This is a genomic window from Streptomyces tibetensis, from assembly GCF_007655005.1.
GTDB classification, from domain to species: domain Bacteria; phylum Actinomycetota; class Actinomycetes; order Streptomycetales; family Streptomycetaceae; genus Streptomyces; species Streptomyces tibetensis.
In genome coordinates, this window is record NZ_SZVW01000016.1 from 113572 (window position 1) to 169522 (window position 55951).

Sequence of the window (55951 nt, forward strand, 5' to 3'; positions counted from 1 at the left end):
CGCGCACGGCCACCGCACTGCTCAGCATTCCTCTCGCCGCTCCGGGAGAATCCGCACCCGCACGGCGATGTGATCGGTGGACGGAACCCGCGCGCAGCGTTCCCGCCGGACCCGGTCCAGATCGACCTGACTCGGGCGCTGTGCCGGTTCGGGCAGCTCTTCGGCGGCCAGGACCCGCGACGGCCGGTAGGTCCGGTCCGCGCCGGATCTCATGGCCAGCAGATACCCCCGGGCGCGTACGGTTGCCAGGCCGGTCGGATCCACGGTGCGCCATGGCCGCCGACCAGCCCGGGTTCCTCGGCGTCGATTCCGCGCGCGGTGCGAACGGCCTGGGAATCACGGTGTCGTACGGGAGGGACGCGAGCTCGATCGCCGCCTGGAGGGAACACGCGGAGCACACACTGGCCCGTGCGCGCGGCCGCGAGCCGTGGTACGCCTCGTTCTCGCTGCATGTGGCAAAGGTCGAGCGAGCCTACGGTTTCACCCGCCCGGCGGACGTGTGAGGGGCGCCGCGCGGCCCGGCTCGCCGACAGGCGCGGCGTGTGGAGGCCTCCGCGGGCGTGCTCACTCGGTCACGGTGTCGCCATGGCGGTGGACCACCCTCCACTCGCCGTCCTCACGGCGGTACACCTGGGTGGCCCGCAACGTGTAGGTGCGTGGTTCCCCGTCGACGGAGACGGAGGTGTGCTCGAGGCCGGCCGTGTACGCCATGTCTCCTGAGACGTCGTACGCCTGCAACTCGAACACGAACGACGTGCAGTCGGAAAGACTGCTCCCGAGGTTCGTGAAGAGGCTGTCCAGCTCCTCTTGCCCGTGGGCGTTGCGCCACGCACCCATGACACTCACAGGCTCGCGGCGCGACCAGAGCGCGCGGCGCAGAGCAGGATCTCCGTTGTGCAGTGCAAGCTCGGCCTCGTACAGGGCGGTCTTGACCCACTCCAGGAACTCGTCACGATCGGTCATACGCGCATCATGGGCCCGGCGTGCGGGATGCCCGCGCATTCGACCGGTTGGAGGCGGTGGTTCCACGGTCCGCGTTGTCAGTGGTGGCTGAGAGGCTGATCGGATGAACGGCGACGAGCAACTGCTACGCGGCCGGGTCTACGGCCACGACCACGACGACCCCGATCCGGGCCCGCGCTCCGGGCGGACCTATGCCCAGCTCCTCGGAGGGCCGCTGGACGGGCTGCTGCTGGACGTCACGGGCTGGACGCCGGACGAGATCGGCACCGGGGCCGCCCTGCCCACCGAACTCGGGCAGTTCCCCGGCGGCCGCGCGCTGTACGACCCGGGCCCCGGCGCACCGCGCGCACCGGGCCCCGGAGTGACGTACCGCTTCCACCACCGCGGCGACGCTCCTTGAGGCGTCAACTCTTGGCCAGGGTGCGACCGAGGAGAGGGAGCAGGCGGTCCCAGTGGCGTTGCAGCGCGGCGGGGTCGAAGGCGTCGGTGTCCGACATGGTGAAACCGTGGACGGTGCCGGGGTAGATCTCGGAGGTGTAGTCGACCCCCGCGGCCTGCAGCGCCTGATCGAGCTCGCCCAGAGCCTCGGGCGTCAGGTCGGATTCGGCGTGGCCGAGGTGCACCTCTGCGGTGATCCTGGACAGAAGGCGATGCAGGCCTTCAGGCCCCCCACCCCCCACCGGGCCGTGAAAGCCGGCGACGGCGGCCACCTGGCCGGGGTGCGCCGCGGCGGTGCGCATCGCCAGGAGGCCCCCGAAGCAGTACCCGGTCACCGCGACGGGCCCCGCCGCCACCTCGGGCCGACTGGTGAGAAATCTGAGGTAGGCGTCGGCGTCGCTCAGGACACGTTCGTCGGTGTGGGCCTCGATCAGCGGCATCAGCCGGGCGATGAGCTCGGGCCGGGCCCCTTCTCCGATGTGTCCGGGCAGTTCGATCACCGGTGCCGGGCCGTGCCGGTGGAAGACGTTCGGGACGAGGACGTAGTACCCGTGCCCGGCGAGTTCGCGGGCCATCTCCCGCAGCACCGGCCGGATGCCGAAGCCGTCCATGTACATCAGGACCCCCGGATGCCGCCCGCCCTGCTCGGGGAAGGCGGCGAAGGCGTCGGCCGGGCCGTCCGCGGTGGGGATCTGGAGTGCCTTGATGGGCAAGATCTGCCTTTCTTCGCGTCTCACTCGGTCAGCGTTAGTCGCTCTAACGGTTCAGGTTCGAGTGAACCTATATCGTTAGTCTGACTAACACAACGGTAGGGTCGGTCCCATGATCAGAGGCGAGGCCGCGGACGTCCCCGGCGACGGCGCGCAGAAGACGCCCGACAGGCTGCGTCGGCGGGCGAGCCGACTGCTGTCACAGCTGGCCGTGCGGTCGGACCGGCTGATCACCGACGGTCTGGCCCGGGACGACGCCCGCAAGTGGCACTACGCCGTGCTCGCCTCGCTGCAGGAGTACGGGCCGGCCAGCCAGGCGGAGCTGAGCAGGCGCTCCGGCATCTACCGCAGCGACATGGTGGGAGTGCTGAACGAACTGGCCGCGCGTGACCTCGTCGAGCGCTCGCCCGACCCCGGCGACCGGCGCCGCAACGTCATCACGATCTCCGCGGAGGGCCGCCGCCGGCTGCAACGGCTCGACGAGGTCCTGGACGACCTCCACGACGAACTCCTCGCACCGCTGAGCCCGGCCGAACGCGACCACTTCGTGCAGCTGCTCACCCGCCTGCTGGACCACCACACCCAACCTTCCTGAAGCCTGGCGATCGGCCTTGGTCCAGGCTGTGCAAAATCGCCACCCCCGGTGGTGCGGCTCGTGTCAGGATGCTCGGCATGCCTGATCGCGCGTTGAGCTTCGGAGTCGTGGCGGAAGCCTACGAACGGTTCAGGCCGGGATATCCAGCGGAGCTGTTCGACAGGGTGATCGGGTACGCGGGCCGTCCGGTCCGGACCGCCCTGGAGATCGGCGCCGGGACCGGCAAAGCGACCCGGCTCTTCGCCCGGCGGGGGATCGTGGTCACCGCGACGGAGCCCGACGAGTCCATGCTCGCCGAGCTGCGCAAGCATGTACCGGCCACCGTCGCGACGATGCGAGCCGCGTTCGAGGACCTGCGACCGGGCGAGCGGTACGGGCTGGTCTACGCGGCCGCCGCGCTGCACTGGACGAACCCCGAGGGCCGGTGGTCACGCATCGCCGCGCTCCTGGAGCCGGGCGGTGTGTTCGCCTCGTTCGGCGGCCCGTTCCGGCTCGCCGACCCGGCCGTGGAGGCAGCCGTTCGCACGGCGCGGGCACCGTTCCTGAAGAGCGACGAGATACCGTCGCCCGACGGGACGCCTCCGGAACAAAAGATGCAGTGGCCGGGGACCGAGCTGCAGCGGTCCCGGTGGTTCACCGACACTCAGCAGTCCACGATCGAACGGCGCTTGACGACGAGCGCGCGCGACTACATCGGGCACCTCTCCACCGTCTCGGCCTATCTCGTCCTGCCGGCCGCGGAGCGAGAGCAGGTGTTCAGCCGGATCATGCGGGTTCTTCCGGACCGGGTCGAGATGACAGCCGACATCACCCTGCATCTCGCGCGTCGGCGCTACGAGGATTGATCACGACCACACGCCGCCGGGGTTCGCCGGTGCGCCCAGAGCTTGATAGCCTGCGACCTTCGCCGGTCACCCGGTCGGAGTCCCTCGGGCAGGTTGCCATGTCCCGCCACCAGCAGCAGCTCATGACAGCGCTCGACGCCCTCGATGGCGCGTTCGCCTCGCAAGAGCCCTTCCCCGTCTCCGGGTGCACGTACTGCTACGGCGCGGAGGATCTGGCCGAACTCTCCGGGCCCCTCGACCTGATATCCGACGACCTGGTGTCCGCCGTCGCCGCAGAGGTCCCCAGCCACTGGGACGACTTCCCGCGTCTCTACCGCCGCCTCACCCCCCGCATCATCCGCGCCGCAGTCACCGGCCGACTCCATGTCGACGCGAACCTCATCGCCTCACGCCTGCGCGAGGCGGATTGGACCACCTGGGACGCGCCCTTGGCGCAGGCCCTCCACGAGGTCTGGTCCGCCTGGTGGGGAGCCACCCTGCACACCAGCCCGAGCCCCGTCTCCGTCAGGGAGACCCTCAGCCTCGTCACCGTCGCCACGGGCACCCTGCGCCCCTGGCTGGACACCTGGGCCGCCACCCGCACCCCGGCCGCCGACTCACAACTGGCCGACCTCCTCGATGACGTGTTGACCGAGTACGAGATCACCGAACTGCACATGGGCTTCTACGACGAGTACGACGCCTCCACGGAGCTGCTGAGCTGGCTCCTGAACGACGTGCGCGACCGCGCCGACGACGCCCGTCTCGATGACCCGTACATCCTCGAACACCACTGGGCAAGCACTCAGCTCGACCATGCGGGATGATTGTCCGACGGCGGCCGCTTCTCAGCAGGCACATTCGTTGTGACCATGGATGATCTCGGGAGGCATGCTCGTGTGCAGGGTGGATCATGAGGCCGCAGCGGTGACCGCGACAGCGGCTCTGACGGCGGCCTACCCACATCTGACGCAAGAGGCTGCTCCGCATCCGGCACTGGAAGGGTGCGAGGACGTCGAGTGGTCGTCCATTCCCGGCTGCCCGGTCGACGTCCCGGTCGTCCTGCGCGGCCTGCTCGATCCGGATGCGGCCGAGATGGCCGAACGAGCACTGGACTGGCTCGTGATGTCCGGACCGATGTCCATCAGTGCCACGATGCCGGCGGTCGTCCCGTACCTGCTGCGGCTGGCCGCCGATCCATCGACTCCGCGCCGCGACGAGCTGTTCGGACTCGTGCTCGTGGCCGCCGCCCTGTCCGCACCGACCGATCCGGACAGCCGGTGGGACATGGCGATCAGCGGCCCCGAGGAGGACCACCCTGAACGGGCCCTGTGCCGCGCGGCATTTGTCGCCCACGCGACATGGGTGCGGCGACTCCTGGCCGACAACGAACTGCTGGCCGGCCTTCACCTGGGCGAGGACGAGCGGACCTCGCTGATCCAGGCGGCTGGACTGTGAAGCGCGGAGCAACCCGAGCAGGCCGTCGGCCCGGCGCCCGTGCCGCGAGGTCTCCGGAACGGACGTGATGGTGGCGTGCCATCGCTCATCGGCCGTCGCAGGGTCGCCCGGGGTACGCGTATGACCGAGGCTGATAGGCGGCGCGGATCGGGGTACCTGCGTCGGCATGGCTTCGGAAACTGATCACGCTGAGTCCGTACGAGCCCTGCGGCAGCTGCGCCGGATGCGCACCTTCTACGCCGGGGGAGCCGTCCTGTGGGCCGCTTCCGCCGTGTCGGTGGGATGGGCCGACCCGGGAAGCAGGCAGATGTGGGTGTCGGTGGCGCTCCTGGTGGTGTTCGCCTCGTTGCTGGCCATGACGTCCCTGTGGCTGAGGCGTCGGCAGGCCGACCAGCCGGACGAGCCCGTACACCACGCCGCACCGCGCAGGACGGCGTGGCGTCGCCACGCCAGCGCCTGAGGGAGGCCGCCGGGACTACCGCCGCACCAGGGGTCAATGCAACGTGGGGCGGTAGACGAGCTCCTGGATGTGACCGTCGAGCGTCCGGTGCTCGACCAGCTCCAGGTCGAAGTCCGCCGCATCCCGGAAGACCGGGTCCAGCCCGGTCTGTCCGGTGATGACGGGGAAGAGCGTCACCTGCAAGCGGTCGACCAGGCCGGCGGCCATCAGCGCCCGGTTCAACGACAGGCTGCCGTGCGAACGCAGCGGCACGTCGGACTCCTGCTTCAGCCGGGCGACGACGTCGACTGCGTCACCGCTCGCGACGGTCGCGTCCGGCCAGTCGAGGGGGCCTTCGAGCGTCCTCGACACCACGGTCGTCGGCAGGTTCCTCATCCGCGTCACCCAGGGGTCCCGCACGTCGGACCCCTCGGTGCTCGTGGCGAGCATCTGCACGAAGGCCCGATAGGTGTTGGCCCCGTAGACCATCCGCTGCTCCTGGCTGTACTGGGCGAAGCGGTGGTCGAGCAGCTCGGGTCCTTGCTTGCCCCAGTAGCCGGTCCAGTTGGCGCCGGCGGCGCCGTACCCGTCGAGGCTGGAGAAGACGTCGAAGGTGTAGGTGGCGGCCATGTCGATCTCCTTGCGAGCGGTTGATCGGTGTGCGTGGGACCGGTGATCTCTTTCTCCGGGCGTTGTGCGGCGACCGTTGCACCCATGGACCCGGCGCGCTCGCAGAACTCATCGCTGTGACCACCACACGTGGTCTCGAATCCCTCGAACGGCGGAAGAGGACAACTGCCGCGACAGGGACGGGGCGGGCCGCAATCCGGTTGCCGGCGGCCCTCGTCAAACGGCACTGTGCGCCTAACTCGTTTCGCAGCGCCCATGCTTCGGGAGGCACTGGTGGTGGTCGCGACAGCTCGTCGGGTGGCTCTTCTCGGGGGAGGCTTCTCGACGGACGAGGACGGTCTGCTGGACGACTGGCTGCTCGACCACGCGAGAGGTGACCGCCCCAAGGTGTGCTTCGTCCCCACGGCCAGCGGCGACGCGCCCGCGTACATCGATCAGTTCTTGCAGGCGTTCGAGTCACGCGCGGTCGATATGCCCGCACTACGACAGCGAACCGGGACGCCGCACCTCCTACCGGGAGGCCGTGGCCGCCGGGATGCTTCCCCCCGGCTGGGCGGTGGAGGACGGGGTGGGGGCGCTGTTCGTGGGCGGACGGCTTGAGGAAGCGGTCAGTACGACACCGCAGGCCCGCCTGTACAGGGTGGAGGCAGAGGGAGACGGAGGTCACGAGGCCGGTGAGCGGGCGTTGCCGTGCCGGCTGCTCGACGGTTCCGGCTGACGCGGAGCAGGGGTGCGTTCCTGCTCGTCCAGGGGATCCGTCCGGCGACAAGGTGCCGATCACACTCTCGTGGGTACACGCGCGGCATGTCCGAGGTGATCCAAGCAGGTGGTTGGGGGCTGCTGGCAGGAAGTGCTCTCCTGCTGGGAGCGGTGATCGGCTACGGGATGCGCGTGTCGCAAAAAGTCATCGCGCTGGTGATGGCCTTCGGTGCCGGCGTGCTTCTCTCGGCCGTCTCCTTCGAACTGGTCGGCGAGGCCTACGAACAGGGCGGGCTGGGCCCGGCGGCTGTGGGGACGCTGGCCGGAGCGGCGGCCTACACGGGAGGCAATCTCTGGCTGGCCGGCCGAGGCGCTCGCCATCGCAAGCGGTCGGGCCACCACACGGACCAGACGCAGCCGTCCGAGGAGCAGCAGAGCGGCTCGGGCCTGGCGCTGGCGCTGGGCGCGCTGCTGGACGGAGTGCCCGAGTCGGCGGTGATCGGCGTCAGCCTGCTCAACGGTGGGGCAGTCAGCCTCGTGACCGTCGCGGCCGTCTTCATCAGCAACATCCCGGAAGGTCTGTCCAGCTCGGCCGGAATGAAGAAGGCCGGACGCGGCAAGGGATACGTCTTCGCCGTGTGGGGCGCCATCGCGGTCGCGAGCACCGTGTCCGCCGTCCTCGGGTACGCCGTCCTGGGCGGCTTCTCGTCCACGGTGATCGCGGGGGTGACGGCCGTGGCCGCCGGCGCGATCCTGGCCATGATCGCCGACACGATGATCCCCGAGGCGTTCCAGGAGGCTCAGCTGGCGATCGGGCTGGTCACGGTCAGCGGCTTCCTGGTCTCCTTCGCGCTGTCCCACGCCTGAGGTCACACCCTCGAACGACTCGCGTGTGCGGGTATGGTCCTCGACGACCCTCCCCGCCACCATGGGTGCCACGCATGCGAGTCGGGGGAGGACGCGGCATGGCGACGCCCACGCAATCACCGTCCGGATCATCGGAGCGGCGGCCGGAGCTGGACGCGATACGCATGCTGGTGGTGATCGGGCTGATCTTCTTCCACTCGGCACTGGTGTTCGCGACCGAGGGCGACTTCTACGTCACGAACTCCGAGACCACGGAAGTCGTCACCGTCATCGCCGGGTTCGGGGTCGTCTGGGCGATGCCGCTGTTGTTCCTGATCTCCGGCCTGGGGGCCTGGCACTCGCTTCGGCGCCGCGGCGAGGGCGCCTTCGTAGCAGAGCGCCTGCTGCGGCTGGGCGTTCCGCTGCTCCTTGCGACCGTCGTCCTGAATCCGCTGCCGCAGTGGCTGCGGCAGCGCTCGTCCGACCCCGATGACAAGGAGTCGTACCTGGACTTCCTGCCCCACTTCTTCGACGTGCACGTGGAGCTCGACGAGTTCCCCTTCCTGATACAAGGGCAGTACTTCGAGACCGGCCATCTGTGGTTCGTCGTGCTCCTGCTGACGTTCTCCCTCATGCTGGCCCCCCTCCCTCGCCGGCTGCCGCACGAACCTGCCCGACGCGCCCTGGACCGCCTGGCGGCCGCGACGCTGCTCCGCCGAGGCGTCCTGCTGATCCCGGCCCTCCTCTTCGCCGCCATCTGCGCCTTCGTCGGCATGGAGGAGGACTATGCGGGCTGGCACCGTTGGTCGTACCTGCTCTTCTTCGCCGCCGGGTTCCTCCTGGCCGCCGACGCCCGCCTGCGCACCGCCATGCGGCGTGAGGCGCGCCTGGCGGCCTGCCTCGGCGTACTGCTGTTCATCGCGGCTGCCCCCGGCTTCACCACAGCGGACGACCCCTTCACACAGACGACCCCGTCGGCCGTCGTTTCTCGTGCCCTGTTCGGGGCGGCCGGATGGTGCCTGGTCGTCGCCGTCCCAGGTCTCCTCGACCGTCCCGGACGGCGGCTGCCACAGGGGCCGGAGACGTCAGCGGATCGGACCCCGCGTCAACGCGTCCACGGCTATCTCGCCGCCGCCGTGCTGCCGCTCTACGTTCTCCACCAGCCGATCGTCGTCGCCGTCGCCTATGTCGTCGTGGGTTGGTCCGCGCCGATCGCGGTCGAGTACGTGGCGCTGGTGGCGATGTCCCTCGCCCTGACCCTGGTCGCCTACGAACTGCTGGTGCGCCGAACGCGTGTGACACGTTTCCTGTTCGGGATGCGGACCTGAATCGACGTTCGCTCAGCAGCGTCGCCCTTTCGCGGTCCGGGCCTCCAAGGCGCCCAGGACGGCCACCATGTCCTCGTCACCATGGCCCTGCTGGACGGTCTCGTCGTACAGGGCGTGACACACGTCGAGAAGCGGGGACGCCAGCTCTGCCGTGCGGGCGGCCTCGGCGATCAGGCGGTTGTTCTTCAGCACGTCCGCGGCGGCCGCCTGGACGGAGAAGTCTCGCTCCAGCAGCTTGGGCCCCTTGCCCCGGGAGACGGCACTGGCCATGGGGCCGGCGTCGAGGACGTCCCGGAGGAGATGCTGGTCCAGCCCGTGCCGCTCGGCGAAATGAAACGCCTCGGCAAGACCCGTGACCAGAGTGATCAGGAACAGGTTCACCGAGAATTTCAGCAGCAGTGCGCCCGGGACGGCTCCGCATGCGAACGTCTCACGGCACATTGCAGTGAGCAGGGGCCGTACGGTCGCCAAGGCGTCGTCGTCGCCCGCCAGCATCCCCACCAGTTCGCCCCGCTCGGCGGGGACACGGCTGCCGGAGACCGGGGCCTCGACGTAACGCCCGCCCGCGGCCCGGATGTCCTCCTGGAGACCGTGGGAGTACGCGGCCGAGGTCGTGCCCATATGCACGACGGCGTGGCCTGCGACGCGCCGGGCGAATTCCGGTGTGCCACGCCCCAGCACCGCGTCCACGGCCTCCTCGTCGGCCAGCATGAGGAACACGGTCGCCGCCCGGTGAAAGACTCCGGCAGCGTCCGCCGCCACCTCGGCGCCGACGGCGCGCAGTGCTTCACATCGCTCGGGAGTGCGGTTCCAGACCACCAGACGTGACCCGGCCCGGGCGAGGTTCAGTGCCATGGGCTGCCCCATGACCCCCAGACCGATGAAACCGACGTACATGACGTACCGCCTTCCCGGGCCCGCGCGGGGTCGAGCCGCCACCTTCACCCTCGACTATGACCGCGGTCATAGTAGCTGCGGTTATGACCGCGGTCATAGACTGGTGACCCGGGAACGAGGCGTGAGCGAGCGGACGGAGGCCGACGATGGCGAAGGCCGAACGGGGACCGCGCGAGCGAATGGTCTTCAGCGCGGCCCAGCTCATTCGCCGCGACGGAGTCCACTCCACCGGTATGCGCGAGGTCGCCGTCGACGCCGCAGCACCACGCGGATCCCTCCAGCACTACTTCCCCGGCGGCAAGACGCAGCTGGTCGACGAGGCGGTGGGGTGGGCAGGCGGATACGCGGCAGGCCGTGTCGCCCGGTTCCTGGCCGCGCTGCCCGAGCCGACGCCGAGCGGACTCTTCGCCGAGATGGTGCGTCAGTGGACCGACGAGTACGAGACTGCCGGCTTCGCCGGCGGATGCCCGGTGGCGGCCGCCACGGTGGACTGCGCGGAGTCGGTCCCCTCCACGCGGACGGCCGCATCCGCGGCTTTCGCGACGTGGACCGGTGCGGTAGCCGAAGCCCTCACCGGGATGGGCGTGCCCGCGCAACGGGCCGGCGCACTGTCCACGCTCATGATCAGCAGCCTTGAGGGGGCGATCCTCCTGGCCCGCGCCGACCAGGACGTCCAGGCCCTGACGACCGTGGCCCGTGAGCTGGGCCCTCTGCTCGACGCGGCCGTACCCACCCGCTGACGGCCGTGCGGTCGACCGCGGTCGGAGAATTACTGGTACTGCGTCAGGTCGATTCCGTAGACCGCGAGGTCGTGGTCGTGGTCCGGATGCCGGGCCGCTCCCTCCGTCTGCATGCCCAGCTTGTCGAGTACGTTCGCGGAAGCCGTGTCGCTCGTGCGGCAGACGGCCACCACCCGGTCGAGGCCGCGGTCCTGCACGGCGAACTCCAAGGTGGCGTGCGCCGCTTCGGAGGCGTATCCCTGCCCCCAGAACACCCGCCCGAGCCGCCAGCTGATCGCGACCTGGCCGGAGATCTCGGCCGGCGCGTCGGCCACGGACAGACCGACGGCGCCCGCCAGCTCACCGGATCCCAGGAGCTCGACGGCGAACACCCCGAAGCCTTCCTCGTCCCACTCCTCCTCCCAGGCCTCGATGTCCTCGGCGGTCTGCTCCAGGGAGCGCGGCGAGCCGTCGCCGACGCGTTGCATCACCACCGGATCGGCGTGGATCTCGGACAGCGGGACGAGGTCGTCGTCGAGCCATCGGCGCAGCAGGAGACGGGGTGTGCGGATCTCGGTCATGGCCTACATCCTGCCTACGGGGCAGGGGGAGCGCGAATCCGGGACCCTCCTCACCTCATGCCACGCCGACGGCTTCGTCCACCCCTCTCAACCGGCCTTGGCCGGTACCGTCCCACGCAGCGCTGCCCGGGGCGTCCCAGCACGTCGTTGATGAGCTCGGCGATGGCTGTCCGACTCAGCAGCGTCGGCATGCCCGGCTCGTGGACGCGCAGGACGATGGAGGCCCGTACTCCCATGGCCAGCGCGACGTGACGGCCGCCCCGACCATGAACGCGCCGATCGCGGTGGCGGGCCGCGCCACGGGAACGTCACCCACGGCCGGGTACTGGACCACGGCCGGGTACTGGACCACGGCCGGGACACGCGACCGATGGCTTCGGGCGGGCTACTACGGTCTGACGCCGCTCAACCCTGCAACCGCGTCGAAGGCCGCCGCCTTCCGCACCGGCCCTCGGCCGGTTAGGGTTTGGGCGCACCTGGTCACCACGAGGAGCTGAGACATGCCCGGTTTCCCGAGCGCGCGTTGACATCGTAGGCCGTGTGACGGCCTGTCATCGCGTGCTGCCTTTGATGGTGCGGCACAGCGAGCCTTCTCCTGCCCGAAACCGCCGAAGCACCTTCGCCGTGCTCGGTGGCGGGCCTCGTTGCCGGCAACACGAGGGATACCCGTGCCGTCCACTTCCTCCACCTCCTCCGCTTCATCCGGTGCATCCGGTTCCGCCCGATCCGCTCCGTCCAGCCTGTGGCGGGACGCCGACTTCCGCAGACTCTGGTGGGGTCAGACGGCGTCCCAAGTCGGTGAACACGCAACCCTGGTGATTCTGCCGCTCCTTGCCGTCCTGACGCTGGACGCCAGTGCCGGCCGGCTGGGCGTCCTCCGCGCGGTGGGACAGGCGCCGATCCTGCTGCTCTCGCTGTTCGTCGGCGCGTGGGTCGACCGATGGCGTACCCGCACGACCATGGTGCTCGCCGACGCCGGCCGGGCCCTGGCTCTGGGCGCTGTCGCCCTGGCCGCCCTCGTCGGCGGGCTCGGCATGCCGAGCCTGCTCGCGCTCACCTTCACCGTCGGGGCCCTGTCCGTGTTCTTCGACGTGGCGTACCAGGCGTCCCTCGTGCGACTCGTGGAACGCGACCAACTGGTGCGCGGCAACAGCGCCCTCGAGGGCAGCCGGTCCGCGGCGCAGATCGGCGGTCCCGCTCTCGGCGGTGCGCTGGTGTCCCTGCTGTCGGCACCCCTCGCCGCCGCCTCCGGCGCGCTGTTCTTCGCGTTGTCGTTCCTGTCGATCCGGCGCATCCGCCGAGCGGAATCGATGCCGGCGCGCCAGGAGAAGCCCCCGCGGGTCTGGCGGCGGATCCATGAGGGCCTGCGCTTCGTCGTCGGTGACACCGTCCTCAGAGCCGTATGCCTGGCCTCGGCAGCGTTCCAGTTCTCGTTCGCGGCCATGATGACCGTCTACCTCCTGTTCCTGCCCCGGGAACTGCACCTGTCGGGCACCGTCGTGGGGCTGGCGCTCGCGGCGGCGGGGCCGGGCGCGCTCCTGGGCTCAATGCTGGCCGCCCGCCTGCCGGGCCGGTTCGGGCACGGCACGGTGGTCATGTGCGCGGCGGCCCTCGGCGACGGCGTGTTCCTGTGCGTGCCCGCGCTGGACGGCTCCTCGGCCGTCACGGTTCCCGTGCTCCTCGCCGTGGGCTTCGTCTTCGGGTTGGGCGGCCAGCTGGTGAATGTCACGCTCATGGCCGTCCGGCAGGCCGTCACCCCGGACGGGATGCAGGGCCGCGCGGCGGCGACGATCACGTGTGCGGGCATGGGGCTGACCCCGATCGGGTCCCTGGCCGGCGGGTTCCTTGCGGGGGAGTGGGGGCTGCGTACCGGCCTGCTGGTGACCGCCGCAGGCATGATGCTGTCGCCCGTGGTCATGGCCCTGACCCCGCTCGCACGCCTGGGGCGGCAGCTCCCCACTCCGCACGACGGGCTGCCGATCTCCTCGGTCGAAGCCGAGACCTGTGGAAGGCTGGACGGGTAAGGACCGACCTGCGAGCCGGGCCCGGATCGTGAACGGCTGCTGACCTGCCACCGGCCGCCGTGCACATCTGCTCGGGCAGACGGGTGCGCCGTGGGGTCGAAGGCCTGAGGGGCGATGTGATGAGCCGAGCGAACCAGCCTCCGGAGCAGGCGGGTGATCCGCAGGATCCGGCATCCGACCCGAGCGGGCTGATGGACCTGCTGGGTGTCGCCGCGGTGCTGGTGGAGGCCGACGGCCGGATCGACATGTGGAGTCCGCAGGCCGAGGAGCTGTTCGGCTACACCGGTGACGAGGCGGTCGGGCAGTACGCGGCCGCCCTGCTGCTCCATCCCGAACACCGGGAAGCGGGGATGGGGCTGTTCGACGAGGTGATGGCGACCGGCCGGGGCTGGGCCGGACCGTTCCCCGTCCGGCTCAAGGACGGCAGTACGCGGACGGTTGAGTTCCGCAACATGCGGCTGACGGACAACCTCGGCGATCACTACGCGCTCGGGCTCGCCACCGACCGGGCCACGGTGCGGCAGGTGGAGCGCAATGTGGCCCTCTCCAGCCAACTGGTCACCCAGGCGCCGATCGGACTGTCCGTCCTGGACCCCGAATTGCGGTACGTGGCGGTCAACGGCGCCCTTGCCTCGATGCACGGCGTCCCCGAGGCCGACCACGTGGGCCGCCACTTCCGGGAGATCCTGCCCGGTGCGCCCTTCATGACCGCGGAGAACCAGATGCGGGAGGTTCTGGCGACCGGCCTGCCCATGGTGGACGAGCAGGTGGTGGGCCGGACCCGGGCCGACCCGGACCACGACCACGCCTGGGCCGTGTCGCTCTACCGGCTGGAGGACCAGAGCGGGCACGTGCTGGGGATCGCCAACGTGGTGGTGGACGTCACCGACCGGTACGAGGCGGCCAGGCAAGCCGACCGGGCCCAGCAGCGCCTGCGCCTGATGGCCGACGGCTCGGCGCGCATCGGGACCACCCTGGAGGTGGAGCGGACCGCCCAGGAACTCGCGGACGTCCTGGTGCCCGACCTGGCCGACATGATCGCGGTGGACATCCTGGACTCCGTCCTGCGGACGGGCCGCCCGGACTGCGGAGACGGCCCGGCGCTGTTCCGGGCGCTGGCGGTGAAGACCGCCTACCCCACCGGGGCCTCCGAGGCGATCATCCAGCCCGGCCACCTCACCACCTACCACGCGGACCATCCGGCGGCCCGCTGCCTGCGCACCCGCAAACCGCTGCTGATCACCCACCTCGACAGCGACGAGCTCAGCCGTATCGCAGCCGACGACGCCGCGGCCGGACTGCTCGCCGAGGCCGGTGTCCACACCGACATGGCCGTCCCCCTCATCGCCCGCGGACAGATCATCGGCGTGATGGGCCTGGCCCGTGCACGCAACCCGCAGCCCTTCGACGAGGACGATCTCACCCTCGCCTGCGAGCTGGCCTCCTCCGCGGCGCTGAGCATCGACAACGCCGTCCTGCACCAGCACATCCGCAGCGCCGCCGAAACCCTGCAGCGCAGCCTGCTGCCCCGCCCCTCGCCACGCCGCCCCGGCCTGCAGATCGCCGCCCGGTACCGGCCCGCGCAGGCCTTCAGCGAGGTCGGCGGCGACTGGTACGACATCATCCCGCTCAGCGGCGACCGGACCGCCCTTGCCGTGGGCGACGTCATGGGCAGCGGGATCCCGGCGGCCACCGCCATGGGCCGGTTGCGTACCGCGACCTCCACCCTCGCCGACCTCGACCTCGCACCCAGCCGCATCCTCACCCACCTCGACAAGATCACACAGGGTCTGGACCCCTACATCGCCACGTGCGTGTACGCCGTCCACGATCCGCACGCCGGCCGCTTGCAGGTGGCCTGTGCAGGCCATCTGCCCCCGGTTCTGGTGCGGGCCGGCCGGCCGCCCGAACTGCTCGACCTGCCCACCGGCACCCCGCTGGGAGTCGGAAGCGGTCCTTTCGAGACCTCCGTCGTCGCCATGAACCCCGGTGATCAGCTCGTCCTGTACACCGACGGACTGGTCGAGACCCGGGACGACCCCATCGACAAGCGCCTGGACGAGCTCCTGCGCCTGCTGTCCCCGCCGTGCCGCTCCGCGGAGGAAACCTGCGACCGGCTGCTCCGGGAACTGCGCAATCCCGCCGACCACGACGATGTCGCGCTGCTCATCGCTCATGCACAGCCACTGACCTCCCTCTGAGCACGGCACGAGTGCCCGTCGCCCCGTGCCCGGGTGCTCGAGCAATCGCTGATGTGTGCGAAGCGGCCCCCGGTGTTATTCAATGAGGTGTGCGGTCAGGGACTCGGGGCCCCACCGCACGGGTCCGAACCAAGCCCCGGCAACCGAGCCGGGGATTGCTGAGAGAGCCGCATGGACTCCACACCCTCGCCCTCGTCCTCCTCGGCGTTCGAGCTGGTCAGCCGCGCACTTGGCCGCTACATCCCGCAAGGTGGAGCGTCAGCGGCCGACCCGCGGGGCGACCGTGCCGCCCGTCAGCGGGTTCCCGACCCTCCGGCGGCCGGACAACAGGAGCAGATCCTCGGCGCGGTCAACCTGGACACTGATCTGATCATCACCCGCTGCAACCTCGACGCCCCGGTGTTCGCGGGTCTGGAGGCCGACGCCGGGAAACCGTTCGTGGATCTCCTCCCCCCGGGCGACGTACCGACGGTCACCCGCAGGTTGCGGCAGGTCGTGGAGAGCGGTGAGGCGCACGTCGCCCGGATCCAGCGGCTGAGGCGGTGCGACGGATCCGAGCTGGTCGTGTCGATGAGCATCCTGCCCGCCGCGTCACCGGAGGAGGGCCTGACCGTCTCCGTGATCGCGATGGCCAGGAGGCTGCACCTCTACGCCGCCGAGACCGCGATCGGCACCTCGCTGGACATCGGCGAGACCGCACAGTCACTGGCGGAGTCCCTGCTGGCCTGGGGAGACGTCGCCGCCGTCGACCTCGACTTCGCCGTGTGGACGGGCGAGGGGGTCACCGGAAAGGCCCAGGGGCGTATCCACCTCCGGCGGGCGGCCCTGGTCCCGGACCGGGTGTGGCCCGAGGGCTACATGACCCCGGGCGACGATCTTCCGGGCGACGCGAGTCGTCTGCTGGCGCAGGCGGTCCTGCGGGACGACGCCCCGCAGACCATCGTCATCCCCGACCGCCAGGCGATCGAACGGGTCTTCGGCAGCCCTCGAGTGGTACGTGCCCTCGTGCCCGGCGGCCGGTCGGCGGGCGTGGCGTGCATCCCCCTGGTCCTGGACGGCGCGCCCCCCGCCGTACTGGGAGTGGCGGAGGTGTGGCGGCGGGCGGACTGCCCCTTCCGCGACAGCGAGCTGTTCGACCTGCAGGAACTGGTGGCCAGAACCGCCCACCACGTGGACCTGGCTCGCCAGCACCAGCGCGAACACACACAGGTGCTGGCCCTGCAGCGCCGGCTCCTGCCCCGGTCCGGCGGCGACACCATCGAGATCGCCAGCGTCTACCAGCCCGCCACCCCCGACAGCGCAGGCGTCGGCGGCGACTGGGTGAACAGTTTCCCGCTGCCCGACGGCCGAACCGCGCTGGTGGTCGGTGACGTCGTCGGACACGGCCTGGGAGCCGCCGCGACCATGGGGCAGCTGAGCATGGAGGCCCGCGCGCTGCTGTCCGCGGGGCTCGCGCCCGACCAGGTACTGGAGCACCTGGACGAGACCGTGACGCTGCTGGACGACGCGGACTCCGGGTTGGCGGCCGGCTACAGCGCCCTGGGGTCGACCTGCTGCATCGCCCTGTACGACCCGGTGGGCCACCATGTGACGCTGTCCAGTGCCGGTCATCTCCCCCCGATCCTGGTCTCCCCGGACGGACACGCGGGGGCGCTCTCGATCCGCCCTCACCCCGGCCTGGGCGCCGAGTTCGCGCTGCGCGAGCCCTTCGACGTGTACACCATCGGCGTTCCTCCGGGCTCCGTGCTCGCCCTGTACACCGACGGGCTGGTGGAGGATCCCGCCCTCTCGATCGACGAGGGCATCGACCGGCTGGCGGACGTCGTCTCCACGGTCCACCCCTGGGACGCCCTGCCGCAGACGGCACGGGACGTCGTTGCCGCACTGGCGCCCGCGCCCCAGCGCGACGACGTGACCCTGCTGCTCGCACGGATGATCGGCTACCGCAAGGGGGACACGGCGACCTGGCGGCTGCCCGCCCGCAGCGATGCCCCCGCCCACGCCCGCGAGCGGGTCGCCGCGCTGCTGAGGCAGTGGGGCACCAGGGACGACACCCGGGACAAGACACTGCTGCTGGTGAGCGAGCTGGTCACGAACGCGGTGCGCTTCGCCACCGGTCCCGTCACGGTACGGCTGATCAGGTCCGGTCACGGCCTGCTGTGCGAGGTGGGCGACACCGGCAACGGCAGGCCGCGCCTGAGGCGCGGCGACCTGCTCGACAACGGCGGCCGTGGCCTGAGCATCGTGCACCGGCTCACCACCCGGTGGGGAGTGCGGTGGACGGACACCGGGAAGGTCGTCTGGGCGGAAGTCGCAAGGTGACGCGGCCGGCCCGGTGGAGTGCGGCGAAGGTGCCTCAGGCGTGCGCCCCGCCCCCTGCCGACGGAGCGGACGACGCCCTCCGGCGCACTACAGCCACTGCCCTTCCAGGGCGGTCGCGGTGAGTCCCGGTGCCGCCGCGTACAGAACGGCGCGGTGCCCCGCCTTCAGCTGCCCTGCGTCATGCGCCCGCCGCAGGATGTCGAACACCGCCGCGCCTCCGCGGTTGCCGGTGGTGTAGCTGTCCCGGCTGTAGTCCAGCAGCCCCGACGGCCACCCGTCGGGCATCGTCTGCTCCATGTACTCCAGCACGCGGGTCCCCCCGGGGTGCGCGAGCAGTACGTCGGGGTGCCAGGAGTCGGGGTCGTCCTGGTACCGGGTGCGCAGCCACTCCCACATCGCGGTGACCGTCTCCTGTACGGCGCGCGGTCCACGCCGGTCCATCACGAAGTGGGTGCCGTCCGCGCGCGTCTCCAGACGGTGCAGGTCCTGGGTGCCGGGCAGGGTGTGGTGCCATGCCGCGTCCAGCCGCAGCACCGACTCGGGCCTCGGGCGGCCCGTGACCACCGCGGCGACCGCGGTGTCCGCGAACAGCAGCCGGACGATCAAGGACTCGAGTGTGTCGTCCCCGGGCTGGTAGGTCGTGCTCAGCGCCTCCGAGATGACGACCAGGACCACCCGGTCGGGGTCGGCGGCGACCAGCTCCGCGGCCAGTGCCAGGGAGCGCGTCCCCGCGATACACGCCCACTGCGTCGCCGGGAGCAGCAGCGTGTCGCTGCGGAGCGACAGCCTGTTGGACAGGGCGATGTCCAGGCCCGGCAGCGCCGGGGTGGTGGAGTGACTGGTGATCAGGCAGTCGACGTCCGCGGCGTCCAGCCCGGCTGTCTGCAGGGCCCCGCGCGCCGCACGCTCCCCGTAGGACTGCACGGCCTCCCAGGCGGGAGCGGTGCGCTCCTGGACGGTCTGCGGGGCGGGTATGGACTCGAGGGCGGCGATCACGCGGTCCACGTCCTGCTGTGCGAACCCGTCGCGGGCGAGCGCCTCTTGGGCCGGCGCGATACCGACAGCGTGCAGACCGCTGCCCTTGCCCGGCGCGACGGCGGTCTCCAGCGGCAGCATCCAGCCGCGGGTCTCGATGCCCGTACTGGCGGCGATGCCGTCGATCCGCGGCGCCCACGCCGCATGCGGGTGCCGATCGCCCACCTCCGCCACGATCTGGCTGGTCTTCACGGCGTGCTCGCCGTGTATCACGGCTGGCGGGCAGAGGTAAGCGGCCATGATGGGGCACCTTCCGAGAGGGTGGGGAGAATGTCACGCATGCTGTGTCATGGGTCACTTTGAACTTCGTGCCCGAGGAGATGACGATGAGCTCCATTTCGGGAGCTGATGTCCGGTCCGAGCATGGAGGCTAATTGGACATTTCCGCTGTGATGCAGACAACTTAGGCGGGCTTTGAAGGGTGTGACACGGCACACACCATCGAAGTGGAAGGCGAGCCTCCGTTCTCAGGACGGGACGGGCTCCAGCTTGCAGCGGAAGTGGCGCAGGAGCGGGGGCTGTTCGACCAGGCGGTAGCCCGGGATCCGCTCCTTGCCCTTGACCGTGGCGGCCAGGACGTCACCGACATGGTTCAGGTGGCTGAGCCCGTACGTCCTTCGGGGGAGCGCGAGCCGGACCAGCTCGTAGGGTGCTGCGGTGACCGGGGTGCCGTCCTCGTCCTCGCTGCCGAGGTAGAGGGAGCCCAGTTCCACCGAGCGGATGCCGCCTTCGAGATAGAGCTGGCAGGCGAGTGCGTGGCCGGGGAAGCGGTGTGCGGCGATGTGCGGAAGCAGGCGGCCCGCGTTGAGGTAGAGGGCGTGCAGACCCGGCGGTTCGACGATGGCGATGCCGGCCTCGCGGGTCAGGCGGGCGAGGTGCGAGGCGGCGTCGGCACGGGCCCGGAGGTAGATCAGCCTGCTTGTCTCCAGGCACCCGCCTGGTTCTGTCGGTAGTAGGTGACGTCAGTTGTTCGTGAAAGCCGACGGCACCAGGTTGCTCAGTACAGGAGCACCCCCGATGCTGCCTGGCCAGTCGAAGCTCGAGTTGTACGCCGCGCTGCGGCGCGACTCCCGCGAGGGCATGTCGAACCGGGCGTTGCAGTGCAAGTACGGCGTCACCTGGAGCACGGTCAACAAGGCCCTGACCTCGGCTTGGCCGCAGCCACGCACGCCAACCGCTTCGGCGCGGCCGTCGAAGCTGGATCCGTTCACGCCGCTGATCGACGAGATCCTGCTCATTGATCTGGATGCGACCAGGAAACAGCGCCACACCGCCCCCCCGGATCTACCGCCGTCTGATCGACGAGCACTCCTCGTCCGAGGCGTTGCGTTGACCACTTGAACCCGCACCGATGAGAGGGCGCAAGCGTCCTGCGAGCTACCGCGCGGGCCGGCCAGGGACTGACGGTCCGGTGTTTATACCTTGCTCGCGACCACCATGTAGTTCTCGGCCTCAAGATCGAACGTGCTCAGTTCCGTCTGGAGTCCGACCCGGTGCAGCTCGACTTCGAGTTCCTCGTACCGGTAGGGCCAGCAGGACAGCAGTTCCGAGCGGACAAGAACCAACCCGGTCGCATCAACTTGCGCGATCGCAATCTCGATGTGGTGCTCCTCCTCCCAATGCGGCGCAATCTCCCAGCGGTAGACCACGACGGCATCGCGACCGTTCCGGCGGACGAGTCGGTCACTGATCTCCAGCCGGGAACCTCTGGCCCTCACGAGTTCCCAAGTGCGGGATGTGAGTACCAAGCGCCCGCCGGGGCGCAGAAGCCGTGACATCGACTCCAGAGCAGCACCCCTGCCTGTCGCGCCCGTGGCATGGTGAAGCGAGTTGCCAACGCAGAACACCATGTCGAACGTGTTGTCCTGGAAATGGTCGGGCAACTTTTCCCAGTTCGCCCGTACGGCCCGGACGGATGCCCCGAACTCCTCAGACAACTCTGCAGTCCGACGAACCATCGCCTCGCTGGCGTCAGTTGCGACAACCTGCATGCCACGACCGGCGAGGCCAACCGCCAACTGTCCGGTTCCGCACGAACAGTCGAGGACGTGAGCGTTCGACGGCAGGAGATTGAGGACGTCGTCGAACGACGCAGCGAACTCGGCTGGAGGCAATTTTGCATCCGAGATGAGCCATTCGTACACCTCGGCAAGCACGTCATAACCTGTCACAACCACCACCTCCGTCACGTGGCAGACTCACGGTAGGACGTCAGTCCATCAGCGGAGCAAGCCGGGCACCAATGGTTTTCGCAAGGATGGCTGTGACGGTGTTTGTGGGTTGTCAGTTGTCCGTCTGAGTGGATGTCACCGGCTGGTGTGAAGCCGTTGCCCGTCGAGACGTTCGAGACCGGCCGCTGGTTCACTCCACGGGTCGACCGGTTCTCCCAGATCACCGTCCGCACCAACCGTTACTCGGTCCCGACCCGGTTCATCGGCCGCCAGGTCCGGGTCTTGCTGCACGCCTCCGCGCTTGTGGTGTTCGACGGCCGTACCGAGATCGCCCAGCACGAACGGCTGCTGACCAAGAGCGGATCACGGCTCGAGCTCGATCACTGTCTCGAAGCGCTGCTGCGCAAACCGGGCGCGCTGCCCGGCGCCACGGTCCTCGAACAGGCCGGGGCCGCAGGCAAGTTCACCCCGATCCACGAAGACTGGTGGACAGCCGCCTGCAACGCCCACGGCGACACGGCCGGCACCCGCGCTCTGATCGAGGGTCTGCTGCTGAACCGGCACATGCAGCACGACCACGTCGTCGCCGGCCTGGCCGCCGCGCTCCAGGTCGGAGCGCTCACCGCGGACGCGGCCGCGCTGGAAGCCCGCCGCATCGCCGACAACGACGAACCGACCTCGGCCAAGCCACGACGCCGAGCCACTACCGAGGCAGACCGGGCCGTCGCAGCGACCGTCACCTCGCTGACCCAGCGGCGCCTGGCGCAACTGCCCAAAGACACCCGCCGCATGCCTGACGTGTCGATCTACGACCAGCTGCTTCCCATCCGCCGTGGCCGCCGCTGGGCGCGCGCCGGCCCCGAGACCTACCCAGAAGCCGAGCAGGAAGAAGCCGCCGCCATGAGCCCTCGCCGCCGGATGAGTGAACAAGCCGCCGAAGCCGCCGTCGACCAGGCATGCCGGGTCCTGCGACTGCCCACGATCCGCAACCAGTGTCCCGACCTGGCGGCCAAGGCCGGCAACGACCAGATGTCCTACCTGGTGTTCCTGGCCGAACTGCTGCTGGCCGAGTGCGACGGCCGCGCCAGGCGCCGCTCCGAACGCCGGATCAAGGCCGCCCAGTTCCCCAGGGAGAAATCGCTGCGCGAGTTCGACTTCGATGCCAATCCGAACATCGACTCCGCCGTCGTCGGCTCGCTGACCACCTGCGAGTGGGTGAAGAAGGGCCTGCCGCTCTGCCTGATCGGTGACTCCGGCACCGGCAAGTCTCACCTGCTGATCGCGCTCGGCACCGAAGCCGCGATGGCAGGTTTCCGGGTGAAATACACCCTGGCATCGAAGCTGGCCAACGAGCTGGTCGAGGCCGCCGACGAGAAGATCCTGACCAAGACCATCGCCCGCTACGGCCGCGTCGACCTGCTCCGCATCGACGAACTCGGCTACATGCAACTCGACCGCCGCGGCGCCGAACTCCTCTTCCAGGTCCTCACCGAACGCGAGGGGCTGGCGGTTCTGCTCATGGAAGCCAACCACGTGGTCACCGTGGAGACGCTGGTGCACCGGCTGTGGGGGGACAGCCCGCCCGGCCGTGCGCGCAACACGCTCCAGAACTATGTCCTGCGCCTGCGTCGGGCCCTCGGTTGCCCGGTGGGCGGTGCGCCCGTGCTGACCCGCCCCCACGGCTATGTGATCGAGACCGTGCCGGACGCCCTGGACCTGCACCGTTTCACCGCCCTGGTCCGGCAGGGGCGCACGGCTCTCGCCGACGAGCTGGGCGTCGCGCCCGGGGCCGGGCTGCGGCAGGTCCACCGGCGGCTGCTGACAGCCACCCCGGACCTGATCGAGGCAAGGGCGGTGAGGGCGGCCTTACCGTCCCGGGACGTCGATATGCCGGTCGAGATGACGTCGTTCGTCGGCCGTGAGACACAGGTGGCCGAGGCGCGGCGCCTGCTGGGGACCGCCCGGCTCGTCACCCTCACCGGCGTGGGCGGGGTCGGCAAGACGCGGCTTGCCCTGCGGGTCGCCGCCGAGGTGGCCCCGTCCTTCGCCGACGGGGTCCGGCTCGCCGACCTCGCTCCACTGAGCGACGCGGACCTCCTGGACCGGACCGTGTCGGAGGCGCTCGGACTGCGTGACCAGTCGGCACGCCCTGCCGTGGACGCCATGGTCAGCCATCTGCGCGACCGCAGCCTCCTTCTCGTCCTGGACAACTGCGAGCACATGGTGGAACACGTCGCCGGGCTTGTGCTGAGGCTCGCGCGTGCGGCACCCGGCCTGCGCGTCCTGGCCACGAGCCGGCAGCGTCTGCGGACACCCGGCGAACACGTACTGACCGTGCCGGCACTCAGCCTGCCCGCCGCGAAGGGCCAAGCGCGCGGCGCCACGGTTCGCCCGGAGGCCGGGACCGAGGGGGCAGTGGCAGGAGCGGCCGATGCCGCAGCCGAAGCGGACGATCCGCTGCTGCGCTCCGAGGCCGTGAGGCTCCTCCTGGACCGGGCCGCGGGTTCCGCCCCCGCTTTCCGGCTCACCGCCCGCAACCGGGAGGCGGTCGCCCAGCTGTGCCTGCGGCTCGACGGCATTCCTCTCGCCATCGAACTGGCCGCGGTGCGCCTGAGCGCGATGACGGCCGAGGAGATCCTGGAGCGCCTCGACGACCGTTTCCGTCTGCTCTCCCTGCCGCGGCCACAGACGCCGGCCCGCCATCACCACACCCTTCGAGGCATCGTCGACTGGAGTTACGACCTGTGCACCGGAGGCGAACGGCTGCTCTGGAACCGGCTGTCCGTGTTCTCCGGCGGCTTCGACCTGGAGGCAGCGGAGACCGTGTGCGCGGGCGAGGGGGTGGCCCGGGAGGACGTGCTCGATCTGCTGGCCGGGCTGGTCGACAAGTCGATCGTGGTGGTCAACAGCTCCGGTGACCGCGCCAGGTACGGCCTGCTGGAGACCATTCGCCAGTACGGCCGGCAACGCCTCCAGGAAGAGGACGGCACGACTCGGTTGCGCGTGCGGCACAGCGAGTACTACCGGCTGACCACCGTACGGGCCGGGCGCTCATGGTGCGGACCACGTGAAGTCGACTGGCTCGTCCGGCTGCGTACCGAACTGCCCAACCTCCGCACGGCCCTCGACTACTGCGCGAGCAGGGACGACCTGGCGAAGGCCGGCCTGGAGATCGCCGTGAACCTGGCCCGCACGCGGTGCTGGTTCTTCAGCAGCACGCTGGGGGAGGGGCGGCACTGGCTGGAGCGGCTGCTCGCCACCGGCCCCGAGCGGTCTCCCGCACAGGATGTACCGGACCCGTCGGCCGAGACGGACCCGGGCGCGTCGACACTGATCGTCGGCGCTCTGGCGATGAAGGCGTGGATCGCGCTCTGCCAGGGAGACAACCCCGCGGCTGAGACGTTCCTGGCCGAATGCCGGGCCTCGGCGCAGGAGTTGCCGGATGTCGCGTCGGTGGCGCCGGTGACGTACATCGAGGGAGCGCACGCCATGCTCGTCAGAGGCGACCAGGCCAGCAGGGAGCTGCTGGCCGAGGCGCGGGACCGGTTCCGCACCGGCGGGCAGGCCGGCGACGCGCACATGGCGACGATGCTGTGGGCGATGGCAGAGGCGTTCTTCGGGACCCGCGCTTCGGCCTCGGCAGCTCGGGACGTGTACGTCGCCGAGGCCGAGGCGAGCGGAGCCGAATGGGCCCGTACCTGGGCTCTGTGGTGCACGGGGCTCGTGGAGCTGCGACACGGCGAAGCGGAGAGAGCCTTGGCTCCCTTGCAGGAGGCCCTCGCGCAGCAGCAGGCGATCGGTGACAGCTGGGGACCGGTCTGGGGCCTGGAGGCACTGGCCTGGGCGGTAGCGGCCACCGGCGACTGCACCCGGGCGGCGTGGCTCCTGGGCGCCGCCCACCGCATGCGTCGGGACACGGGCGTGGCATTGACCGGCCTGCGCCCGTTCCACGAGGCGCACCGCACCGCCGAGGGGCGGGTCCGCGGATCGCTGGGCAGCGCGGAGTACACGGCGGCCTGGTCCCGGGGCGCCTTGGCCGAGGACGCCCTGCGACAGGCGTGGACGTGCGCGCCCAGGGAGTCATCAGCCGGACCGGCAGGCTCCGACGGACCTCGACGGATGCGAACGGCCGGTGGGCCGCTCCACCGCAGCGAGAGTTGATCACCGACTCGCCGTCCGTGCACCGGCCCGCCACCGCCCGCCCCCACCGTGCCGCACGCCGCAGCGGAATCGGGCACCGCACGGGAGGTACCTCTGCTGCACGCACAGGACGGGAGAGTCACTCCTTCACCGCACGCATGCCGGTCAGGGACCTGCGACGGGGACGGCGGACGCGGACATCCGCGCCGACGACGGGAGTTGCGTCCCCGTTCCGGCCACGAAGGGGGTGTCCGGCACCCGCTGGTTCTGCGCCTACCGGCTCGGCCGCCCCTACTACGCCAAGCCGTTACGGAACGGCCCGGGGGGGGGCGCTCCCCACGGTGTCCACTCAGTCGACGGGGATACCCAGCCGCAGCGAGACGGAGCACAGAGCTGAGCCCAACGGGAGAGAAATCCTGGTGAGGGCGTGCTGGTCGCCGCGGGTCTGATCCCGGTTGACGATCAGTACCGGCTTCCCGGCCAGAGCCGCCTGGCGGACGAAGCGGAGACCGGACATCACGGTCAGCGAGGAGCCCAGGACCAGTAGCGAGGTCGCCGTACGGACCAGCTCGCGGCAGTGCTCGACTCGCTGCGGCGGAACGGATTCGCCGAAGAACACGACGTCCGGTTTGAGGATGCCGCCGCATGCCGTGCAGGGAACCACGCGGAAGCCTGCGACCTGGTCGTCCGTGAGGTCGGCGTCCCCGTCGGGGTTGATTCCGGCGGCCACGGGCTCGAACCCCGGGTTGGCCTCCTCGAGCCGCACGGCGAGTTCGCGGCGCGGGGTGCGGGCGCCGCAGGAAAGACAGACGACCCGGGCCAGGGATCCGTGCAGTTCCACGACGTCCTCGCTGCCGGCGGCCTGGTGCAGGCCGTCCACGTTCTGGGTGACGACACCCGAGAGGAGGCCGTGCCGCCCGAAGGCGGCCACGGCCCGGTGCCCGGCATTGGGGCGGGCTCGGCCGAAGGTGCGCCAGCCGAGGTGGCTGCGTGCCCAGTACCGGCGCCGGGCCTGGGGGGCGGCGGTGAAGTCCTGGTAGGTCATCGGAGTGTGCCGGCTCAGGCTCCCTCCCTCGCCCCGGTAGTCGGGAATGCCCGATTCCGTGGAGATGCCCGCGCCGCTGAGCACCAGCACCCCGCCGCTGCGCAGCACATCGACGACCGGCTCGGGATCCGTGCTGCCCGGCGGCAGGTCCTCGGCAGGGGTCCAGCTCAAGGTGGGACGCATGCGCATGCCGTCAGGGTACGGAACAGCGGGCCGCGACCGCCTGCGACGACGGCTCCTGCGCGTCGAGGCCTCCGCGGCCACAAGCGCGCCCGGGTGGGGTGTCAGAGCATGGCAAGCCGGTCCACCAACAGCTCCACCCTCGGCTCGATGACCTCCGGCGGCAGCCGTCCCGCCCGGGTCAGGGTCGCCATGCCGTGCAGGGATGCCCAGAACACCTCGGTGAAGAGTCCCGGGTCGACGCCCTCCCCGGCGACCTCGCCCAGGCTCTCCAGCAGCGCGGCGAAGGCGTCCTTCAGAGGCTCCGGGGTGTCCTCCTGCGCGAAGGCCAGGCCGCCGTCGAGCTGGAACAAGGCGTCGTAGACCGCCGGGTTGCGTGCGGCGAAGTCGAGGTAGGCGCGGGCGAGAGCGGTGACCCGCTCGCGCGGGCGGGTCACTCCGGAGGTCGCGGCACGCATCGCCACGGCCATCTCGGCGGCGCCTTCGAGGGCGACGGCGCCGATGATCTCGCGTTTGCCGCGGAAGTGGCTGTAGAGGACGGGCTGGCTGTATTCGATGCGCTCAGCGAGCCGGCGGGTGGTGACCGCGTCCCAGCCCTGCTGCTCTGCGAGTTCGCGGGCTGTCGCCACGATGAGGCGCTCGCGCTCCGCCCGTTCGCGCTGCTTGCGTTCCTGTACCGACATGACTCAGATCCTAGCACCGCTAGACAATCGAGCGACAGTAGGTCTAGCGTTGCCTCATCGGCTAGCGACGCTAGATTCCAGGAGGGGTCATCATGCTCAACGCACTCGAGGTCTTCACCACCGTGGTCGTCGGCCTGATGGTGGGGGTGGAGTTCTCCGTCGCCTTCGTCATCAACCGCATCCTCGATGCCCTCCCTGAGGACAGCGGCCAACTCGGCCGCGCTCACGGGGGCCGCATGCTCGGCGCCGTGATGCCGGTCTGGTACATCGGCTCACTCGTCCTCGTCGGCATCTGGGCCGTCGCCGGGTGGAGCCACCACGGCACCGGCATGGTCGTCACCGCCGGCGTGCTGCTGATCCTCAGCGTGATCATGTCGGTTCTGCTGCTCGTCCCGATCAACAACCAGGCCAAGACGTGGACCCCTGAGAACCGGCCCGCCGACTGGAAAGAGCAGATGAACCGCTGGGACCGCTTCCACTACGTCCGCGTCGCCGTCATCGTCGCCGCCTTCGCCCTGCTGGTCGCCGCCCTCACCTGAGCCCTGATCAGGCTCCGCACGGCACAGCAGGCTCCACGGAACCCGGCTGACGAAGACCGCGAGGGTAAGAACAGTGTCGCTGAAGGACATGCCCGCCCTGTTCGCCGCCTTCATCCGCTTCATCGTGTACGAGCTGAAGCGCGTGGGCCGCGAGGCCCAACTCGCCGCGCTCGCCGACGCCGTCCGCGAGGTGGTCGCCCTCGCTCCTTCCCGCTCTCGCCGAGCCTCCCGGCAACCCGCTTCGGACCAGGGCCGGGAGAGCCGTTATCGGAAGGAGAGGTTTGGCCGGGCGGGATCGGCGTACCCGATGACTTAACGAAATCCTTATACGACGAAGCGGAGACGCACCATGGGCATCATTGCTTGGATCATCATCGGGCTCCTCGCCGGCGCCATCGCCAAGGCCCTGATGCCGGGCAAGGACCCGGGCGGCATCATCGTCACGATGCTCATCGGTATCGTCGGCGGTCTGCTCGGCGGCTGGCTCGGCAAGGTCATCTTCGGCGTGGACTCCATCGACGGGTTCTTCGAGATCTCCACGTGGATCGCCGCGATCGTCGGCTCCCTCATCCTGCTCGCCCTTTACCGCCTCGTCACCGGCAACCGGCGCTCGCATCGGCACGCCTGACCCGCAGAAGGCAGACGCCACCGAACACGTGCCGATGGCTCCTCCCTTTCACAAGGGAGGAGCCATCGGCACGTGTTCAGGCGTTGGCCGCCCCGTAATGCAGGCCTTCCTCTCGCGGAAGCAGATATCCGATCGAGCGCTCCTCCGGCAGTCTGCCCGCAAGCGTTGCCGCATCGGTGCATCCGGAGACTTCCCAGCCGATCACGCCGAGGCTGAAGCGCACCCGATCGAAGACCGCCGTCCCGATGGCCGCGAGCCAGTCGTCCATGACGGCAGACCTGAAGAACGGCCGGCCGTCCCAGTGGGCGATCCCCGCGTTGTCCAGTGCACCATCGGGGATGTAGAAGTCCAGCCAGTCGCTGCTGTCGTCACCTCCGCGGATCGCCACGCAACCGCACACGGACAGTTGACCGGTGGGCAAGCGCACCTGACCGTGAAGGTGGCCGTACTCCGTGAGGGAGGCAACCGTGCACGGCACGGGCTCCTGCTCCTCGGGCTCACGATCGGTGAACGCGAACGAACCCCGCACCTCCGCTGCCGACCACACAGCGCTCAAAAGCGCCTGTATGTCGGCGTCAGCAGTTGATCCGACCTCGATGGCCAGTTCGTAGTAACCGCCGGACCAGTTCGACTGATCACGGAATGCAGCAGGATTCGACATGGTCTGATCATGCAACACGCTCAGCAGGAGCTCCGCCACACCCCGAGTTCCGGTTTCTTCCGCATCGACGACAACCCCAGTCGACGGGACTCCGCACAGAAAGCGCTCCGCGGCTCCGCGTACTCGACGTGGAACACCGCCTTGCCCGCCGCGATGAACGGGGAGAGTTCGCCGCACTCGTCGTACTGGGCGCACTCCTCGTTGACCGCGAAGTCGAAATCGCCCACGAGCTGAGGAATCTGGGGGAGGTCGTTCTTCAGTCCCACCGACATCCCTCGCTCATGGGCGAGGTCCGCGATCATCCGGTTGTACCTGAGCTGATCGCGTGCGGTCAGCGGGAAGCCGGTGTCATTTCCGTAGCCCTCCACCAGATCGGGTTCCACCGCGTCGAAGCCCTTGTCGCGGCACATGTCGAAACGGCGTTCCATGACCGGTCGCAGAGTGGTCAGCTGCCGGATGTCCAGCCACCGCTCGCCCGACCATCCGTTGGGCTTGCCGAGCACCGAGCGCGGGAAGGCGTCCCGGTCCGGCCGGAAGTCCTCCCACGCGCCGACGTTGACGTAGCAGATGACCTTCCTTCCCGCGCGGTGCAGCCGGGCCACGTCCGTCGCGGAGTTCTCGAAGCCGTCGATGTCGTAGACGGGCACGTCGGCCGACGCGTCGACCCTGCCGTCGAGTTGCCACTGCCAGGTCAGGCCCGGACGGGGCTTCCACACGGCCCGAGCGGGTGACGCCGTGCCGTGCCCGCCGGCGGGCCGCTCGGCGCTGCCGGAACAGCCCGTCAGCGCCGCGGCCGTCACAGCGGCCAGCAGAGCCGCGCACCACAGCGCCGGCCTGCTCATCGCGCCACCCCGGTGAGCGCGGGTGTCAACCGGTCCCAGGGGTTGGGGGGTTCGCCGGTCACCGGACCGCAGACCGCCGCTCCGCGTTCGTGCGCGGTGCGGACGGCGAGGGGCACGAGGGCCTCGGGCACGCCGTAGACGAGGTGGCACAGCCGCTCGGGTGGATGCCGTGCTGCCCAGGCCGGCCGGCTGAAGGCCGAGACGTACGTCGACCAGTGGCCCTCGAAGGTGACGGTCAGGTCGGCGAGGCGGGCGTACCCCGGCGCCGGATGGACCCCGGGGTTGAGGACGACCGTCCCCACACCCAGCTTGCGCACCGCCCGCACCAGCCTGCGGCAGGCCGGCAGTCCGTCCGCGGTCGCCGTCACCCGGTCCAGGAAGCAGCCGTCCGCCTCGTACCACTCCCGATGCCGCCGGACGTCCTCGGCGACGGCCGAGGGCTCGCGCACCCCGTAGTCGGTGTCGACGTAGCCGAGCAGCCGAGCCCCCGCGGCCCGCAGCGCACCAGCCGCCGCGGTGAACGCCGGGTCGGGCGCCTCGCCCGGCCCGCTCGCCGGGTTGAGTACGACACCGTAGGTGCGGGTCGCCGCGGTGATCAGCCGGTGCCAGGCCCCCGGGTCCTCGGCCGGATGGACGTACAGCGGGATCAGCAGGGTCACGGCGTGCGCCCGCCTTCCCATAGGGTGCTCAGCGCGTCGTCGAGGGAGTGCGCGGGACGCCAGCCGAGGGCCCGCTCCGCGGCGGTGATGTCGCTGCACTGCCACGACACCTGCGCCGAGCGGGCCGAGCCCGCCGTGCTCGCCGCGCTCTCCTCGATCCGGCCCCGGAAGCCGGCCATCCCGGCCAGACGCCGGACCAGGTCGCGCACCGGGACGGCCCCGCCCCCGCCGATGTTGAGGACGGGCGGCAACGGGCCCGGCGCCGTGGCCGCGAGGACCGCGGCCCGTGCCACATCGCGTACGTCGACGAAGTCGCGGTAGGCGGACAGGTCGCCGAGCCGCAGTGCCGCCTGCGGGCCGGAGCCCGCCTCGCGCAGCAGTGCGGCGATCCGGCCGGGCAGTCCGGTGGGCGGAGCACCGGGCCCCACCGGATTGCCCACCCGCAGCACCACCGCGTCCAGGCCCGAGCTGCTCACCGCGACCGTGCCCGCGAGCTTGGTCGCACCGTAAGGTCCGACCGGGCGGGTGGGCGCCGACTCCGTCACCGGGACATCGGGCGTGCCCGGGCCGTACTCGGCGGCCGAGCCCAGGTGCACCAGGCGGGCCGTGGGCGCGGCCTCGCGCAGGGCGGCGCACAGCACCGCGGGACCGCGGGTGTTGACCTCGGCGAGGGTGACGGCGTCACCGCCGGTCGCGCCCGCGCAGTTGACGACGGTGTCGGGCGCGGCCGACGCGAGGGTCTTCGCCAGCCGCTCCGGACGGACACGGGCCAGATCGACGTCGAAGTCGGCGGCCGGGGCCCGGCCACCACGGATCACCAGCGCGCCCGGCAGGGCGCGCAGCCGCTCGACGACGTGAGAACCGAGATAGCCGGTGAAGCCCAGGACGAGAATGCGCATGACGTGCTCAGGCTCCCTTGAGCAGCAGCGACTTGCGGGTGGTGAACTCGGCGTTGGCCCGGTCGTAGTCGTCCGGGCGTCCGATGTCCAGCCAGTACCCGTCGAAGTCGTAGGCGTGCGGCTGGTTGTCGGTCTTCAGCAGGTCCAGCACCAACTCGTCGAAGCCGAGGGGGAGTCCGGCAGTGTAGCCGTCCAGGGTGCTGCGGGACAGGCCGTAGACGCCCATGGAGACGCGGTAGTCCATGCTCGGCTTCTCGGTGAACGCGACGACCTTGCTGGAGTCGGTGGTCAGCACCCCGAAGTCGATGTGCACCTTGCGGGCGTACGTGGCGATGGTCAGCGGGGCCCCGGACGTGCGGTGCCGGCGCAGGACGTCGGCGTAGTCGAGGTCGGTGAGGACGTCGCCGTTCATCACCAGGAAGGTCTCGGGCAGCCGGTGGCGCAGGTTGAGCAGCGGTCCCATGGTGCCCAGCGGACTGTCCTCGGTGGCGTAGTCGACGGTCAGGCCCCACTGGGAGCCGTCGCCGACATAGGCGCGGATGATCTCGCCGAGGTGGCCGATGGCGATGGTGCAGCTGGTGAAGCCGGCCGTGGACAGCTGGCGCAGCACGATCTCCAGGATGGCGTGCTGGTCGCCGATGGGCACGAGCGGCTTGGGCAGCGCGGTGGTGTACGGCCGCAGCCGGACGCCCTTGCCTCCCGCCAGGATCACTGCGTGCATGGGGCTCCTCCTTCGTGAACGCTTCGTGGACGTGCGCAGACGTGACGGACGAGATCCGCTGTGCGGTGTCAGATGTTGTAGATGCCGGTCTTGTACCGTGCGAGATTGGCCGGGTCGCGGAAGAACTCCACGGTGGACGCCAGGCCTTCCTCCAGGGTGTGCGCGGGCCGCCAGCCGGTGGCAGCGCCGAGCCGGCTCGCGTCCGCGACCAGCCGCATCACCTCGGAGTTGGCGGGGCGGATGCGGGCGGTGTCCTCGCGGACGTCGAGGGCGGTGTCCATCACCTTGCCGATCAGCGCGACCAGGTCGCCCACCGAGATCTCCCCGCCGGTCCCGGCGTTGAAGGTACGGCCCACGACCCGCTCGGCGGGCGCGGTGCCGACGGCGAGGAAGGCCTGCGCGGTGTCCTTGACGAAGGTGAAGTCCCGGGTGGGGCGCAGGTCGCCGAGGGTGATCGTGCGTTCCCCCGCCGCGACCTGCCCGATGACGGTGGGGATGACCGCGCGCATCGATTGGCGCGGCCCGAAGGTGTTGAAGGGCCGCAGCGTGACGACCGGGGTGTCGAAACTGGCGTGGTAGCTGTCGGCCAGCCGGTCTCCGCCCGCCTTCGAAGCGGCGTACGGCGACTGGGTGTTGATGGGGTGGTCTTCCGTGATGGGCACGGTCTGCGCGGTGCCGTACGTCTCGCTGGTGGAGGTGTGCACCAGCCGGGGCGTCCCCAGGGCGCGCACGGCTTCCAGCACGTTGAGGGTGCCGGTGACGTTGGTGTCCACGTAGCTGTGCGGCGCCTGGTAGGAGTAAGGGATCGCGATCAGGGCGGCCAGGTGGTAGGCGGTGTCGGCGCCATCGAGGAGACCGCGGACGGAACCGGGGTCCCGGACGTCCCCGAGGACGATCTCCACCTGGTCCAAGACGTCCGGGTGCAGGGTCTCCAGCCAGCCGTAGGAGGAGAAGGAGTTGTACTGGGCCATGGCCCGCACACGGTGTCCGGAGGCGACCAGAGCCTCGGTGAGGTGCGAGCCGATGAAGCCCTCGGCTCCGGTGACGGCGGCGAGCGGTGCGGAGGTCAACTGGGTTGTCCCTTCGATGAGATGAACAAAGCGGGGGAGGAGCGGGGCTCAGGCGTGCGGTGCGGGCCGGCCGAGCAGCCACAGTGCGCACGCCGACAGACACAGGGCGGCGGCGCCGCAGCCGAGCGGCAGGGCCAGGGCGGCGCCCGGTGGCAGACGGAACAGCACGACCGCTCCGGCCCCGCCGGCCGCCGTCAGGCAGATCCCGGCCGACGACCAGGCCGCCCCGAACGCCTGGAGCAGCAGCGCGGTCCACAGGACGGCGGCGAGCAGCAGCAGGGCGACCGGGTCGGCGCCGGTGAACAGGGCCGCGGGCAGCAGCGGCGCGAGATAGGCGAACAGGCAGAGGCCGAGGATGCCGGCCGAGCGCAGCAGGAAACCGGCAGGCGTGGCGGTGGCGCGCAGCGCGGCGACCGACAGTCCGCGGTAGCGGTACAGCAGCCACTCCGCGGGCCCCATGCTCAGCGTCAGCACGATCACCGCGTACGGCTCCTCACGCCCCTCCAGCAGTACCAGCACCCCGGCGGCCAGCCCGAACAGGCCGTACGGCAGTGACCACAGCAGACGCGGCCGAGTCGAGCCGGCGGCGGCCGGGACGGCGAGGGCGCCCCGCAGGACCCAGCCGGTGACGGCGAGGGTGGCGAGCAGCGCCAGCAGGGGCAGCCCGGCCCGCGCCACGGGGCCGGGCTCCCACCACGGCAGGACGGCCGCACCCCCGAGCAGCGGGCTGAGCGCCGCCAGCAGCAGCCGTTCCCGGCCCAGCACCAGCAGGACACCGGCGGCCGCCAGATACGCGGACTGCGCGGCCGCCACCAGGGTCACCGGTCCGCCGCCCGCGGGCAGCGCGGCGACCCCCGTGGCCACCACCGCTCCCACGGGCGCGCCAGCCAGGAGGGTACGGCCCGCCTCCCGGCGTCCGGCCGCCAACCGCAGATGCGCGCGGTGCCCGAGCGCCTGCCCCCACGCCCACGAGAGGAGTCCGGCCACGATCAGGGCGGGTGCGTACCCGCCGGCGTCCCACAGGGGCGCGGTCAGCAGGTAGGCGAGCCCCGGCAGGGCGAACAGCACACCCCGCAGCAGACAGCGCACGGTGTCGGGGCGCCAGGGGTCGGCCGCCGGGGTGGGTTCGGGGAAGGTGCGCGGCACCCGCTCGAACAGGGCGGAGGCCAGGGAGAACAGGTTCGGGTGACCGTAGCGCTCGTTGGTGAGGGAGGCGGACATTCCCTCCGCCTCCAGCAGCGCGGCCACCTCGTAGGGGTGGACGGCGGGTCCTATGCGGTCGGCGAGTTCGGCGGCGAGCTCACTGACCGCCTGCTCGTCGGGGCCGCTGCGGGGGAGCCGGATGGCGAGCGTGGCGTCGTCCAGGGCCCACCGTGGCCGGCGGCGCGGCGGGCGGGTGCCGGCCAGCCGGATGGCCAGCGTGTCCTGTTCGGAGCCCCCGGGTTCGAGGGATATCGGCCCGCTCACAGGGCGAGGCTTCCGGTGCCGTGGACGGCCGGGGCGGTGATCCTTACCGTGGTGGTCATGGCCGGCGACTCCTGTTCGGGGTGGGCCAGTTCCACATAGACGGACCGAAACGTGTCAATGGTCTGCCGGAGGGTGAACTGCTCGATGACCCGCAGCCGGGCCGCCTCGCCCATGGCCCTGCGCCGATCGGCGTCGCCCAGCAGCTCCAGCGCTGCGCTCGCCATTGCCTGCGGATCGCGCGGAGGCACCACGAGCCCGGTGTCCCCGACGGCTTCGCGTACCCCGCCGACGTCGGTGGAGACGGTCGCCCGGCCGCAGGACATGGCCTCGATCAGGGTGAAGGGGAAGCCTTCGCTGATGCTGGAGAGCATCACGACGTTCCCGGCGGCGTAGGCGTCCTTGATGTCGTCGACGCGACCTTCGAAGGTGACGGCATCGGCGTGTCCGAGTTCGGCGGCCAGGGCTTCGCAGCGTTCGCGGTAGGCCTCTCCGCCCCGGGGCGTCCCACCGAACAACCGCAGCCGTGCGTGCGGGAGCTCGGCCCGGACCAGGGCGAAGGCCCGGATGAGGGTCTCCAGGTCCTTGATGGGGTCGACGCGGCCCGCCCAGCTGAGGGTGGGGGTGTCCGGTTCGGGCCCTGCGGCCGGGAACGCGGCGGGGTCGACGCCGTTGTAGACGGTACGGATCGACTCCGGATCCGCGCCGCCCTCCTCCTCCCACAGCCGGTTGTAGCGGTTGCCGGGGGTGATCAGGGCGGCCCGGCGGTAGCTCTCCCGGGCGAGCAACCGGAAGAACCCGAGGATCACGGCCTTCACCGGCCAGCGGTAGGGCGCGGTGCGGTACCCGAGGTAGCGCTCCCGCAGGTAGACGCCGTGCTCGGTCAACAGCAGCGGGACACCGTGGCGTTCGAGGGCGGCGAGGCCGGGCAGGACGGCGACCCCGCCGCTGACCGCGTGCGCGACCCCGGTCTCGGGGGCCGGGGCGGCCAGCGGGCGCAGGGCGTGTTCCAGCAGGGCGGTCGCGGTGAGCGCGTCGTGCAGGGTCGGCTGTGCCTCCCGCACGGCGATACCGGGACGGGTCCACAGTGCGGTGAGGATCGCGATCGCGCGGTCTGCGCGCAGGAAGGGGCTCAGCGTCCCGTCCGACGCGGCCTGTGCCAGCACGTACAGGGCGGGCGCGAACCCGTCCTCGGCGCGCGGATCGAGCAGCGCGGTCAGGAACCGCTCGTAGGCGGTGGCGAGCCGGTTGCGGGACCTGCCCCGGGGCGGGCGGCCCTCGGGCGGGGCGCCCCACATGGGGACCGACAGCACGCCGGTGACGTGCGCGGGCAGGTCCCATACGACCGGTTCACGTCCGGTGCCGGTGACGGCGATGACGTCGAAGGCGAGGTCGGGCATGCCCTGGACGAGCTGGTCGCACCAGACGCTGACGCCTCCGTGGCTGTGCGGGTAGGTGCCTTCGGTGAGCAGGGTGACGCGCGTTGCTCCGGCATGTCGCGCGCCCTGGGGAACGGGCATCGGTGTGCTCCACGGCCGAGGAGTGGGGTGGTTCGGGCCGGTCCTGGCCGCTACGGAGCGGCCAGGACCTTCGGTCGGTATGGGGTGGAGGCGCCGTTCAGCCGTCTGCGGTGTGCCCCACGGGGTCGGTGACGCCCGCGGGGACACGGGTTCGCGGTGCGGTGCCGGTGGCCGGGGCGGGTTCGGCCGCATTGCCGGTGGCCGGAGCTGTGGCGGAGGCCGGCAGGGTGAGGGCGAGCGGCGTACCCGTGGCGGGTGTCCATCCGGACGCGGCCCCGGCGTACGCCTCGCCGAACGCGGCCCCGGCGAGCGTGGTGCCGGTGGGCACGGTCGCGGTGACGGCCAGCCCGTTCGGCGCGTCGACGGTCACCGTGGTGCCGATGCGGTAGGCGGTGATCTCCCCGGCCCGAAGCGCGGCCTGCCAGTCGGCCCGCCGCCGGAGTTCGACGCCGATGTCCTTCATCCGCGGGTTCACCACGGGCGCGTTCTCGGCGAACAGTGCCTTGTAGCCGTCCAGGACGCCGTTGAGCACGGGGTAGGCGATGCGGTCCTCGGCCAGGTTCGACTGGTGGATGAAGTGCGGCTTGGGGTCGTTGGCCAGGACGTGCCCGAGAGCGATCCGGGTCTCCAGCGGGACGATGTGGTCGGCGTAACCGGTGGCGGGGGCGAGCGGCGCCGGCAGACAGGTGGTCGTGGCCGGGTTGTCCTCGCAGATGCCGCTGCCGCCCTGCGCGCGGCTGGTGTAGATCCAATTGTACTCGTCGACCTGCTCGGCCGCCCGGCCGGCGTTGTAGAAGACGTTCATCGGGTAGCGGGGCACGGTCGTGGCCGGACCGACCTGGCGCTGGGTGGGTTCACGGGAGTTGTCGGAGCCGAGCCAGGCGATGTCGTTGTCGTCTAGGGCGAGCGCCAGGTTGGGGTTGTCCTGGGGCTGCTGCGGCAGCACCTTCATGCCCGAGTGCTCGCCGGTGACCAACTCGTCGTTCACCAGGGGAAGTCCGGCTCTTTCGCCCCAGACACGGTTGGTGGCGATCTCGTCGGAGATGTCGTTGCGGCTCATCCAGCGGGTGCTGCCGTCGGCGTTGGTCGCGCACTTCCACGGCACTACGGTGGTGTCCTGCACGCAGCCGAGGAACGGGTGCGAGTAGGTGTGGTTGATCCAGCGGAACTCGCCCCGCCGTGCGATCAGCCGGTCGGCGAGCGGGTCGGCACCGTTGTGGTCCTCGCGGTGGTCGGCGCTGCCGGCGCCGTTGTAGGCGAAGTCGAGGGTGAACCTCTTGTCGTTCTGCCAGTCGACGGCGTGGTCGACGTCGGCGGGCGTCATCCGGATCGGGTCGGGAGTAGCGCCGGGGTCCTGACAGTCGACGTCGCCGGGGGTGCAGTTGAGCTGGCTGTTCCAGCGGTCGTCGGCGGCGAACACGTCGTCCACGTGGACGGAGAAGTAGTTCCGTGAGGCGCCCAGGTGCACCCCGCCGGTCATCCACTCCACGATGCCGCGGGCCAGGAGCCGGAACTGCTGCTGGTACTGGTTGTAGACGAAGGTGACGACCAGCTCGCGCCGCCCGTCGTGCCGGTACTCGCCCACCAGCGTGCCCTTGGCCGTCTGCCCGGGGATCGCCGCCTCGACGTACGCGGTGAAGTCGGCCCCCGCCACGGGCTTGGACAGGTAGGCGTAACTCTCACCGATGGCCGGGTCGTTGTCCTCGAAGGGCACCGCCCCGTCGAGGTAGCCGAAGGGGCCGGATCTGCCGGCGGCGGTCACCTCCGCCCGCTTGCCGTCCATGCTGCCGGAGTAGCCCCCGTAGACCGGGTACTGCAGACCGGCTTCGGGACGCGCGTAGGTGTAGGCGTCGACCTGGGGAACGTCGTACTTCTGCTCGTACGCCGCGAGTGCCGCCATCTCGGAGGAGCCGGCCGGGAACGGGTTGTCGTTGGGCAGCACCACGGCCTGGAACTTGGCGCGTGGCCTGCCGTCGACGGTGTCCGCGAGGAAGTCGGCGTCGATCACGGCCCGGCCGGCCTGTGTGAGGTCGATGCGGGTGTACGGCGTTCCGGCCGCGGCCAGTTCGGCGGCTATCGCGTCGGTCGACGGGCCGCCGTCGCTCACCACCAGCACCCGCAGGTCGATGCGGGGCGTGGTGTCGGCATGCGCCGCGCCGGCCGGCAGGCCCAGTGCGGCGATGAGCGCACTCACCGTGAGCACGGTGGTGCGAAAGGTCCGCTTCATGCGGTGAGGTCCCCTCCCCGGGCAGGGGTGAGCACGGCTCCTATGGAGCGGACACCCCCTTGCGTGCCGCCGGCGTCCCCCTCAGAAGCCAGTTCGTCACGCATCCGTTCGCGTCACATAGTGATGTCTGTGTGGAGATTTCGCGGTCATGTTGCGGAACATGACGGAAAAGCGCAGGTGTCGAACGGGGTGGTTCCGAAAGCGAAACGAGCCGTTCCGTGCTGCCGGGTGGGGCCGGGCCTGGTGGGCTCCAGGGCCCGGCGTGCTGGTCCGGGCCCTGTGCGGCGCACCGGCGGGCCTGTGGGGCCCGCCGGTCGGAGTGCCAGTGGTCCAGACCGGCGCAGGTGCCCGGACAGCGAAACGTTCAGGTCACGGCCGCCGGCTCCCCGGACGGAGCGTCAGGAGCAGAGCACTCGGGTCACGGGCGTGTAGACCGGCCCGCCGCTGACGTTCGTGGAGTCGCTGAACTCGGCGTAGAAGTACGAGTAGAAGCCGATGTTGCCGTTGCAGCCGGAGTCGGGGGCGACGTCCAGGGTCAGGGTGACCGTGCGGCTCTGACCGGGCGGGATGGTGGCGCCGTAGTTGCCGCCGAGGTTGGCCGGGCCGGTGCCGGAGCAGGGGGCGGGGCCGTTCACGGTGGTCAGGCTGCACCCGGAGAAGCTGTACTTGAGGTCGGGGCGCTGCGTGGTCAGCCACGTCGGTTCGATCGTCTGGTACACGAACCAGACGTCGTAGGTGTTGTTGTTGGTGAGGGTCATCGACAGCTTGACCGAGCCGCCGGGTGTGGTGGTGGCGCTGTCGGTGGTGAAGGTCAGCTCCGCCGGCGCTGCCGCCGCACTCGCGCTGGGAGCCAGGCCGAACACGGCGAGGGCGAGGGCGAGGACGGCGCCGAGGCCGAAACGTCTCATCAGGGGTGATCGCATGGCCTGGGAGGCTAGGCAGGCGCCGGGCACACCGTCTGCCCCCTCGGGAAGGTGCGGCTCGCCACTCGGCCGGAAGTGTTCATGGCATGGGGAAGTCGTGTGGAAATCATGAAGACGTGATGGGTGTCGCGTTGTCCCAGGCAGTCGGTGCTTGCCGGGGCGGGTGGGCGGGCCGGGCCTGGCGGGGCGCTCTCCCGGCGGGAGGAGATGACATTGGCGCATATCGGATCCACCAGGCCGCTTTCTCTCCGGGGCTCGCCCTGAGATTCTCGGCCACCCGCCGGTTTCCGGCCTGTGCGTCACCGGCGAAGCCCGTCAGGACGCTCCGAGGCCGCGCAGCAACGTGTCGACCACGACGTCCGCCGCCTGCGCGGGGCTGAGATCGGGCATCTGCCGGGACACGAGGTGCATGAGCTGGGGCAGCAGCGCGCTCGCCCATCCCTGGGGAAGACCGGGACGCAGAAGTCCCTCGTCGGTGGCGCGTTCGAGGAAGGCGTCGACCTCGCGCACACAGGCGTCCCGGCGGGCGCGGACGCCGTCGTCGGCGAGCATGCGGGCGAGGTCGACCGGCCAGGTGCGGTTGACGGCGATGATGTTCTCGACGTAGCGGTGCAGGGCGACGGCGACCGGGGCCTCGCGCAGCCGGGCGTCCGCGATGGCGTGCTCGACGGCCGCCAGGCGGGATGCGTAGATCGCGGCAAGGAGGTCGTCGCGCGAGGCGAAGCGCCGGTAGACGGTGCGCCGGTCCACGCCCGCCTCGGTGGCGATGTTCGCGATGCTCGCGCCCGGGTCGGCGGCGAGCATGCGTGCTCCGGTCGTCAGAACTGCTTCCAGATTGCGTGCTGCGTCGGCTCTCACGTACCGAGTCTACGCCGCACGTGTGGAGCCTGTGATGCCTAACACCTCTCTCATGTGCACCTCGATCTCCTTACTGTCACATGGATGCGCCAGGTCATGCCCATGGCGCGCGGGATGAGCCGGCCGTGACAGCTCAGCTCGTCACCTGTCAAGATGGTGACTGTATGCGAGTGTGGACCGATACCGGCAAGAAAGGTGATGCGCCATGAGTGACGTCGAGGAGAGGGCGCTGCTGGCGGGTGGCTGCTTCTGGGGCATGCAGGAGCTGATCCGGTCGCTACCCGGAGTGATCCGCACTCGGGTCGGCTACAGCGGCGACGAGGACAAGCCCCACGCCACCTACCGTGACCACGGCAGGCACGCGGAGTCGATCGAGATCGTGTTCGACCCGACCGCTACGGACTACCGGGCGATCCTGGAGTTCTTCTTTCAGATTCACGACCCGACGACCCGGAACCGGCAGGGCAATGACATCGGTGAGAGCTACCGGTCCGCCGTCTTCTACCTCGACGACGAGCAGCAGCGCGTCGCACTGGACACCATCGCCGATGTCGAAGCGTCCGGCCTGTGGCCGGGCCCGGTGGTGACCGAGGTCGTGCCGGCCGGTGCGTTCTGGGAGGCCGAGCCGGAGCACCAGGACTACCTCCAGCGCTACCCGGAGGGGTACACCTGCCACTTCCCGCGTCCGAACTGGCGGCTGCCCAGGCGCGGTTGATTCTGCACGTCAGCGTGGCCGGTAAGGGTGTCGCCCTTACCGGCCATGCGTCGTTTATGGCACACGTATGCTGCCACCCTGCATACAAGTGCTACATTGAAGTGACAGATGACGTCGGCGGGCAGCGGCGGTGTCCGACTCTTCCGAAGGGAAAACAGGGCATGATCACGTACGACCGGCTGTTCATCGGCGGGGCCTGGGCGGAGCCCGGCAGCCCGGAGCTCCTCGCCATCAGCTCACCCCACGACCAGTCGGTGATCGGGCGCGCGGCCCAGGCGCAGCCGGTCGACGTGGACCGTGCGGTCGCGGCGGCGCGGATCTCGTTCGATGCGGGTGTGTGGCGTACGGCGCCGCCGCGACAGCGCATCTCCGTCCTGCGTCGGTTCAACGCGCTGCGCGAGGAGAACGCGGAGAAGGTGGCGCACCTGATCTCGTTGGAGAACGGCTCGGCGGGGTGGTTCACCCGGGCCGGACAGCCCGGCCTGACCCGGCAGGCCCATGCCTACCTCAAGGCGGCGGAGGAGTTCGGCTGGGAGGAGACCGTGGCGCCCTCCGATCCGGCGTCCCCGGTCCGCAGTGTGGTGCGCCGCGAGGCGGTCGGTGTCGTGGCCGCGGTGATCCCGTGGAACTCGCCGTTCTCCTCGGCCACGGCGAAGATCATCCCGGCCCTGCTCGCGGGCAACTCCGTCGTCCTCAAGGTGTCCCCGGAGAACTCGCTGAGCATGGGCTTCCTCGCCGAGCTGCTGGAGCGGGTGGACCTGCCCGAGGGTGTGATCAGCGTCCTGCCGGCGGACCGGGAGACCAGTGAGTACCTCGTGTCACACCGGGAGGTCGACAAGATCGCCTTCACCGGCTCGACGCGGGCGGGACGCCGCATCGCCTCGATCGCGGGTGAGCAACTCAAGCGCGTCAGTCTGGAGTTGGGCGGCAAGTCCGCGGCCGTCATCCTGCCGGACGCCGACATCGAGAAGGCGGTCGCGGGCCTGAAGTTCGGCTCCCTGCTCAACAACGGTGAGTCGTGCATCGCGCAGACCCGCGTCCTCGCCCCGCGCAGCCGCTACGAGGAGGTCGTGACCGCACTGAAGGCGCTGGTCGAGTCGCTGAAGGTGGGGGACCCTGGCGACCCCGACACCTTCATCGGCCCGATGATCCGCCCCGACCAGCAGGAGCGGGTACGCGCCTACATCCGGCTCGGCATCGAGGAGGGCGCCCGCTGGTCACCGGAGGCCCGCACATCCCCGAAGGCCTGGAGAAGGGCAACTACGTGACGCCCACGGTCTTCGCCGACGTCGACAACTCCATGCGCATCGCGCGGGAGGAGATCTTCGGCCCGGTCCTGGTCGTCATCGCCTACGACGACGAGGACGACGCCCTCCGCATCGCCAACGACTCCGAGTACGGGCTCTCCGGCGGCGTCTGGTCCGCCGACGAGGCCCACGCCCTGTCGGTCGCACGGCGCGTCCGCACCGGCACCGTCACGGTCAACGGGGCCTCGATCGGCTTCGACGGTCCCTTCGGTGGCTTCAAGGCCAGCGGCGTCGGGCGCGAGTACGGCGCGGTGGGCCTCGGGGCGTACACCGAGTACAAGACCATCACCGTCTGACGCACTCACGAGCCATGCGTCACCGTCTTGACCGGTGACGCGCAGGAGGGCATGCTGTTGTTCGTCCAAGGCGACAGTGTGATTCCGAGGGGGGCCGGTCATGGACAGCGAACCGACGAGGGACACCGCCGCGGCCGCACGGCAGGCGCGGTACGGCAAGCTCCCCGAGCGCATCCGCTTCGCCGACATGGCCGAAGAGGTGGCGGCCTCGCCGCGTGGTGGGGTGAACGCCTACGACCCCGAGGGCTCGTGGAAGTACTACTCGTGCCTCGCGCTCGACCTGGGCCTGTAGGCCCTGGCCGACCCGGCGTGCGCTGCCGGGAGTCGCCGCGGGACGGCCGCTCGTCAAGGCCCGGCGCACAGGCTGGCACCCGGGCGGCTGCAATGCCGCCCGGGTGCCGTGACGGGCCGGTGCATCACCTGAGCGCTGCGGGTCGCTTCGCTTCCCGGAAGTGACACCTCTGCACGGCAGGCAGCATCACCGCTTCAGGCGGTGCCGACCCCGCAGAGCGCGATCGTCACCCCGGCTCGGCGCCCGGTCCTCGGACCTCACTCATGATCCGGTTCCAGCCGCAACTCCCGGCCCTGCCACCGCCGGCGCAGCCAGCGATCGTGGCTGGCGACCACGATGGCCTCCGGGCCGTCGGTGCCCAGCGCCTCCTCCAGCTCGTCGCACAGCCGGGGGGAGAGGTGGTTGGTGGGTTCGTCGAGCGGCAGCAGGTGAGGCGGGCGGGCCACGAGCAGCGCCAGAGCCAGACGCCGGCGCTGGCCCACCGACAGCTGCCCGACGGCTTTGTCCAGGTCCATCTCGTGCCTCAGACCCAGCGAGCCGAGCGGCACCTTCTCCGCCCGCTCCGGGCCCACCGACAGCTCGTAGGTGTCCCGGACCGTGCGATCGAGCCGCTCGAACACGGTGTCCTGAGCGAGCAGTCCCACCGTCGGTCCGGGCCGCCTGCGCACCTCGCCCGCGGCCGAAAGCCGGCCGGCGAGTACGGCGAGCAACGTGGACTTGCCCGCCCCGTTGCCGCCCGTGACCAGCAGCCGGTCGGTCTCCGCCACCTCCAGTTCGTCCAGCACCAGCCGGCCGGCCACCCGTACGCCCTCCAGAGACACGAGAGGGCACTGCCTTTCCTCTGCCTGCGCGGCGAGTTCCCAGGCCGCGAAGCGCAGCGGGCGGGGCGGCTCCGGGACCTGCGCACGCTGCAGTTCCTCCAGCCGGCGGGTGGCGTTCCGTACACGACGGGAGATCTGGCTCTCGACCCGGCCCGCCCGGTGGCCGTAGCCCATCTTCTCGTTGTCGCGCGGCCCCCGGTCCGGGGCGACGCGGCGCGCGGTCACCCCCGCCGAGTGCCGAAGCTCCTTCAGTTCCTGCTGCTCCTCGGCGTACCGCCGCTCCCAGTGTTCTCGCTCGGCGCGCTTCTCGACCAGGTAGGCACTGTAGTTGCCGCCGTAGCGGACCGGGCCGTCCACCGCGGGATCGAGGTCGATCACGTCGGTGCAGACGGCGTCCAGGAACGCACGGTCGTGACTGGCGAGCACCACGGCACCGGGGAGGCCGCGCAGCTGTTCCTCCAGGAACGCGGCGGCGCTGTCGTCGAGATGGTTGGTCGGCTCGTCCAGCAGCAACGCCGGGGGCCGCCGCACCAGCAGCGCAGCCAGGGCCAGCCTGCCGCGCTGCCCGCCCGAGAGCGAACCGAGCGGACGGTCGTGCCCGAACGCGCCGAGCCCGAGGCCCTCCAGCACCAGGGCGGCACGACGGTCGGCGTCCCAGGACTCGCGGTCCTGTGCCTGCTCCAACCGCCTGCCGTAGGCGCTGAGGAGTTCCTGGTGGGCCGGCTCGCCCTCCGGGAGGCGGCCGAGTTCTTCGCCGAGCCGTTCCAGCTCCGAGAGGTCCTCGCGGGCCTCACGCAGAGCTTCGTCCAGCACGGCTGCGATGGTCGAACCGGCGTCGAACGGCATCTCCTGTTGGAGGAAGCCGAGGCCGTCCGGGCGGGAGACGCTTCCCGTCGGGTTCGTCCACACCGGCCAGCAGCCGCAGCAGGGTGGATTTGCCGACACCGTTCTCCCCGACGAGGCCGATCCGGTGGCCGGGGGACGCGGTCAGGCAGACGCCGTCGAGGACACGTCGCCCGTCGAGGGAGCGGACGAGTTCGTAAGCGAGCAGGGCATGCTGGAGCACAGGTCTCCGTCCAGGGTCATCGGTGGTAGGTCCGCCGGGCGCACGGCCGCGGACGCGGTCCACTGCACATGGCGACGGCTCACACCTCGCCAACCCCCCGTCTCCGTGAGCGTGCCGTCGGCCAGGCGCAGTCGCCGGTTCCCCCCGAACTCGGCGAGGAACCGCTCGTCGTGGCTGATCACCACGAAGGCACCCTGTACGCGGGCGAGCCGGGCGCGGGTGCGCTCCTCCATGTCCCAGTCGTCGCCGATGGTGGTGAAGTGCTCCTCGCTGACGCCCCCGGACTCGTCGGCGTCCAGGGCGCGGATGACGGCTGCGATGCCGAGCACTTCGGCGACGGTGAGGTCGCCGGTCAGGGGGAGGTCCTGCGGGAGGTGGCCCAGCGTCCCGTCGACCGCCAACGAGCCGCTGCCGGGCTTGAGTTCACCGACGATCAGTTTGAGCAGCGTGTACAGCCGCTTCGCCGGAAACGGACACGTTCCAGCGGGGCCCCGAAAAGCGCGAAGGCAAGGAGATCTCTCCTTGCCTCTCCTAAGTTATAGCGCACCGGGGGGCTTGCGGCAAGGCCCCCGCTCTGTCGCAGAATCGTCGACCGAAGTCACTACCTGCGGAAACGGGGACACGAGGTGCGTGTGTCGGAGATTGGGACGGGCTCGACCATGGATGCGGCAGAGCAGGAGGTATCGCGATGACCGAGCGGTACGTGCTGGATCTCCGTGACGTCGACGAGACGCACCTCGCGATCGTCGGCGGCAAGGGTGCCCACCTGGGCACGCTTGCGCGGATCGAGGGCATCAGTGTGCCGGGCGGCTTCTGCGTGACCACGGACGCCTTCCGACGGATCGTGGCGCGGTCGCCGTCGATCGAGAGTCTGCTGGATCAGCTGTCGCGTTCGAACCCGGACGACCGGGAGACGATCGGCACGCTCAGCGCGCAGATCCGCCGGACCATCGAAGAGACAGCCGTCCCGGACGACCTCGCGTCAGAGATCACCCGGGCCGTCGCCCGGCTCGGTGAGCAAGTCGCCTGCGCCGTCCGATCCAGCGCGACGGCGGAGGACCTGCCGACGGCCTCCTTCGCCGGCCAGCAGGACACGTACCTCAACGTCGTGGGGCCGACGGAGGTCCTCCGGCATGTCAGCCGGTGCTGGGCCTCCCTCTTCACAGAGCGGGCCGTGACCTACCGTCAGCGAAACGACATCGACCACCGCATGGTCGACATGGCCGTGGTCGTGCAGCGGATGGTCTTCCCGCATGCGTCCGGCATCCTCTTCACGGCCGACCCCGTCACGGGCAACCGGAAGGTGGCCACCGTGGACGCGGGCTTCGGCCTCGGCGAAGCCCTGGTCTCCGGCCTGGTCAACCCGGACGTCTACAAGGTGCGCCAGGGCGAGGTCGTCGAGAGGACGGTCGCCGCCAAGCAGCTTGCCGTTCACGCCCTGCCGGACGGCGGAACGCAGCAGGTGGCGGTCGACGCGCAGCGGCAGCAGGAGCCGGCGCTGACGGATGCGCAGGTCGTGCAGCTCGTTCAGCTCGGGCGGCGGATCGAGGAGCACTTCGGCCGCCCCCAGGACATCGAATGGTGCCTCGTCGATGACGGCTTCCAGATGGTCCAGAGCCGGCCGATCACCACGCTCTTCCCCATCCCCGAGACCGACGATCAGGCCAACCACGTCTACGTCTCCGTCGGCCATCAGCAGATGATGACCGACCCCATGAAGCCCCTGGGGCTCTCCGTGTGGAAGCTGACGGCCATGGCCCCGATGACCGACGCCGGCGGCAGGCTGTTCGTCGACGCCACCCGGGCCCTGTCCTCGCCCGCGAGCCGCGCCGGCCTCCTGGACCTCGTGGGGAGGGGCGACCCCCTGACCAGGGACGCGCTGGAAACCGTCCTGGAGCGCGACGACTTCGTCCCCTCGCTCCCGGACCCGGACCCGAAAGCGGCTCCCGGCGGCCCGCGGGCCGGTGGTGGCGCACCCACCCCGATCGAGACCGATCCGGCCGTCGTCACCGGGCTGATCGAGCGCAACCGGGAGTCGATCGCCGCCCTGCGGCGCGACATCGGTACGAAAACCGGGCCGGCTCTGTTCGACTTCCTGGTGGAGGCCTTCGAGGAGCACAAGCGAGTGCTCACCGATCCGCTGAGCATCCAGGCGATCATGGCGGGCATGGAGGCCACCTGGTGGCTCAACGACAAGCTGCAGGAATGGCTGGGGGAGAAGAACGCGGCTGACACCCTGACGTTGTCCGCGCCCGACAACGTCACGTCCGAGATGGGACTGGAGCTGCTCGACGTCGCGGACGCGATCCGCCCCCACGCGCAGGTGGTTCAGTTCCTGCAGAACGCCGGCGGCGACGGCTTCCTGGACGAGTTGCCGAAGCTGGCCGGCGGCACCGAGGCGCGCGACGCCATCGAGGCCTACCTCGACCGGTACGGCATGCGCTGTGCCGGCGAGATCGACATCACGAGGCCCCGTTGGCGAGAGCGCCCCAGCACGCTCGTGCCGGCGATCCTCGACAACGTCAGGAACTTCGAACCGGGCGCCGCCCGACGGCGCTTCGAGCAGGGCCGGCAGGAGGCGTGGAAGAAGGAGCAGGACGTACTGTCACGGCTGCGGGCCCTGCCCGACGGGGAGAGCAAAGCCGACGAGACCAAGCGGATGATCGACCGGGTGCGCACCTTCATCGGGTACCGCGAGTACCCGAAGTACGGCATCGTCAGCCGCTACTTCGTCTACAAGCAAGCCCTGCTGGGGGAGGCCGACCGTCTCGTGCAGGCCGGGGTGCTCGCCGACAGGGAGGACATCTTCTACCTCACGTTCCAGGAACTCCACGACGTCGTCCGCTCGCAGCACGTCGACGACCAGCTCATCGAGCAGCGCAAGGAGGCGTTCCGGACGTACCACGCGCTCACACCGCCCCGGGTCCTCACCTCGGAGGGCGAGGCCGTCAACGGGGCGTACCGGCGCGATGACGTGCCGCCCGGTGCCCTGATCGGCCTGCCGGTTTCCGGAGGGACCATCGAGGGGCGGGCCCGTGTCATTCTCGACATGGCACAAGCCGATCTCGAGGCGGGCGACATCCTGGTCACGGCTTTCACGGACCCCAGTTGGTCGCCGCTGTTCGTCGGCATCGCGGGCCTGGTGACGGAGGTGGGCGGCCTGATGACCCATGGCGCGGTGATCGCACGCGAGTACGGCTTGCCGGCTGTCGTGGGCGTGAACCAGGCCACCGAGCTGATCCGTGACGGGCAGCGGATCCGGGTCCACGGAAGCGACGGCTACGTCGAGATCCTGTCCTGACAGCACCACCGGACAGTGAGAGCTGCTGCCGTGAGGTACCGGCCGGCTCTTGCCCTGCAGGATGCGCCCTTCCCCGGCATGGGGGCGGGCGCATCCACCGCAATTTCGTGCAGTACCTCTGACATGCCGCAGACCGGCAAGCTGCTGTTGCACGGCTCGGGAGACCCGGCGATCCGCCGCTTCGAACCCCGGCAGCCGGACGACAGCAGCGAGTTCGGCAACCGGCGTGCGGTCTTCGCCGCCGACGACGAGCTCTGGCCGATGTCCAACTGGAACGAACAGGCGTGACGCGCCCTCACCTCCCTCCACGGAAGGTGTTGCGGTACGCGCGCGGTGACACGCCCAGAGCGTCACGGAAGTGCTGGCGCATCGCGGTGCCCGTGCCGAAGCCGGCCTCGGCCGCGATGCGGTCCACCGGCTCGTCCGTACGCTCCAGCAGCCTACGGGCGTACTGCAGGCGCTGCTGACCGAGCCACTGCATCGGAGGCACCCCGGTCTCCTGACGGAACCTGCGCGACAGCGTGCGTACGCTCGTCGCCGCCCGTCCCGCCAGGTCCTCCAGGGCCAGGGGCTCACCGAGGTGCTCCAGGGCCCAGGCACGGACCGCTGCGATGGAGCTGTCGTCGGATTCCGGTACGGGACGGTCGATGTACTGGGCCTGGCCACCTTCGCGGTGCGGAGGGACCACGGTGCCGCGGGCGACGGTGTTGGCGATGTCGGCGCCGTGGTCGCTGCGGATCATGTGCAGGCACAGATCGATCCCGGCAGCGACCCCCGCGGAGGTCAGAACTCCGCGGTCGTCGGTGTACAGCACATCGGGGTCCACCTCGATCTCCGGGTAAAGGGCTGCGAGTTCCGGGCAGGACTTCCAGTGCGTCGTGGCCCTGCGCCCCGCCAGACGGCCGGCCGCCGCCAGCACGAACGACCCGGTGCAGATGGATGCCAGACGCGCCGTTTCCGGCACTTCCTCAAGGGCGGCCCGTACCGGCGGACTCAGCTGACCCCGCCGCTGGGGACGGTAGTCCTCGACTGCGGCGGGCACGATGACCGTGTCCGCCCGGCGCAGTGCCCGCGGTCCCAGCGGCACGTTGACGGTGAAGTCGGCCTCCGTGGATATCTCACCCGGCTCCGCCGCGCAGGTCACCACCGCATACAGCGGCCGGCCGGCGGCATCCACCGCAGTGCCGAACAGCCGGTGCACGATCCCGAGTTCCATGGGCAGCAACCCGGAACGAACCAGGACAGCGACCGTGTGCACCCCTTCATTTTCGTTACTGACCATCATGACCAGATTCTTTCACTACGTGTCCAAACGGCCAGTGGTTTCGGGCGTCCCTCGCCCTCGACGATGAAGACATGCATGAGACAACCGGCCATCACACCAAGGATTCCGGGCGCCGCGCCTGGTGGGTAGCCGCCGTCGCCGGGACGGCGATCATCGTCGCCGGCGCCTTCTCCACCATGCCGGGCCTTCTGCAGGACCCCCTGCGGCAGGAGTTCCACTGGTCCCGGGGATCCATAGGCCTGGCCGCCTCGGTCAACATGGTCCTGTACGGACTCACGGCTCCCTACGCCGCCGCCCTGATGGACCGGTTCGGCATCCGCCGCGTCGTCGTCGCCGCGCTCGGGACGGTGGCCGCGGGAGCAGTGCTCACCACCGCGATGCACGCCGCCTGGCAGTTCACCCTCTTCTGGGGCCTGCTCGTCGGCCTGGGCACCGGGTCACTGTCGATGACCCTCGGCACCACCGTCACCAACCGCTGGTTCACCACCCACCGCGGCCTGGTGACGGGCATCCTCTCCTCCGGCAGCGTCCTCGGCCAGATGGTCTTCCTGCCTGCCCTGTCATGGACCATCGACCGCTACGACTGGCGGCCCGCCCTCGTCAGCCTCGCCCTCGCAGCCGTGGCGATCAGCCCACTGGTCCACCTCGTACTGCGCGACCACCCCGCCGACCTGGGACGGCGTCCCTACGGCAGCGACACCTTCGTCCCGCGGCCCGAGCCTGCCCCCGGCGCCGCCCGCCGCACCCTGACCGTGCTGAGCCGCGCCGCCCGGACCGCTCCTTTCTGGCTGCTCGCGGGCGCGTTCGCCGTCTGCGGCGCATCCACCAACGGCATCATGTGGACCCACTTCACCCCTGCTGCCCACGACCACGGCATGTCTGTCACCACAGCGTCGACCCTGCTGGCATTCATCGGCGTCTTCAACGTGGTCGGCACGATCGCCTCCGGATGGCTCACCGACCGGATGGACCCCCGTCGGCTCCTCGCCGTCTACTTCCTCCTGCGCGGCCTGCTCATGGTCGCCCTGCCGCTGACGATGACGGCCACGGTCAACGTGCCCATGCTGATCTTCGTGGTGGCCTTCGGCCTGCTCGATCTGGCGACCGTGCCACCGGTCATCGCCCTGTGCCGGACCTTCTACGGAGACGACAGTGCCATCGTCTTCGGCTGGACCAGCGCAGCACACCAGGTCGGCGCCGCATCGGCGTCCTTCCTCGGGGGTGTCGCCCGCGACACGTTCGGCAGCTACGACCCCGTCTGGCTCGCCCTTGGTGCGGCCTGCGCGGCCGCAGCGCTGCTGCCCCTGGTCATCCGTCACCACCCCACGACCTCTGCCGACGCCGACCAGAGGGCATACGCCACATCGGCCACGCGGCTGTGACGGCGACAGCGAGGTCGTCGACACCGGCGTCACGCTACGAGGGACGCGCAGCGGTGGGGGGCAGGGCCCTGGGGAGAGTGGCCTTCGTCCGTTTTGATCACGGGATGCCATGGAGGGTGAGCGGTTTCGGGGGCGGTGTGGGCGCGGCGTCCGCTGGCGATGTTGGCCCATCCGGCGCGGTGGAGGGCACCGCGGGCCAGATCGCGCAGGGTGCTCATGACGGCGGGGGTGCCGTGGCGGCGGACTTGGCTGGCGTCCTCGGCGAAGGTGACGTCTTTGGTCCAGTGGACAGTGTTTTCGATGATCCAGTGTCCGCGGGCCCACGCCGAGATCTCGGCCGGATCGGCCTGGTGGGCGGCGAGATCGGTGACCGCGTAGACGGTCTCGGTCTGCCACTTCCCAGCTCCGGCGCGGCGGCGTTTGCGGTGGATGCGGACCACCTGGCGGGCGTGCGGGAACAGTAGTCCGTCGACGCTGCAGACTTTGACCTCGCGGACCTCCTCCCTGCCGTGCCCGCGGTCCTTGGAGAGGTGCAGGACGGGCACGTCCTTCCAGGGAAGTTGCCTCAACTGGCCTGAGAGCTTGGGCTGGTTGTTCTTGATTGACAGCAGGTAGTGGGCGTGGCGTTGTTCGACGAGGTGGCGGGCGTGGTCCTTCTGTGCGTGCAGGGCGTCCACGGTGACCACGGCGTCGGCCAGGCCGGTGTCGTCGATCTGGTCGAGGAGCGGGGCGAATCGGGAATTTCGTTGGTCTTCGCTCCGATCTCACGCAGGGCCGCGGTCAGGGTGTCGTCGTGACGCACGGCGGTCAGTATGAACACGCGGCTGCCGTCGGCGCGTACTGCGCGGCGCAGACACTTTCCATCCACCGCGAACGCCCATCGCGACGGCCGAGCGTCGCCTTGTTGCGGTGCGGCGGCCCGATGCGCACGCCGTTGTTCCCGCTCACGGACACCATCCGGTGCCGTGGCGCAGGGGGATGAGGGCGTCAGGGCCGTCAATCGGGCGAAGCCGGCCTGGGTGAGCGCGGCGGCGTCCACCTTGCCGAAAACGTCCCGCAAGGTCCGCTCGCCGGGAGCTGTGAAGCGGCCGGTGAACGGATCGTAGGGACGGCCGAGGCGCGCAAGCACCGCTTGGTCGCGGCGTCTTGCCCACTCGGCCATCGAGGTCAGTGAGTTGTGCCCCGCGCTGGTCATCACACACACGCCCACCGCGAGCAGCGTCGCCAGCCGGTATCGCACACCCCAGGGCTCACGCGGGTCAGGCACCCGGCTCAGCACCTCCACCAGCCCCGCGGGCACGAGCGCCCCCGGCGGCGAGGAGGGCAGGGGCGCCCGTACGGGGCGATGGGCGTGGGTGATGATGAAACAGCGAGCACGGCAACCTTGCAGATCGTGAAGTGTAGAGAACTCCATGATCACAAGGGGCCGTGCTCGCCTTGCACTGACCGCTGACACAGCATCACCTAATCAACCGGGTGAACGTGACTCTCCCCCTGGGTCCGGCAGTTGACCTGCAACGATCGAGGCTGGAAGGCGGCAGCGGCCACCGCTTCGGCTTCCGGCAGCAGGTTCTTGCTCTCCTGGATCACCCTCTCGTAGGGGCGCTCGTGGTCCCCGCATTCGAGAGCGAACCGCAGGAGCGAGCCGGACCAGTTGTCGAAGAGCGAGAACGTGCGGTCCACAACCCGCTTGGCTTCCTCGCGCTGTGCGTCGTCGAGGGACGGCAGGCTTTTCTCTTCTACCTCGGGCGACTTTATGCTGTGCGACGCCTCCGCCATATAGTGCTTGGTGCCGAAAAACTCACATTCGCGACCGTCCCGCAGGGCGATTCCGCGGCAGTGGGTGAAGATCGTGATGGAGACAGCCTCGATGGACTCGACCATCGCGAAAACAGCGTACGTGGGGGCGCCCGCGGCGAGCGCGGCCAGCTCCAGGCAGAGACGTCGAGAGTGGCTGAAGTCCGCACTCCACAGGACCCGCGTGGCGTCCGACAGGGGCATGCTGCTGTCGGCCCCCAGCTTCTCCAGGTCGGTCAGCATCCACTGCCAGTGGAAGTCCTCTTCGTACGTGTGCGCGTTCAGAAGGGCCTGTAGCTGATCGGGCCGGGCATTGCCTTCGTCTTTACGGAAGACGTACTTGTTCAGGTCGGAGTAGCCCATGATGAAGGGAACCACGCTGGGCCCCCACGCCAGACGCTTTTCTCCGGGGAGCGACTCGTCGGTGAGCAGGCGAGTGAAGAATGCATGGTTCTCGTACGTTTTCCGATGTTCTTCGATGTAGTCGATGACCTTCTGCATGGAAAACTCCGTTTGTGATGTGTCGAAATCTCCGCAGCGGCAGGCGGAGAAGGCATCATCGCATAGGTCTCTTCAACTCATCGTGTTTAACGAAGCGTTGACATGGGTCTGCCCTTCTTTCCCTTCGGGATTGCCCTTCCTTCTGGAGTGCACGGCCGCACCGTGACCGGCCCGTGATCGATCCCGACGGCCGGGGACGCCAGCCAGGTTCAGAGCCACCGCGCCCCCACCGTCATGACCGTCCTGCGCGACCCGGCATACGCCACTTTCCACTGCGCCGGCTGGGCCAACAACGCCGGCGCCCGACGCGAGCACGGTCAACCCGAGGCCGTCCTGACCCTCCCCGGCATCCCGTGATCAAACGGGCGAACGTGACTCTCCCCGGGCCCTGGAGGGATCACATCCGGTGATTCTCGTCCGAGCAACTCATAAGGCTGCTCACATGCGCTACAAGTGGTGGTTCATCCGACGGTCACCACGAGAAACATGAATGACAACTGCCTCAGCACAGCCGCCAGGGGATGGAGAGGCCGAATCCACCGTGAGCGATGCACGCTACCGGTTCCAGCACTTGGCACCTCCACCGAGGACGGCCGCGGCGCCGGCAACGGTTCCCGCAGGGTAGGCCCAGTGTCTCGCGCGAGGTACGGACTGGAGGTTCCGGTCGGCGGCGGAGGCCCAACACCCATGATCACCGGAGTCACCAGGGGGAGCCCTCAGCATGACCGGCACTAAGGAAACCCTTGGCGGCCCGGCCGCGGTCGACGATGCGGCACGAAGCGTCACGCGCCCGTTCTACGTATACGCCGTGCTCGCCAACTCGCTCTTCCAGCGTGGCGTATTCGTCCTCTTCCTTCAGCAGCGAGGCTTCTCCGCCGGGCAAGTGGCCCTCCTGCAGACACTGATCTACCTGGTCAGCGGAGTTGCGGAGTTGCCGACGGGAGTCATCGCCGACCGAATCGGCAGGCGTGCCAGCATTCTGATCGGCCAGGCGCTGATAGCTGGATGCCTGCTCGGTCAAGTGTCGTCCTCCACCTACTGGGTGTTCCTGACGCTGTTCGTCGGCCAGGGCGTGGGCATGGCATGTGTATCCGGTTCGGACACCGCCCTGCTGTACGACCTGCTCGTGCGTCGTGGTGCAACGGCCGGCTACGTCAAGATCAATTCCCGGTTCACCATGCTCGGGACGGTCACCTCGGGAGTCGCCATCGTCCTCGGCGGCCAACTGCAGCGAGTTTCCTGGGGAATCGTCTACGTCGCTTCGGCGTCGTGCCTCGTCCTGGCCGTGGTGGTGCTGATGTCAGGGGTGCCCGAGATCCGCGGCGCGGACGCGGTGGACGAGCAGGACGGAGCCGAGAAGGAGCACGGCCACGCCACAGCATGGCGGGCGATGCTTCGGGTCGCCACGCCGACGCTCGTGACGCTTGTCGTGGTGTCCGGATTGATGCATGCGACTTTGACGCCGTACATCATTTTTACGCAGAAGACCCTCTCCGAGCAGGGAGCGGGCACCGCATTGGTCAGCGTGGTGATATCGGCGGGATTCTTCGTCGGCGGACTCACTCCCTTGCTGTCGGACCGCGCGGACCGGTGCATCGGGTATCGGGTCATCGTCCCGGTGTCTCTCGCGACGCTTGCCGTGGCGCTCGGACTGAGCGGCCTCGGCCTTGTCTGGGTCACCATCGCCGCGTTCCTGGTCCTGGTCGGAATCCCCGAGATCACCGCCGTGATCGTGGACAACGTGTTCAACGAGGCAGTGCCGTCGCGCCACCGGGCGAGCCTGCTGTCGATGATCGCATTCGTGGAGTCGGCGCTCATCGGCATCGGCTATCTCGTCCTCGGCGCGCTCATGGACGGGATGGGCGCCAGCGTGGGCATGTCCACCTACGCCGCCGTCCCCCTGGTGGCATGTCTCCTGTGGCTCCCGGTGCTCTTCCGAGGGGCACGCGTGACCACCGAGATCAAGAAGCCCACCGACCAAAAGGCATCCTGAAACAGATCATCTCGCGGAACGTCCTGCCCGACAGCAGAGGCGCTGCTCGTCGACATGTCGCTCCCAGCCGGCGACGGAGCTGTCATCGCGGCGATCAGCGCCAAACGGGATGCGAAGAATCGCGCCACTGAGAAAACCTCAGTGCCCACTACCCGACGAGCTGTTCTGCCGCTTGGCGGTACTGCCTCGACCGGACTTCTGCCAGCTTCCACAGAGCAGGAAGACCGTCCTTCAGGAGACCGACTTCCGCCTCCTGCCGGCAGGCCGGCTCGAAGCGGGCGAGGCTGTCGAAGGCGTCGATACCGATGGCGGACGGCCAAGCCGCCACCGCCCGCGACGCGCAGTCCAGCGTCTGCGCTGCCACGATGTCCTGCAGCTTCGGCTTGGTCAACACCATCGTGCCGAAGACCAGGAAAGCCCAGCCTTTGACGAAGGCATGGCCCGCGAGCTGTGCCGGGTAGCTGGCGTCCAGGGACCAGCTCTCGGCAAACGCAGAGGCGACGAGGTCTTCGTCGAGCTCTCGGCCGTCAAGAAACGCCGCGATGCTGCGGACTCCGGCCATGATCACGCCGTAACGGTCGATCAGGCCGGATCGCTCGGTCAGCACCTGCACGGCTCCGCCCAGCCGGATGGCTGCGGCACAACACAACGCTTCTCCAACGGCGTCAAAGGCCTCGTCCACGATTCCCCGCTTCCCGGCCCAGCTCCGACGGTGGTAGCCCCCAGGCACGGTAACCGCAGAAGCGAGTAGAGAACGAGGCCTCAGTAGGCCGGCCCACCGGCCCTCCACTTCGCGCCCGCGCGGCTGCCCCCTGCTATGCGGCCGGACGCATGGCCAGTTCCCTGGCACGGGATTCGGCTGCCGCGAGGGAAGCGCTGCGGGATGTCTCGAAGAGGGGGATGAGATCGGCCATGGCCGGGACGGTCGGGGCCAAGGTCAGTTCGGGGACGATGAAGGTGACGTCCAGACCGAGGCCGGTGCCGAGGGCCTGCTGCAGATAGCTCTGCACGTAGTCATTGCCGTGCTGCGGGGTTCCCTCCCGGTAGGAGCCACCGCGGCTGGTCACGACGATGGCCGGCTTGCCCGCGAGTGAGGGGCGTTCGGTCATGGAGGTGCGGCCCACGGCGAACACGTGGTCGATCCAGGCCTTGAGCGTGGAGGGGATCGAGTAGTTGTACATCGGTGCGCTCAGCAAAATCGCGTCCGCCGTCTCGGCTTCCTCGATCAGTTCGGCGCGCAGCGCGAAGGCGGCCCG

At 70.1% G+C, this 55951-nt stretch carries 50 protein-coding genes and 6 pseudogenes (2 of these 56 running past the window's edge); 27 read left to right on the plus strand and 29 right to left on the minus strand.

From position 1 onward, the window contains the following. Positions 1-285, minus strand: a pseudogene (locus FDO69_RS26810) (DNA-binding transcriptional regulator); its annotated part reaches 26 nt to the left of the window's first position; the annotation flags it as partial. Here FDO69_RS26810 and FDO69_RS26815 point away from each other — a divergent pair. Then, positions 273-503 carry an antibiotic biosynthesis monooxygenase family protein gene (locus FDO69_RS26815; protein ID WP_199838323.1) on the plus strand — a complete coding sequence of 77 codons (231 nt, stop codon included), beginning with the start codon at positions 273-275 and terminating at the stop codon, positions 501-503. The pseudogene FDO69_RS26810 and the gene FDO69_RS26815 sit on opposite strands and share 13 nt — an antisense overlap. 61 nt (positions 504-564) lie before the next feature. On the opposite strand, the gene FDO69_RS26820 is transcribed toward FDO69_RS26815, so the two are convergent. Continuing rightward, positions 565-963, minus strand: a complete 399-nt coding sequence (locus FDO69_RS26820) for a YybH family protein (protein ID WP_104782463.1) — start codon at positions 961-963, stop codon at positions 565-567. A 103-nt stretch (positions 964-1066) separates the two neighbouring features. Here FDO69_RS26820 and FDO69_RS26825 point away from each other — a divergent pair, with 103 nt between their 5' ends. Beyond that, positions 1067-1363 (plus strand): hypothetical protein, encoded by a 297-nt coding sequence (locus tag FDO69_RS26825; RefSeq protein WP_104782465.1) that lies wholly within the window; start codon positions 1067-1069, stop codon positions 1361-1363. Positions 1364-1367: 4 nt separating this feature from the next. Here the strand turns inward: FDO69_RS26825 and FDO69_RS26830 are convergent, their stop codons facing one another. After that, positions 1368-2114 (minus strand): dienelactone hydrolase family protein, encoded by a 747-nt coding sequence (locus FDO69_RS26830; RefSeq protein ID WP_104782468.1) that lies wholly within the window; start codon positions 2112-2114, stop codon positions 1368-1370. 109 nt (positions 2115-2223) lie between these two features. Here FDO69_RS26830 and FDO69_RS26835 point away from each other — a divergent pair, with 109 nt between their 5' ends. The 5 genes from FDO69_RS26835 to FDO69_RS26855 all read left to right on the plus strand — a co-directional run bounded on the left by FDO69_RS26835 (position 2224) and on the right by FDO69_RS26855 (position 5448). Further along, the gene (locus FDO69_RS26835; protein WP_104782470.1) at positions 2224-2706 is read left to right on the plus strand and encodes a MarR family winged helix-turn-helix transcriptional regulator; all 483 of its coding nucleotides are present in this window, start codon (positions 2224-2226) and stop codon (positions 2704-2706) included. A 77-nt stretch (positions 2707-2783) separates the two neighbouring features. Beyond that, positions 2784-3551, plus strand: coding sequence for a class I SAM-dependent methyltransferase (locus tag FDO69_RS26840; protein WP_104782472.1), 768 nt, complete (start codon positions 2784-2786; stop codon positions 3549-3551). Between the two features lie 98 nt (positions 3552-3649). Continuing rightward, positions 3650-4357 carry a hypothetical protein gene (locus FDO69_RS26845; RefSeq protein WP_104782475.1) on the plus strand — a complete coding sequence of 236 codons (708 nt, stop codon included), beginning with the start codon at positions 3650-3652 and terminating at the stop codon, positions 4355-4357. Between the two features lie 100 nt (positions 4358-4457). After that, positions 4458-4988, plus strand: coding sequence for a hypothetical protein (locus tag FDO69_RS26850; protein ID WP_234388120.1), 531 nt, complete (start codon positions 4458-4460; stop codon positions 4986-4988). Positions 4989-5154: 166 nt separating this feature from the next. After that, complete coding sequence (locus tag FDO69_RS26855) at positions 5155-5448, plus strand: hypothetical protein (protein WP_104782478.1); 294 nt, start codon at positions 5155-5157, stop codon at positions 5446-5448. 33 nt (positions 5449-5481) lie between these two features. On the opposite strand, the gene FDO69_RS26860 is transcribed toward FDO69_RS26855, so the two are convergent. Further along, entirely contained in the window at positions 5482-6057 is a 576-nt protein-coding gene (locus FDO69_RS26860) for a dihydrofolate reductase family protein (protein ID WP_104782480.1), read from the minus strand. 255 nt (positions 6058-6312) lie between these two features. Here FDO69_RS26860 and FDO69_RS26865 point away from each other — a divergent pair. The 3 genes and pseudogenes from FDO69_RS26865 (at position 6313) to FDO69_RS26875 (ending at position 8930) form a co-directional block, all read left to right on the plus strand. Next, positions 6313-6775 (plus strand): annotated as a pseudogene (locus FDO69_RS26865) (Type 1 glutamine amidotransferase-like domain-containing protein). 86 nt (positions 6776-6861) lie between these two features. Continuing rightward, positions 6862-7623, plus strand: a complete 762-nt coding sequence (locus FDO69_RS26870; RefSeq protein ID WP_104782483.1) for a ZIP family metal transporter — start codon at positions 6862-6864, stop codon at positions 7621-7623. Between the two features lie 98 nt (positions 7624-7721). After that, positions 7722-8930, plus strand: a complete 1209-nt coding sequence (locus FDO69_RS26875) for an acyltransferase family protein (protein WP_104782485.1) — start codon at positions 7722-7724, stop codon at positions 8928-8930. 12 nt (positions 8931-8942) lie between these two features. Here the strand turns inward: FDO69_RS26875 and FDO69_RS26880 are convergent, their stop codons facing one another. Beyond that, positions 8943-9827: an NAD(P)-dependent oxidoreductase gene (locus FDO69_RS26880; RefSeq protein ID WP_104782488.1), complete on the minus strand. Its 885-nt coding sequence runs from the start codon at positions 9825-9827 to the stop codon at positions 8943-8945. A gap of 146 nt (positions 9828-9973) precedes the next feature. Between FDO69_RS26880 and FDO69_RS26885 the strand changes: the two genes are divergently transcribed. Then, positions 9974-10567 carry a TetR/AcrR family transcriptional regulator gene (locus FDO69_RS26885; RefSeq protein ID WP_104782490.1) on the plus strand — a complete coding sequence of 198 codons (594 nt, stop codon included), beginning with the start codon at positions 9974-9976 and terminating at the stop codon, positions 10565-10567. 29 nt (positions 10568-10596) lie between these two features. On the opposite strand, the gene FDO69_RS26890 is transcribed toward FDO69_RS26885, so the two are convergent. Further along, positions 10597-11127 (minus strand): GNAT family N-acetyltransferase, encoded by a 531-nt coding sequence (locus FDO69_RS26890; RefSeq protein ID WP_104782493.1) that lies wholly within the window; start codon positions 11125-11127, stop codon positions 10597-10599. A 668-nt stretch (positions 11128-11795) separates the two neighbouring features. Between FDO69_RS26890 and FDO69_RS26895 the strand changes: the two genes are divergently transcribed. From FDO69_RS26895 to FDO69_RS26905, 3 genes are all read left to right on the plus strand, one after another. Next, entirely contained in the window at positions 11796-13151 is a 1356-nt protein-coding gene (locus tag FDO69_RS26895) for an MFS transporter (RefSeq protein WP_104782495.1), read from the plus strand. Positions 13152-13270: 119 nt separating this feature from the next. Beyond that, entirely contained in the window at positions 13271-15352 is a 2082-nt protein-coding gene (locus tag FDO69_RS26900; protein ID WP_104782498.1) for a SpoIIE family protein phosphatase, read from the plus strand. A 171-nt stretch (positions 15353-15523) separates the two neighbouring features. Further along, positions 15524-17674 (plus strand): SpoIIE family protein phosphatase, encoded by a 2151-nt coding sequence (locus tag FDO69_RS26905; protein WP_104782500.1) that lies wholly within the window; start codon positions 15524-15526, stop codon positions 17672-17674. Positions 17675-17761: 87 nt separating this feature from the next. On the opposite strand, the gene FDO69_RS26910 is transcribed toward FDO69_RS26905, so the two are convergent. Further along, positions 17762-18949, minus strand: a complete 1188-nt coding sequence (locus FDO69_RS26910; protein WP_104782502.1) for a beta-ketoacyl-[acyl-carrier-protein] synthase family protein — start codon at positions 18947-18949, stop codon at positions 17762-17764. A gap of 227 nt (positions 18950-19176) precedes the next feature. Beyond that, positions 19177-19422, minus strand: a complete 246-nt coding sequence (locus FDO69_RS42290) for a hypothetical protein (protein ID WP_234388121.1) — start codon at positions 19420-19422, stop codon at positions 19177-19179. A 304-nt stretch (positions 19423-19726) separates the two neighbouring features. On the opposite strand from FDO69_RS42290, the gene FDO69_RS26920 reads away from it, so the two are divergent. Continuing rightward, positions 19727-20050 carry a hypothetical protein gene (locus FDO69_RS26920; protein WP_104782505.1) on the plus strand — a complete coding sequence of 108 codons (324 nt, stop codon included), beginning with the start codon at positions 19727-19729 and terminating at the stop codon, positions 20048-20050. Between the two features lie 74 nt (positions 20051-20124). Here FDO69_RS26920 and FDO69_RS26925 read toward each other — a convergent pair whose 3' ends face one another. After that, positions 20125-20880, minus strand: a complete 756-nt coding sequence (locus FDO69_RS26925; protein ID WP_104782750.1) for a class I SAM-dependent methyltransferase — start codon at positions 20878-20880, stop codon at positions 20125-20127. A gap of 156 nt (positions 20881-21036) precedes the next feature. Between FDO69_RS26925 and FDO69_RS26930 the strand changes: the two genes are divergently transcribed. Then, positions 21037-25041, plus strand: a complete 4005-nt coding sequence (locus FDO69_RS26930) for an ATP-binding protein (protein WP_324827468.1) — start codon at positions 21037-21039, stop codon at positions 25039-25041. A gap of 328 nt (positions 25042-25369) precedes the next feature. Here FDO69_RS26930 and FDO69_RS26935 read toward each other — a convergent pair whose 3' ends face one another. Both FDO69_RS26935 and FDO69_RS26940 read right to left on the minus strand, forming a co-directional pair. After that, a complete protein-coding gene (locus tag FDO69_RS26935; RefSeq protein WP_104782510.1) occupies positions 25370-26254 on the minus strand; it encodes an NAD-dependent protein deacetylase in 885 nt (294 codons plus the stop codon). Between the two features lie 95 nt (positions 26255-26349). Then, a complete protein-coding gene (locus FDO69_RS26940; protein WP_104782513.1) occupies positions 26350-26928 on the minus strand; it encodes a TetR/AcrR family transcriptional regulator in 579 nt (192 codons plus the stop codon). A 92-nt stretch (positions 26929-27020) separates the two neighbouring features. Here FDO69_RS26940 and FDO69_RS26945 point away from each other — a divergent pair, with 92 nt between their 5' ends. The 3 genes from FDO69_RS26945 (at position 27021) to FDO69_RS26955 (ending at position 28095) form a co-directional block, all read left to right on the plus strand. Further along, positions 27021-27467, plus strand: coding sequence for an anthrone oxygenase family protein (locus tag FDO69_RS26945; protein WP_104782516.1), 447 nt, complete (start codon positions 27021-27023; stop codon positions 27465-27467). 73 nt (positions 27468-27540) lie between these two features. Continuing rightward, a complete protein-coding gene (locus tag FDO69_RS26950) occupies positions 27541-27783 on the plus strand; it encodes a hypothetical protein (protein ID WP_104782518.1) in 243 nt (80 codons plus the stop codon). Positions 27784-27816: 33 nt separating this feature from the next. Continuing rightward, complete coding sequence (locus FDO69_RS26955; RefSeq protein WP_104782520.1) at positions 27817-28095, plus strand: GlsB/YeaQ/YmgE family stress response membrane protein; 279 nt, start codon at positions 27817-27819, stop codon at positions 28093-28095. A 76-nt stretch (positions 28096-28171) separates the two neighbouring features. On the opposite strand, the gene FDO69_RS26960 is transcribed toward FDO69_RS26955, so the two are convergent. The 11 genes from FDO69_RS26960 to FDO69_RS27010 form a co-directional block, all read right to left on the minus strand. Then, a complete protein-coding gene (locus FDO69_RS26960) occupies positions 28172-28795 on the minus strand; it encodes a hypothetical protein (protein WP_234388122.1) in 624 nt (207 codons plus the stop codon). Continuing rightward, positions 28777-29598 (minus strand): endo alpha-1,4 polygalactosaminidase, encoded by an 822-nt coding sequence (locus FDO69_RS26965; protein WP_104782523.1) that lies wholly within the window; start codon positions 29596-29598, stop codon positions 28777-28779. The genes FDO69_RS26960 and FDO69_RS26965 overlap by 19 nt, the downstream gene beginning before the upstream one ends. After that, positions 29595-30257 (minus strand): spherulation-specific family 4 protein, encoded by a 663-nt coding sequence (locus FDO69_RS26970; protein ID WP_104782755.1) that lies wholly within the window; start codon positions 30255-30257, stop codon positions 29595-29597. Before FDO69_RS26970 ends, FDO69_RS26965 begins: the two co-directional genes overlap by 4 nt. Beyond that, a complete protein-coding gene (locus FDO69_RS26975) occupies positions 30254-31156 on the minus strand; it encodes an NAD-dependent epimerase/dehydratase family protein (RefSeq protein WP_104782525.1) in 903 nt (300 codons plus the stop codon). The genes FDO69_RS26970 and FDO69_RS26975 overlap by 4 nt, the downstream gene beginning before the upstream one ends. A gap of 7 nt (positions 31157-31163) precedes the next feature. Further along, positions 31164-31877 (minus strand): nucleotidyltransferase family protein, encoded by a 714-nt coding sequence (locus tag FDO69_RS26980; RefSeq protein ID WP_104782528.1) that lies wholly within the window; start codon positions 31875-31877, stop codon positions 31164-31166. Positions 31878-31945: 68 nt separating this feature from the next. Continuing rightward, a complete protein-coding gene (locus FDO69_RS26985; protein WP_104782530.1) occupies positions 31946-32947 on the minus strand; it encodes a GDP-mannose 4,6-dehydratase in 1002 nt (333 codons plus the stop codon). Between the two features lie 48 nt (positions 32948-32995). Next, a complete protein-coding gene (locus FDO69_RS26990; RefSeq protein WP_104782533.1) occupies positions 32996-34414 on the minus strand; it encodes a hypothetical protein in 1419 nt (472 codons plus the stop codon). Then, the gene (pelF, locus tag FDO69_RS26995; protein ID WP_104782536.1) at positions 34411-35931 is read right to left on the minus strand and encodes a GT4 family glycosyltransferase PelF; all 1521 of its coding nucleotides are present in this window, start codon (positions 35929-35931) and stop codon (positions 34411-34413) included. Before pelF ends, FDO69_RS26990 begins: the two co-directional genes overlap by 4 nt. A 97-nt stretch (positions 35932-36028) precedes the next feature. Beyond that, positions 36029-38158: a RodZ family helix-turn-helix domain-containing protein gene (locus FDO69_RS27000; protein WP_104782539.1), complete on the minus strand. Its 2130-nt coding sequence runs from the start codon at positions 38156-38158 to the stop codon at positions 36029-36031. 398 nt (positions 38159-38556) lie between these two features. Next, a complete protein-coding gene (locus FDO69_RS27005; RefSeq protein WP_104782542.1) occupies positions 38557-39081 on the minus strand; it encodes a hypothetical protein in 525 nt (174 codons plus the stop codon). Positions 39082-39396: 315 nt separating this feature from the next. After that, positions 39397-39885, minus strand: a complete 489-nt coding sequence (locus FDO69_RS27010) for a TetR/AcrR family transcriptional regulator (protein WP_104782545.1) — start codon at positions 39883-39885, stop codon at positions 39397-39399. A 259-nt stretch (positions 39886-40144) separates the two neighbouring features. On the opposite strand from FDO69_RS27010, the gene msrA reads away from it, so the two are divergent. From msrA to FDO69_RS27025, 3 genes and pseudogenes are all read left to right on the plus strand, one after another. Further along, a complete protein-coding gene (gene msrA / locus FDO69_RS27015; RefSeq protein ID WP_104782547.1) occupies positions 40145-40654 on the plus strand; it encodes a peptide-methionine (S)-S-oxide reductase MsrA in 510 nt (169 codons plus the stop codon). A gap of 161 nt (positions 40655-40815) precedes the next feature. After that, positions 40816-42257 (plus strand): annotated as a pseudogene (locus FDO69_RS27020) (aldehyde dehydrogenase). 100 nt (positions 42258-42357) lie between these two features. Further along, positions 42358-42549, plus strand: a complete 192-nt coding sequence (locus tag FDO69_RS27025; protein WP_104782550.1) for a hypothetical protein — start codon at positions 42358-42360, stop codon at positions 42547-42549. A 257-nt stretch (positions 42550-42806) separates the two neighbouring features. Here FDO69_RS27025 and FDO69_RS27030 read toward each other — a convergent pair. Both FDO69_RS27030 and FDO69_RS27035 read right to left on the minus strand, forming a co-directional pair. Further along, positions 42807-44436 (minus strand): annotated as a pseudogene (locus FDO69_RS27030) (ABC-F family ATP-binding cassette domain-containing protein). A 199-nt stretch (positions 44437-44635) separates the two neighbouring features. Beyond that, positions 44636-44885: pseudogene (locus tag FDO69_RS27035) on the minus strand (ABC transporter ATP-binding protein); the annotation flags it as partial. 239 nt (positions 44886-45124) lie between these two features. Between FDO69_RS27035 and rph the strand changes: the two are divergent. Both rph and FDO69_RS41340 read left to right on the plus strand, forming a co-directional pair. Continuing rightward, positions 45125-47737: a rifamycin-inactivating phosphotransferase gene (gene rph, locus FDO69_RS27040; RefSeq protein WP_104782553.1), complete on the plus strand. Its 2613-nt coding sequence runs from the start codon at positions 45125-45127 to the stop codon at positions 47735-47737. Positions 47738-47860: 123 nt separating this feature from the next. Further along, on the plus strand, positions 47861-48025 hold the full coding sequence (locus tag FDO69_RS41340) for a hypothetical protein (protein ID WP_159030652.1): 165 nt from the start codon (positions 47861-47863) through the stop codon (positions 48023-48025). A gap of 7 nt (positions 48026-48032) precedes the next feature. Here the strand turns inward: FDO69_RS41340 and FDO69_RS27045 are convergent, their stop codons facing one another. After that, complete coding sequence (locus FDO69_RS27045; protein ID WP_234388123.1) at positions 48033-48995, minus strand: GlxA family transcriptional regulator; 963 nt, start codon at positions 48993-48995, stop codon at positions 48033-48035. A gap of 98 nt (positions 48996-49093) precedes the next feature. Between FDO69_RS27045 and FDO69_RS27050 the strand changes: the two genes are divergently transcribed. Beyond that, positions 49094-50404: an MFS transporter gene (locus FDO69_RS27050; RefSeq protein ID WP_104782556.1), complete on the plus strand. Its 1311-nt coding sequence runs from the start codon at positions 49094-49096 to the stop codon at positions 50402-50404. 134 nt (positions 50405-50538) lie between these two features. Here the strand turns inward: FDO69_RS27050 and FDO69_RS42295 are convergent. Both FDO69_RS42295 and FDO69_RS27065 read right to left on the minus strand, forming a co-directional pair. Continuing rightward, positions 50539-51695, minus strand: a pseudogene (locus tag FDO69_RS42295) (ISAs1 family transposase); the annotation flags it as partial. A gap of 173 nt (positions 51696-51868) precedes the next feature. Further along, positions 51869-52702: a hypothetical protein gene (locus FDO69_RS27065; protein ID WP_104782564.1), complete on the minus strand. Its 834-nt coding sequence runs from the start codon at positions 52700-52702 to the stop codon at positions 51869-51871. 234 nt (positions 52703-52936) lie between these two features. Between FDO69_RS27065 and FDO69_RS42740 the strand changes: the two genes are divergently transcribed. Both FDO69_RS42740 and FDO69_RS27070 read left to right on the plus strand, forming a co-directional pair. After that, positions 52937-53059, plus strand: a complete 123-nt coding sequence (locus FDO69_RS42740; RefSeq protein WP_267896255.1) for a hypothetical protein — start codon at positions 52937-52939, stop codon at positions 53057-53059. A gap of 364 nt (positions 53060-53423) precedes the next feature. Continuing rightward, the gene (locus tag FDO69_RS27070; protein ID WP_170320947.1) at positions 53424-54695 is read left to right on the plus strand and encodes an MFS transporter; all 1272 of its coding nucleotides are present in this window, start codon (positions 53424-53426) and stop codon (positions 54693-54695) included. Positions 54696-54843: 148 nt separating this feature from the next. On the opposite strand, the gene FDO69_RS27075 is transcribed toward FDO69_RS27070, so the two are convergent. Both FDO69_RS27075 and FDO69_RS27080 read right to left on the minus strand, forming a co-directional pair. Continuing rightward, positions 54844-55377, minus strand: coding sequence for a hypothetical protein (locus FDO69_RS27075; RefSeq protein WP_104782567.1), 534 nt, complete (start codon positions 55375-55377; stop codon positions 54844-54846). 133 nt (positions 55378-55510) lie between these two features. After that, on the minus strand, positions 55511-55951 hold the 3' portion of the coding sequence (locus tag FDO69_RS27080; RefSeq protein ID WP_104782570.1) for an FMN-dependent NADH-azoreductase. It continues 210 nt past the right edge of the window; 441 of the gene's 651 nt are visible here — the last part of the coding sequence; its start codon lies off the right edge, out of view; the stop codon is at positions 55511-55513.

What these genes read in the sequence shown, in the direction of transcription:
- FDO69_RS26815 (WP_199838323.1), top strand. Translation starts at nt 273, where the DNA reads ATGGCCGCCGACCAGCCCGGGTTCCTCGGCGTCGATTCCGCGCGCGGT.
- FDO69_RS26820 (WP_104782463.1), bottom strand. Translation starts at nt 963, where the DNA reads ATGACCGATCGTGACGAGTTCCTGGAGTGGGTCAAGACCGCCCTGTAC.
- FDO69_RS26825 (WP_104782465.1), top strand. Translation starts at nt 1,067, where the DNA reads ATGAACGGCGACGAGCAACTGCTACGCGGCCGGGTCTACGGCCACGAC.
- FDO69_RS26835 (WP_104782470.1), top strand. Translation starts at nt 2,224, where the DNA reads ATGATCAGAGGCGAGGCCGCGGACGTCCCCGGCGACGGCGCGCAGAAG.
- FDO69_RS26840 (WP_104782472.1), top strand. Translation starts at nt 2,784, where the DNA reads ATGCCTGATCGCGCGTTGAGCTTCGGAGTCGTGGCGGAAGCCTACGAA.
- FDO69_RS26845 (WP_104782475.1), top strand. Translation starts at nt 3,650, where the DNA reads ATGTCCCGCCACCAGCAGCAGCTCATGACAGCGCTCGACGCCCTCGAT.
- FDO69_RS26855 (WP_104782478.1), top strand. Translation starts at nt 5,155, where the DNA reads ATGGCTTCGGAAACTGATCACGCTGAGTCCGTACGAGCCCTGCGGCAG.
- FDO69_RS26860 (WP_104782480.1), bottom strand. Translation starts at nt 6,057, where the DNA reads ATGGCCGCCACCTACACCTTCGACGTCTTCTCCAGCCTCGACGGGTAC.
- FDO69_RS26870 (WP_104782483.1), top strand. Translation starts at nt 6,862, where the DNA reads ATGTCCGAGGTGATCCAAGCAGGTGGTTGGGGGCTGCTGGCAGGAAGT.
- FDO69_RS26875 (WP_104782485.1), top strand. Translation starts at nt 7,722, where the DNA reads ATGGCGACGCCCACGCAATCACCGTCCGGATCATCGGAGCGGCGGCCG.
- FDO69_RS26880 (WP_104782488.1), bottom strand. Translation starts at nt 9,827, where the DNA reads ATGTACGTCGGTTTCATCGGTCTGGGGGTCATGGGGCAGCCCATGGCA.
- FDO69_RS26885 (WP_104782490.1), top strand. Translation starts at nt 9,974, where the DNA reads ATGGCGAAGGCCGAACGGGGACCGCGCGAGCGAATGGTCTTCAGCGCG.
- FDO69_RS26890 (WP_104782493.1), bottom strand. Translation starts at nt 11,127, where the DNA reads ATGACCGAGATCCGCACACCCCGTCTCCTGCTGCGCCGATGGCTCGAC.
- FDO69_RS26900 (WP_104782498.1), top strand. Translation starts at nt 13,271, where the DNA reads ATGAGCCGAGCGAACCAGCCTCCGGAGCAGGCGGGTGATCCGCAGGAT.
- FDO69_RS26905 (WP_104782500.1), top strand. Translation starts at nt 15,524, where the DNA reads ATGGACTCCACACCCTCGCCCTCGTCCTCCTCGGCGTTCGAGCTGGTC.
- FDO69_RS26910 (WP_104782502.1), bottom strand. Translation starts at nt 18,949, where the DNA reads ATGGCCGCTTACCTCTGCCCGCCAGCCGTGATACACGGCGAGCACGCC.
- FDO69_RS26920 (WP_104782505.1), top strand. Translation starts at nt 19,727, where the DNA reads ATGCTGCCTGGCCAGTCGAAGCTCGAGTTGTACGCCGCGCTGCGGCGC.
- FDO69_RS26935 (WP_104782510.1), bottom strand. Translation starts at nt 26,254, where the DNA reads ATGCGCATGCGTCCCACCTTGAGCTGGACCCCTGCCGAGGACCTGCCG.
- FDO69_RS26940 (WP_104782513.1), bottom strand. Translation starts at nt 26,928, where the DNA reads ATGTCGGTACAGGAACGCAAGCAGCGCGAACGGGCGGAGCGCGAGCGC.
- FDO69_RS26945 (WP_104782516.1), top strand. Translation starts at nt 27,021, where the DNA reads ATGCTCAACGCACTCGAGGTCTTCACCACCGTGGTCGTCGGCCTGATG.
- FDO69_RS26955 (WP_104782520.1), top strand. Translation starts at nt 27,817, where the DNA reads ATGGGCATCATTGCTTGGATCATCATCGGGCTCCTCGCCGGCGCCATC.
- FDO69_RS26965 (WP_104782523.1), bottom strand. Translation starts at nt 29,598, where the DNA reads ATGAGCAGGCCGGCGCTGTGGTGCGCGGCTCTGCTGGCCGCTGTGACG.
- FDO69_RS26975 (WP_104782525.1), bottom strand. Translation starts at nt 31,156, where the DNA reads ATGCGCATTCTCGTCCTGGGCTTCACCGGCTATCTCGGTTCTCACGTC.
- FDO69_RS26980 (WP_104782528.1), bottom strand. Translation starts at nt 31,877, where the DNA reads ATGCACGCAGTGATCCTGGCGGGAGGCAAGGGCGTCCGGCTGCGGCCG.
- pelF (WP_104782536.1), bottom strand. Translation starts at nt 35,931, where the DNA reads ATGCCCGTTCCCCAGGGCGCGCGACATGCCGGAGCAACGCGCGTCACC.
- FDO69_RS27000 (WP_104782539.1), bottom strand. Translation starts at nt 38,158, where the DNA reads ATGAAGCGGACCTTTCGCACCACCGTGCTCACGGTGAGTGCGCTCATC.
- FDO69_RS27005 (WP_104782542.1), bottom strand. Translation starts at nt 39,081, where the DNA reads ATGCGATCACCCCTGATGAGACGTTTCGGCCTCGGCGCCGTCCTCGCC.
- FDO69_RS27010 (WP_104782545.1), bottom strand. Translation starts at nt 39,885, where the DNA reads ATGCTCGCCGCCGACCCGGGCGCGAGCATCGCGAACATCGCCACCGAG.
- msrA (WP_104782547.1), top strand. Translation starts at nt 40,145, where the DNA reads ATGAGTGACGTCGAGGAGAGGGCGCTGCTGGCGGGTGGCTGCTTCTGG.
- FDO69_RS27025 (WP_104782550.1), top strand. Translation starts at nt 42,358, where the DNA reads ATGGACAGCGAACCGACGAGGGACACCGCCGCGGCCGCACGGCAGGCG.
- rph (WP_104782553.1), top strand. Translation starts at nt 45,125, where the DNA reads ATGACCGAGCGGTACGTGCTGGATCTCCGTGACGTCGACGAGACGCAC.
- FDO69_RS41340 (WP_159030652.1), top strand. Translation starts at nt 47,861, where the DNA reads ATGCCGCAGACCGGCAAGCTGCTGTTGCACGGCTCGGGAGACCCGGCG.
- FDO69_RS27050 (WP_104782556.1), top strand. Translation starts at nt 49,094, where the DNA reads ATGCATGAGACAACCGGCCATCACACCAAGGATTCCGGGCGCCGCGCC.
- FDO69_RS27065 (WP_104782564.1), bottom strand. Translation starts at nt 52,702, where the DNA reads ATGCAGAAGGTCATCGACTACATCGAAGAACATCGGAAAACGTACGAG.
- FDO69_RS42740 (WP_267896255.1), top strand. Translation starts at nt 52,937, where the DNA reads ATGACCGTCCTGCGCGACCCGGCATACGCCACTTTCCACTGCGCCGGC.
- FDO69_RS27070 (WP_170320947.1), top strand. Translation starts at nt 53,424, where the DNA reads ATGACCGGCACTAAGGAAACCCTTGGCGGCCCGGCCGCGGTCGACGAT.